Here is a 57671-nt window from a genome sequence, read left to right as displayed (position 1 = left end):
GGACTCTTCTGGCACCTGCGGCGTGACATCATCCACTTCTGCCTGGTTGGTTGAGGCCAGCGTCGGAATTTCTGGCAGATCGGAACCACTTTCCAGACGTTCAAGATAATTGAAAATAGCCTGCTTGATTAACCAGTGTGGCGTGCGGTCAATCCGTTGTGCCGCGCTCTTGATGCGATCGCGGGTTGCTTCATCGAGCTTCACGCCCATTGTGGTAGTGCCCATGCCAATCCAGCTCCTGTGTTTGGAACCCCTCCCAACCAGCGAGATTAGGGGCGCTCCGTAGAGTAATGAGGTTTCTGATGCCGACAATATCCTGCATGTTGCAACTTTGTGCAACCTTGTTAAATGTGCTCCGTGACGAAGTGTGACTCCCATCGATTTTTTAACAACTTGAGCGTTACGGATGACGGGATGGTAAGTGGGTTTTTTAAGTGAGACCAGGTTATTTCCCTGTGTTAATCAGGGTTAAGTAAGAGGTGCAACTCATTTCGACTATGGCGAGTGCAACCTTGACGGCGAATAAATGTGACCTGGCGTGAGTTTCGTGTGACTTTTTTGTTAAATGTCTTGTTGGTTGTTGACTGCCTCAACTAGGATAGCCAGCGTTCAGACCATGATGGGTATAAACGCTGTTCGTCCGCCTTCATCGCAGTGCGCCCCGTTCCGGCGCTTGGCGGGTGAAATTACTGACATAAAAATACCCGATAACTTTCAATAGGCTGCTAATATGCGGCGGCTTGAAAGGGGGAAGGGAATAAGAAATGGAGAGTTTAAGATAATGAACACACCTATGCTGGTGACCTTCGTGGTCTACATTCTTGGGATGGTGGTAATAGGCCTGCTGGCCTATCGGGCGACCAATAACTTTGACGACTACATTCTGGGTGGCCGCAGCCTGGGTAGTGTGGTGACCGCGCTCTCCGCCGGGGCATCTGATATGAGCGGCTGGCTGCTGATGGGGTTACCGGGTGCGATTTTCCTTTCCGGCATTTCGGAGAGCTGGATCGCCATCGGGTTGACCATCGGAGCCTACTTGAACTGGAAGCTGGTGGCTGGACGGTTGCGCGTCCATACCGAAGCCAACAACAACGCCTTGACGCTGCCGGATTATTTCACCAGCCGTTTTGAGGATAACAGCAAACTGCTGCGGGTGATTTCCGCCATCGTGATCCTGGTGTTCTTCACCATCTATTGTGCTTCCGGCATTGTGGCCGGTGCGCGCCTGTTTGAAAGCACCTTCGGTATGACCTACGCTACCGCGCTGTGGGCCGGAGCAGCCGCCACCATCTTGTATACCTTTATTGGCGGGTTCCTGGCGGTCAGTTGGACCGATACCGTGCAGGCCAGCCTGATGATTTTTGCGCTGATCCTCACGCCGGTGATCGTCATCTTCGCCGTGGGTGGCATCGACAGTTCAATGCTGGTGATCGCGGCTAAAAACCCGGCCAATCTGGATATGATGAAAGGGCTGAATCTGGTGGCGATCCTGTCGTTGCTGGGCTGGGGCCTGGGCTACTTTGGCCAGCCGCATATTCTGGCGCGCTTTATGGCGGCGGACTCCCACCGTACCATCCGTAGCGCTCGCCGCATCAGTATGACCTGGATGATCCTCTGTCTGGCGGGGACCATTGCGGTTGGCTTCTTCGGCATCGCTTACTTTGCCAATAACCCGGATCAAGCGGGCAATGTGACGCAAAACGGCGAGCGGGTCTTTATCGAACTGGCCATGTTGCTGTTTAACCCATGGATTGCCGGGATCTTGCTGTCGGCCATTTTGGCGGCGGTGATGAGTACCCTGAGCTGTCAGCTGTTGGTTTGTTCGAGTGCGATCACCGAAGACCTGTACAAAGCTTTCCTGCGCAAAGGGGCCAGCCAGCGTGAGCTGGTGTGGGTAGGGCGTGCGATGGTGCTGGTGGTGGCGCTGGTGGCGATTGCTCTGGCGGCTAACCCAGAGAACCGCGTGTTGGGTCTGGTAAGCTATGCCTGGGCCGGTTTTGGTGCCGCATTTGGCCCAGTGGTGCTGATCTCGGTGATGTGGTCGCGTATGACCCGTAACGGCGCGCTGGCCGGTATGCTGGTGGGGGCGATCACCGTGATCGTCTGGAAGCATTACGCCTGGTTGGATTTGTATGAAATCATTCCTGGCTTTGTGTTTGGCTGTATCGCCATCGTGGTGGTTAGCCTGATGGGTCGCCAGCCTTCGGCAACTATCACTAAACGTTTTGATCTGGCAGAGGCCGAGTTCAAAACGGTCTAAATCCGCCTTAATCTCTCCCCGGCAATCGGGGAGAGATCCGCTTTCCCCATCACTCGTCTCATCAAGCTGTAACAACTAGCGACATTTGATTAATAAAAATCACATTTCCGCCTCTTGTTTTTCTTTTCAGTAGAATGATAATCACTATCGTTCTGGTTTACTTTTCTTTACATAGTCGCGGTCTCGGTCAACCCAGTGCCAGCGGCTGACTACAAGTGCCTTTTCAGGGGTTAATATTCTATGTTTGTTCCTTTCCTTATCATGTTCCGTGAGGGGCTGGAGGCTGCGCTGATCGTCAGTTTGATCGCCAGCTATCTGAAGCGGACTCAACGCGGTCAATGGCTTGGTGTGGTATGGATTGGGGTGATCGTCGCCGTTGCTCTGTGCCTGGCGTTAGGTATCTTCATCAATGAAACCACCGGCGAGTTTCCACAAAAACAGCAAGAGCTGTTCGAAGGGCTGGTAGCGGTGGTGGCGGTGTGCATCCTGACCTATATGGTGTTTTGGATGCGCAAGGTTTCCCGCTCGGTGAAGGTACATCTTGAAGGGGCGATCGATAACGCCCTTAACTCGAGCAAAAGGCAAGGGTGGGCATTGGTGGCGATGGTGTTTTTTGCCGTTGCCCGTGAAGGGCTGGAGTCGGTGTTTTTCCTGTTGGCAGCATTTCAGCAGGATGTGGGCATTGCCGCACCAATAGGTGCCATGCTCGGCTTGGCGTGCGCCATCGTGGTGGGCATGCTGATCTATTGGGGCGGTATCAAACTGCATCTGGCCAAGTTCTTCAAATGGACCAGCCTGTTTATTCTGTTCGTGGCTGCGGGCTTGGCCGCCGGGGCGATCCGTGCCTTCCACGAGGCTGGATTATGGAACCACTTCCAGGATATCGCGTTCGACCTCAGCAACCAGCTATCCACGCATTCACTGCTGGGCACCCTGTTAGAGGGAATGTTTGGCTATCAGGAAGCGCCATCGGTCAGCGAAGTGGCGGTCTATTTCCTGTATCTGATCCCTGCTCTGATTTTCTTTTTCCTGCCGCAGCGTACGGAGTCCTCTACGATCCAGGCGCAAAGCAAGACACATCACTAATTTAATAGGGAACTCCGTATGTCTACTCCGTTATTTCGCCGCAAGGCACTGCATGCCGCATTACTGGCCGTTCCTGCTTTCGCGCTGAGCCTCAACGCGCTGGCGGCGGATATCCCTCGGGTTTTGGTGACCGTTAACGACAAACAGTGTGAGCCGATGCAGTTGACCCTGCCCGCCGGTAAAACCCAGTTTGTGGTGCATAACACCAGCCAAAAAAACCTGGAGTGGGAAATCCTCAAAGGCGTGATGGTGGTGGAAGAGCGTGAAAATATCGCGCCAGGTTTCACCCAGAAAATGACGGCAAACCTCGAGCCGGGCGAATACGATATGACCTGTGGGCTGTTGAGCAACCCGAAAGGCAAGCTTGTCGTCACGGCTGCGGGTGCGGTAGCTGATGGCAAACCGAATGTGATGGACCTGGTGGGGCCGATTGCCGAATATAAAGTCTATGTCACCAAGGAAGTTGAAGGGCTGGTCAAGCAGACCAAGTTGTTCACCGATGCGATCAAATCCGGTGATGTGGCCCAGGCTCGCAAGCTTTACGCGCCAACCCGTCAGCACTATGAGCGTATTGAACCGATTGCCGAGCTGTTCTCCGATCTGGACGGCAGCATTGATGCCCGTGAAGACGACTATGAGAAAAAAGCCGAAGATCCAAAATTCACCGGCTTCCACCGTCTGGAGAAAGCGCTGTTCGCCGACAACACCACCAAGGGCATGAATGAGTATGCCGACGGTCTGTACAAAGACACGCTGGAGTTGCAAAAACGTATCGGTGAACTGACTTTCCCGCCAAGCAAAGTGGTGGGTGGTGCTGCTGGCCTGATTGAAGAAGTGGCGGCCAGCAAGATCAGTGGTGAAGAAGATCGCTACAGCCGGACCGACCTGTGGGATTTCCAGGCCAATGTTGATGGCGCCCAGAAGATTGTGAACCTGTTGCGTCCGCTGTTGGAAAAGGCCAATCAACCACTGCTGGCGAAGATTGACGCCAACTTTAAAACCGTCGACACCATTTTGGCTAAATATAAGACCGCAGAGGGTTATGAGTCTTACGAGAAACTGACTACCGCGGATCGTAATGCGATGAAAGGGCCGATCACTACGCTGGCAGAAGACCTGTCACAGTTGCGTGGCGTACTGGGTCTGGATTAAGGCGAAAATGATGAACCATAAGACCGGCCCGCATAACGGGCCGTTTCCTCAGGATGAACAGGCCGCTTCGCCATCGCGCAGGCGGTTGTTGCAAGGTCTGGGCATGATGGGGGGCGCTCTGGCGTTGGCGGGGCCATCCCTGGCACGGGCTGCAGAAGAGCCGCTGGCTACCTCGCAGGACGAACGCTGGCAACAACAACCGTTCTACGGTCAGCATCAATCCGGTATCTTGACGCCACAACAGGCGGCCATGATGCTGGTGGCTTTCGACGTGCTGGCGACCAATAAGCAGGATCTGGAACGGCTATTTCGTCTGTTGACCAGCCGTATCGCGTTCCTCACCAGCGGCGGTAGGGCTCCGGAGGTCGATCCCAAACTGCCACCAATGGATTCGGGTATCATGGGGCCGGAAATCTACCCCGATAACCTGACCATCACCGTTTCCGTTGGCACCTCGCTGTTTGATGAGCGCTTTGGCTTGCAGGCGCAGAAGCCGCTGTACCTGCAAACCATGACGCGTTTCCCCAACGATTCACTTGATGCTGCCCTGTGTCATGGTGACTTGCTGCTGCAAATTTGTGCCAATACCAATGAAACGGTGATCCACGCGCTGCGCGATATCATCAAGCATTCACCAGACTTGCTCAGCGTGCGTTGGAAGCGGGAAGGTTTTATCTCGGCACACTCGGCCCGCAGCCGGGGCAAAGAGACGCCGATTAACCTGCTGGGCTTCAAAGACGGCACCGCCAATCCAAAAACCAGCGATAAGCCGTTAATGGATAAGGTAGTGTGGGTCGGTGATAAAGCGGGGGAACCTGCCTGGGCCGTTGGCGGTAGTTATCAGGCCGCGCGTATCATTCGCTTCCACGTCGAATTTTGGGATCGTACGCCATTGCAGGAACAGCAAACCATCTTTGGCCGTGAAAAACACAGCGGTGCGCCGTTGGGGATGAAGCACGAGCATGACGAACCGGACTATGCCAAGGATCCGGAAGGTAAGCAGATCCCCCTGGATGCCCATATTCGGCTGGCCAACCCGCGCACACCGCAAACCCAGAGCAGCCTGATGCTGCGCCGTGGTTACAGTTATTCGCTGGGCGTTTCCAATTCGGGGCAACTGGAGATGGGCCTGCTGTTTGTCTGTTATCAGGCCGACTTGGAGCAGGGCTTCCTGACGGTGCAGAAACGTTTGAATGGTGAAGCGCTGGAGGAATACGTCAAGCCTATCGGTGGCGGCTATTTCTTTGTGTTACCGGGCGTCAAGACCCGTGGCGATTATTTGGCCAGCGGCTTGCTGCAGGCTTGAACAGCTAAGTTTTTCAGCAAAACAGTGAAGCGCAGCGCAAAGGCTGCGCTTTTTTATGTGCTCAATTTTTAATCCGGCAACCTAAATGTCATTCGCCGGGATTAATATCAATTAATTGATATTTAACAATAAAATAAATTAATGCCAAGTCGCTTTCGCTTTGATATAGTGGTATTGCAGCGAGTTAAAACAAAAAATATTAAATTTTTTTACATTTTAGCAACGCGGCGCGGTTGAATGTCATTATACTGTAATCATCTGGCGGTAGTTTTCACACGGTGCACAGCTCAATGCTGTAAATATCACTGCGGGGATCGCTAATGGTAAAGTCCTTGGTTGGGCTACAAACAACAAATAACATACCTTCCCTGATTTCTCGTTGTAACGAGGGCTCTCTCTACGACTCTCAATTTCTGACCGACTCTTGGCTTTCCTTTCGCATTAATCCGGCTGACACACACTCCTGTTTTGTACCAATCTCGTTGTTCTGTGAAAAAGAGCCGCGCCCGTTGGCGGCTAGGTGTTCACGTCATTCAATGGCTTTAAAGGGGGCCACAACCTAATACGTGTGTAACATAATCGCTCGGTGTTTGCTGCCCTGCGGTAGGTGAAACAAACTGTAAGGTGCCACTATGGGAAGACAGAAAGCAGTGATCAAAGCACGTCGTGAAGCCAAACGCGTCATTCGTCGTGACGCTCGTAGTCATCGCCAGCGTGAAGAAGAAAGCGTGACCTCGCTGGTACAAATGGGTGGTGTGGAATCTATCGGCATGGCTCGTGACAGCCGGGATACTTCTACCATCGAGGCTAGAACCGAAGCTCAAGGTCATTACTTATCAGCCATAGAAAACAAGCTGTTGATATTTGCTACGGGTGAGGCCGGTTGCGGTAAAACCTTCATCAGTGCAGCCAAGGCAGCTGAAGCCCTGATACATAAAGAGGTGGATCGGATTATCGTCACTCGTCCGGTTCTGCAGGCGGATGAAGATCTCGGCTTTTTGCCGGGGGATATTTCTGAGAAGTTCGCCCCTTATTTCCGGCCGGTGTATGACATTCTGCTACGCCGTTTAGGATCGTCGTTCTTGCAATACTGCCTGCGCCCGGAAATTGGCAAGGTAGAGATAGCGCCTTTCGCCTATATGCGCGGGCGTACCTTCGAAAATGCGGTAGTCATCCTGGACGAGGCCCAGAACGTGACGGCCAGCCAGATGAAGATGTTTTTGACCCGTCTGGGTGAGAACGTCACGGTGATCGTGAACGGCGATATTACCCAGTGCGATTTGCCACGCGGCGTGAAATCCGGCCTTAGCGACGCGCTGGAGCGCTTCGAAGAGGACGAGATGGTCGGCATTATTCGTTTCGACAAACAGGACTGTGTGCGCTCTGCCTTGTGCCAACGCACGCTTAATGCTTACGATTAATTTGTCTGAAAGCTTGCAAAAGGCCACTTCGGTGGCCTTTTTGTTGGCTGCAAGTGCCAGTAGCCTACATCAATAAACCTGCGCCATTGCGGCCAATTTGAGTACAATAAATTGCAGGATCACTAAGGAATACTATTATGGACGATATTCAGCGCTGGCGGTCCAGCGTAGGGAGAACGTGGTTACTGGGCGCGATGCTGCTGGTGGGGAGTTTTACTGCCTCGGTAAATGCCACGACCCCAGAGAACTACCATCAGGTCTCGCCAGAACTCTACCGCTCCTCTCAGCCCTCCGCTGCCCAGATGCAAACGCTCGAGCAGCAGGGCATCAAAACCGTACTCAGTTTACGCCAGTGGCATGACGACGACAGCGAAGCGAGAGGCACAGGCTTGCTTCTGCGCCGGGTGGCGATCAATGCCGCCGTAATTAATGACGACATCGTGGTGACGGCGCTCAGAGAAATTCGTTTTGCCCTGAAACCGGTGTTGGTTCACTGCTGGCACGGCAGCGATCGTACCGGGCTAGTGGTGGCAATGTATCGCCTGGTGTTTGAATATTCGGATAAGCCTGCGGTGCTGGCCGAATTGAGAAAGCCGGAGCATGGCTATCATGAAAAATATTATGCCGGGATTGCGCGCTATATTGGTGATGTCGATGTCAGCAAGATACGGCAGCGGGTTTTTGCCGATAACCTTGGCAAGGGGAAGTGATTTGCTAGAAAAGGGGGTGACTGGCTATGGCGACCGTCCCCTCACCCTAACCCTCTCCCACAGGGAGAGGGGACTGGCCGTGCTACCAATTGGCCCCTTTACCGGTTTACAACACCGTATCGATTTCCTTCGTGAATAAGCTGCAGATGGCTTCCTATAACTAAATACAGCACCGTATCAATCCCTTGCGTGAATAAGCTGCAGATGGCTTCCTATAACTAAATACAGCGCCGTATCAATCCCTTGCGTGAATAAGCTACAGACTGTCTTCTATACCTGACTACGGCTCTGGATCAGCTCCCTCTCCCTGCGGGAGAGGGTTGGGGTGAGGGGAAGCTCGATTGCCTGACCGACAATCCTGCATCTCTCCCCGTGTGTTCATTTACTCCCCCCAATCCGACTCTGATAAATCGTTCGATCCTTCCCTAGCGTAAATCCCATTCTCGTTTAAGCTTTGTGTAAATTTTTGCGGCTTTTTGTATAGAATTTTAGTTTCAATAACGTTAACTATTGGTATCTTCCGACCGTTAAACCGAGCTTAACGGGATAGGGAATCGTTGGGTTGTGTGCCGTGCTCGGCATACTCATGGTCGTATTTTGGGGTTCTGAAGTCATCATGAAATATATCATTCTGATTTTATTAATTTTGTGTGTTATTTACATTCATTATCGTGGCCGTGTTCGCTATCCTTTTTGGCGTCAGCTTTCCGACCATTCCACCTTTACCGCACCGCTGAACGTGTTTATGTACCTGTTCTCACGGGTGCCGACCACGCCTTACCTGCAACCGGAGCAGTTCCCCGATCTCATTATCCTGCGTGACAACTGGCAGACCATTCGGGAAGAAGGGAAGCAATTGATGGAGATCCAGCAAATCAAAGCGTCGGACAAGTTTAACGACGCCGGATTCAACTCCTTCTTCAAAACCGGCTGGAAGCGCTTTTACCTGAAGTGGTATGAGGATAACCATCCTTCGGCAATGGCGTTATGCCCGCAAACCACTGCGCTGTTACGCAGCCTGCCTTCGGTGAAGGCAGCGATGTTTGCCGAATTACCCCATGGCAGCCGCTTGCCACGCCACCGCGACCCTTACGCCGGTTCACTGCGCTATCACCTGGGGTTGATCACCCCAAATGACGACCGCTGCTTTATCGAAGTGGATGGCGAACGTTACAGCTGGCGTGATGGCGAAGGGGTGATGTTCGATGAAACCTATCTGCACTATGCCGAAAATCAGAGCGGGGAAAACCGTTTGATCCTGTTTTGCGACATCGAACGGCCAATGCGTTACCGTTGGGCGCAGGCGGTGAATCACTGGTTGGGGCGTAATTTGATGAGTGCTGCGACAGCACCGAATGAAGAGGGCGATCGTACCGGCGGCGTCAATCGGCTGTTCAAATATATCTATGCCGTGCGTAAGGTTGGCAAGCGATTAAAAGCCTGGAACAAGACGGGCTATTACATTATCAAATGGCTGCTGTTTGGTGGGATCGCCGCACTGATTTTCTTCGCATTATAAATAGAACGGGGCGCAAATAATGCGCCCCGCTGATGTTTTGCAACCGCTTGGTATCAGGCAAATATCGTCATCATATAAGCGGCAAACAGCGCCAGGTGCGCGGTGCCGTTCAACACGTTGGTTCTGCCGGTAGAGAACGAGATATGGCACAATATCAACACCGTCAGCATTACGACCATATGCGGTGGCTGCAGGCCGAAGATTAGCGTCTGGCCAGTCAGGGTGGCAATAATCGTTACCGCTGGCACCGTCAGTGAAATGGTCGCCAGCACCGAGCCGAAGAACAGGTTCATGGCGCGCTGCACCTGATTGTTCAACACCGCGCGCAAAGCGCCCAACCCTTCCGGGGACAGGATCAGCAATGCAACCAGGAAACCGGTGAACTGGGTTGGTGCGTTCAGCTTGGTGAGCAAGCCCTCAAGCGGGTTGGCGTTGAATTTGGTTACGGCAATTACCGCGACCAGATGCACGATCAACCAGGCGGCATGCCACAGGCTGCTGTGGGACGAGGGTTTACCGTGGTGCGGGTCGCCATCGTCATCTTCATGTTCATAAACAAACAGGCTCTGGTGGGTTTTGGTTTGGATCAGCAGGAACACGCCGTACATTGCCGCTGAGATGGCCGCAACCAGCAGTGACTGGCCCACGCTGAAGTTGCCCCCAGGCAAGGCGCTTGGCAACACCAGTACGATGACCGCCAGTGGGAGGATCGCCATCAGGTACTGTTTGATACCGCCCAGGTTAACGTACTGGGTAGCAAACTTGCGCCCGCCAAGCAGCAGGGCAACCCCAACCAGTCCGGCAGTCACAATCATGATGATTGAATACAGTGTGTCACGCATCAGGGCCGGGGCCGCGTCGCCGGTTGCCATCAGTGCCGAAATCAGGCTCACTTCCAGGATTACGACTGAAAGGCTGAGGATCAGCGAGCCGTAGGGTTCACCCAAGCGGTGGGCCAGTACGTCGGCATGGCGTACCACGCTGAAAGCACTGCTGAGGATACCGACCAGGGCAATAATGTTGATGGCTACGATCAGTGGGAAACTACTGGTACCGCTCCACAAGTTGAGCACAACCAGCGCGGCGATAGGGAAAATCAGGGAATACTCTGTGTGGCGAGATTTGGATCGGCCAGGATCGTTGTGCGACTTCATTACGGTACATCTCCTTCTCAAACTGCGTGGCCCGTCATCGCTGTTCACCTGCAGTTAGGGTCAGCGTATCCAGAAAGTTGTTAATAATAATAGGATACACTCTGCGCATGACGCCGAGTAATAATGTGATGTTGTGTTTAGTTTTTAGAAAGCAAAACTTTGCTTTATGCGATAAGAGTAACAAAAAAACCGCATTTGATGCGGTTTTTTTTACTTACTTTTACGTTAAACACCAGCCATTACTTGTTAAATGCCTATAAATGGGGCTTAACCGGTATTTTCAACGGAAAATAAGGCAGATAATGGCGATCAGGAGTCAATGTTATCCATGATATCGTGCCTTTTCTGGTGGTAACCCTCCTCATTTAACCCTTCACGCCAGTAAGGCACCGCATAAAGCTGATTACGCTCACATTGGCGCTCCCGACGCAGGTAACGACGCAGTTCGACCACCAGGCGATCCTCACCTGCCAGCCAGAACTGGGTGCCGCTTTGTGGCAGCGGCAAGGCGCAGAATTGCGTGATGAGATCGGCCGTTTTCTCCGTGCCACCAATGATCCAGCTTAGCTCAACACCGGCAGGTTTTTGCAGATCAATAACGTCCGCAGGGGTATCGACACGGATAAAAGCGTGGCCTTCGCTACGTGCAGGCAGGTTTTCCAGCAGTGCGGCGATGGCCGGTAACGATGAAGGATCGCCTGCCAGGCAGTAAAAGTCGGCTTCTGGCAACATTGGCTTGGGGCCGCCAGGGTTGCTGATACCAATTTTATCCCCCGGCTTGGCCTGACGTGCAAAGTTCACCGCTGGCCCGCTGTGGTCGTGCAGGGCAAATTCGATATCAATCTCACCCTGTTGCGGGCGAACGGCTCGAATAGAGTAGGTGCGAATGAGTGGACGCACGGCATCGGCGGCCCACACCGGGCCCTTCTCGGTGAGCGTGGGCAGGTCTGGCTGCGTTTGGCCTGCGAGCGGTAAGAACACCTTGATATGTGCGGCGGCGGCTTCAGCAGGGTAAAAACGCAGGTCTGGCGCGCTGAAGGTGATACGGCGCAGGTGCGGCGTGATGTCGCGGAAACGGGCAACTTCGATCAAATAGGGGGCGCGGCTGCGTGGGGTTTCGGTTGTCACAGGACTCTCCTTTATCATTCTGCGGCTAGTATATCACGCCATTTGATAATGAGAATTGTTTGCTGATTGGTATGGCGCATCAGGCCAAGCGGCGTGATCCGCCCGGATTGTATTTTTTTGCGGTTAAAACGCTAAGCTCTGTTAACAAAACGCAGGGGAAGAGTAAAGTTTTACGTCTATAATTATTATTGCTTCTGGGTACAAATACTTTTTCACATTAAATATGCCTGGAAACTTGATTGAAAGGTCAGAAAAGAATATGGTCATTTATACCCGTCGTCTTTCAAGTTGCAGCGTTGTTATCTGCACTTACCCACCCCAGTCACTTACCCAAAAGTAAGCTCCTGGGGATGAGTAAGCTTGTTGCCTAGCTGCAACTTGAAATCCATAGGGTATATATTTTTTGCTGGGCGGTGGAAATAAACCCGCCCCGAATCCCAAAAAAGAAATTGCATACACAGTGGCGAAGGGGTTAGGGCAATCCTATTCCCAGGAGGTTGTATTAGGTGTTAACTCGAGATTTTCTGCAAAAAGCAGACTGCAAAACGGCATTCGGCACGATCGAAGAGTCGCTGTTGCTGACACCGGAACAGCGCTCGGCCTCACTGACATGTACGCTCTCCAGACGGCCGGATAATAGCCCGGTATGGGTTTTCGGCTATGGTTCACTGATGTGGAACCCGGTATTTGAATCCGAAGAGGTGCGCCCGGCGACGCTGCAAGGCTGGCATCGGGCATTTTGCCTGCGTTTGACCGCCGGGCGTGGCACGTTGCATCAGCCAGGGCGCATGCTTGCTCTGCAGGAAGGGGGGCAAACCACCGGTCTGGCTTTCCGCCTGCCGGAAGATAAGTTGCGTGAAGAGCTGGAACTACTGTGGAAGCGTGAGATGATCACCGGTTGTTATCTGCCAACCTGGTGTGAGCTGACGCTGGACGACGGCAGCGTCGTTACCGCCTTGGTGTTTGTGATGAACCCGCAGCATCCGCTATTTGAAGCGGATACCAGCCATCAGGTGATCGCTCCGCTGATCGCCAGCGCCAGCGGCCCGTTGGGCACCAATGCGCAGTATCTGTTTGCCTTGGACAACGAGCTGAAAAATCACGGCATGAAGGATGACTGCATCGGCGATCTGGTCGGCTATGTCCGTCAGTGGCTGCAACAAAACACCTCAGGGCCAATAGGTGGCGAAGCCACGGCCTAACCCTCAGACACCGTCGGGGCGTCGTATTGCGCGCCCCAAAGACTTCAACAACCCTCGCGTTGATATACCTTATCCCTCTAGGTAATAACTTTTTGCTGCATAAGTTATTTAACCATAATAACAAGGTGGTTATTTATCTTGTTAATTTTAAAGCTATTTATAATTTTAAGAAAAACATAAGTGAATTTTTAATGATAAAAAATGCACTTAGCATGAAAAGCTATAAGTAAAGATTATTCCTTATTTGTTCTGTCCGCGCAGACTCCGTATCAATATTGTTAACGGTTTTGGGGAGAGAAGGAGACGGAATGAATTTTCAGCAATTAAAAATCATTCGTGAGTCAGCGCGTTGCAACTACAACCTGACTGACGTCGCGAATGCGTTATTTACCTCACAGTCTGGGGTTAGCCGTCATATTCGTGAGCTGGAAGAAGAGCTGGGGATAGAGATATTTATCCGCCGTGGCAAACGGTTATTAGGCATGACCGAACCAGGCAAAGAGCTGTTGGTGGTTGCGGAGCGTATCCTCAATGATGCCAATAATATCCGCCGTCTGGCCGATGTGTTCAGCAGTAAAGATGCGGGGCAACTCCATATTGCCACTACACATACCCAGGCCCGCTACAGCCTACCGGGGGTGATTAAGGAGTTTCGGGCGCTGTATCCGCAGGTGCGCGTGGTGCTTAATCAGGGGAGCCCGGAGGAGATTGCCGCCATGCTGGCCTGCGGCGAAGCGGATATCGGTATCGCCAGTGAACGCCTGATGAGCGAAGAGTCGTTGGCTGCTTTTCCCTATTACCGCTGGAACCATGCGATCCTGGTTCCGGAAGGCCACGAGTTGACACGCCAGCCGCTGGTCACGTTGGAAATGCTCAGTACGTTACCGTTGATTACCTACCGCCAGGGGATCACCGGGCGCTCACGGCTGGATGCGGCATTTAAAGCTGCGGGGCTGACGCCGGATATCGCGCTAAGCGCCCAGGATTCTGACGTTATCAAAACCTATGTTGAGTTGGGGCTGGGTGTGGGCATTCTGGCAGATATGTCGTTTGAAAAAGAGCGCGATCGTGGGTTGGTGAGCCTCAATGCCGAACATTTGTTTGAGCCTAATACCGTCTGGTTGGGCCTGAAACGCGGTCAGTTACAACGTAACTATACCTGGCAGTTTATCCAGCTATGTAATCCCACCTTATCGCTCACGGAAATTAAAGAGAAAGTGTTCTCCGATCAGTTGGAACAGGTTATCGACTATCAGATCTGAGGCGGTAATGCGCTGGAATGGTGCAAGCGCGCCATATCACTGTGCAATAGTGAGGGGTGGATTACAGATTACACGGCAATAACCTTCTAAAATCTGTAGCTTGGCAAACTGGCATGCCAGCTGCTTACTTTAAAACGCGGAAACGTTGAATATCCGCGATGAATTTCAACAGGCGTCCGTGCAGCACGTTTGCCCCAATGGTGGAATGTGCTGTTCGGACGTCTTTTTTATCGCGGGTAATACCCCCTGGTTGAAATCCTCGATTACAGCTTTTTCCGATGGCTTCTTTTTGCCGATCGCTTACCCTATGGCCTCAGGTTGCATTATGCTGTGCGACAGTTTTTTTCTACCGGCCGGAACGGTAGCGTCAACGAGGTGGGTTTGCCATGCGGCAAGGAAGGCGAAGGGCAAACGTGGTTATGACCAAGGTTATTCAGCAAAAGGTGTCACAGTTGTTATCCAGCACGCGCTTACTCGGGTTATTTGCTCTACCGGTGATAATGTTTAACGCCCAGGCGGAAGCTCCCCCGGCAGTGGCTGGCGTGCCTGACGCTCAGGCAGAGGCACCCGTTGCAGCGAAAAGCCTTGCTGAAGCCACGGTGGAAGTTCCCTCGGTTGGGACGAGCGTGATTGACGATCTGGCTAAAGCGCCACCGACAGCAACAGTAGAAACCCAGATGGTAGTACCACCGGCGGCGGTAGCAGAAGCTCAGGCAGTAGCACCTGCAGCAGAAGCCCAGACGGTAGCGCCACCACCCGCAGAGGCCCAGACCATTGCTCCACCGGCGGTGGCAAATGCGGCAGACATCCCTGCGCAAGTGCCTGCGGCCGTAACTCCGGTAGAAAAGCCAGCGGCAGTGGTCAGTGAGGTCAAGACGCAGGCATCTCCGGCGCAAGATCTACCGGAGCTGGGCAGCGCTGGCGTCAACGATGCCGAAAAAGAAAAAGAGTGGGCAACGCGGGCGAAAAAGCTGGCTGAGCAGAATCTTAACCAGATATCCAGCGAGCGGGCACGTGCCGATGCAAAAGACTACCTGACCAACCAAGCCACCTCGACCCTACAGCAAGAGAGCGAAGAGCTGCTTTCACCACTTGGCACCGCTAAACTGTCGCTCGCGGTCACACCTGAAGGGGATTTTACCGGCAGCAGCGGTCAGTTGTTCAGCCCGCTCTATGACGTTGAAGGTTTGTTGACCTACAGCCAGGTGGGTTATCTGCAAAAGGCCAACGGTTCACAGGGTAATTTTGGCCTGGGGCAGCGCTGGATGGTGGGGGATTGGCTGCTGGGCTACAACTCAGTGCTCGACACTGATTTCCAGAATCAGCGCAACCGTGGCAGCATCGGTGCCGAAGCCTGGGGGGACTATCTACGCTTGTCGGCCAACTATTACCACCCGCTGTCGTCATATTCTCCACAGGCAAATAGTGCCGTCTTTCTCGGCCGTCCGGCGCGTGGCTACGACATTACCACGCAAGGTTATCTGCCGTTTTACCACCAGCTTGGGGCCTCACTCAGCTTTGAACAGTATCGTGGCGACAGCGTCGATCTGCTAGGCAATGGCAACAAACAAACCGATCCTAGCGCTATGCAGGTGGGGCTCAACTATACGCCGGTCCCGTTGGTCACGGTCAAAGCCTTGCACAAACTGGATAATGTGGGCGACACCCAGGACAAGGTCGAGCTGGCCATGACCTACCGCCTTGGCGTACCGCTGATCAAACAGATTTCTCCGTATTACGTGGAACAGGCAAAATCATTGCGCGGTAGCCGCTATGACAGCATTGAACGTAATAATGTGCCGGTGCTGGAGTTCCGCGAAAGCAAAACGTTGCAGGTGTTTCTGGCGACGCCGTCATGGAGCCTGAATCCAGGGGAAACCCTGCCGCTGGTGCTGGAAATCAAAGCGGCCAATAAGATCACCGCGGTCAACTGGCAAGGGGATACTCAGGCTGTCAGCTTGACGCCGCCGGCGAATATCAACGATCCGCAGGGATGGACCTTGACGGTGCCCGCGTGGGATGAGACGCCAGGGGCCAGCAATCACTACCAACTGTCCGTCACCCTTGAGGATGAAAAGCAGCAGAAAGCCACCTCGAACTGGATCACGCTACAGGTTACCGCTCCCCTGAGCTTGTCTATTGAAGGGGAGCCTGGGTTACCGCCGCCGCAAACCCTGCAGCCACCGGCAATCCCTGCGGTTACCGGGCCGTTGCACCCACAGGGTAACTAATCTTTCTTATTGCCCAACACCCAAACGGCGGCTTCTACGCGGGATTTCAGTTTCATCTTCTTCAGCAGGTGTTTCACGTGCACCTTGACGGTACTCTCGGTGATGGTCAGTTTACGGGCGATCAGCTTGTTTGGCAGGCCCTGCGCGATCAGCTTGAGGATATCCCGCTCGCGCGGGGTTAACTGCTGGATGTCGCGTTCTACCGCCGGGCGGTTTTCCCGCAGGCTGGCCGCCAGCACTGGCGTCAATGCTTCGCTCAGTACCATTTGCCCTGCCGCCGCCTGATGCAGCGCCTTGAGCAGTTCCTCTGGTTCCATATCTTTCAAGAGATAGCCATCGGCACCGCGTTTTAGTGCGCTAACCACATCGTCTTCATGGTTGGAGACGCTGAACACCACCACTCGGCCGGAAAGGGCGATTTGGCGCAGGCGATCCAGCGTTGCCAGGCCGTTCATTCCGGGCATGTTCAGATCCAACAGGATCAGGTCGGGATCGTGCAGCTCAGCCAGCTCCACCCCTTGTTCGCCATTGCTGGCTTCGGCGATGACTTGTAGCCGCGGATCCATGCTAATCAACTGCTTGACGCCGTTACGCAACATGGGGTGATCGTCAATCAGCAGTATGGTGGCAGCTTCTTCGGTCGTCATAATATTTCCTTATTCGATAGCAGAGTTATCCGGACGGAACGTCACCCGTACTTCGGTGCCGCCGCCGCTGCATGGCAAGATTTCGCACTGGCCGTGCAGGCTTTTGGCGCGATCGCGCATGATGATCAGGCCGTAGTGATCGGGCCGTTCGCTGATATCTGGCAGGCCGCGGCCATTGTCGCTGACGCTTAGGGTGACTTCCCCCTTAAGGTTTATCACCCGAATCGTGACCTGGCTGGCCTGCGCGTGTTGGTGAATATTACTCAATGCCTCACGCGCGATCTGCAGCAGGTGGATCGCCTGATAGGCCGGTACGCTACGTGGGCCTAACTGATAATCGAGTTCGATGGTGATCCCCAGCCGCTGATTGAATTCTTGCACCGTAGACTGTAGTGCCGCCAGCAGGCCAGGTTCGGTCAATCGCAGGCGGAAGGTGGTTAACAGCTCGCGTAACTGGCGATAGGCGGCACTGATCTCTTCACGCATCTGTTGCACCAGCGCCAGGCTGGCCGGAGGGAGTTCGCCCCCCTGCATTTGCAGGCAACTGGTCTGCATTTTCAGGCAGGTGAGGGATTGAGCGATGGAGTCGTGTAACTCGCGGGCAATCGCGGCCCGCTCCTCCATCAACATCAACTGCTGCTGGTGGTCAACCTGGCGTTCTATCGCCAATACGCTGGTCAACTGCTCCATCAGGGTATTCATCAACTGACATTGCTCATCGCTTAGCCGTTGTTCTGGATCATGTTGAGCGACGACGATGCCATAATTGCCCAGTTGGTCACTCAGGCTCCAGCTAAGAGAAGGATGGCCCTGACTATGCGGCTGATGTTCGCTTAAGCAGGCGCTACAGACCGGATTATGGCAATACTCCGGCCTCAACGGCTGGTTACCGCTTAATTGCAGAAACTGTTCCTGGCTGTTGTTTTCATACAGCCGTACCTGGATGCTGTGTAGCGGCGTCAGCGTTTGCAACTGGTTGAGGATCGGCGTCAGGCGGCTACAGATCGGCTCGCTGGTGTGTAACTGGCGGCTGGTGCGATACAGAAAGCCCAGCACCTGATTTTTCTGTTGCAGGTCGGCGGTCTTTTCTGCGACACGTTGCTCCAGCCTGGCATAGATGGTGGCAAGCTCGTCGGACATGGTGTTAAGCGCAGCGCCGAGGGAAGACATCTCGTCCTGATGCCCACGTTGGGCAAAGCGGTGGCTGAAATCACCGCGGCCAACCGCCAGTGCCAATGCCACCAATTGACGCCAAGGGTGCAGCAAACGGCGGCGTAGATAACAGATGGTGCCGACCAGCAGCAACAGCGTCAGGGCGATAAATCCCCCCTGAACCAGCGTCACCATCAACAAGCGCCGTTCGGTTTGATGATCGATATCGGAAACCAGCTTGTCCAACAGGCTGACAAAATGGGCCACTTGGGGGGCCGCATCGGCGGGGCGTTGTGCTTGGCGCAGCCGTGGTTGCAGCTGGTTTAGCCAATAGTCACGCAGCGTCAGCAACTGTGGGGTTAACCCTTCGCGCTCCAGCGCCTGCTGCAAGTCGCGGCTGGTTTCATCCTGATCCAGTCCCTGCATCAGGAGGTCACTGTGGGCATCCAGAGGGACCTGGGAGAGCAGACGGTAGCTCTGCATCCGAAGGGAGCCTGCTTTGTTGATGGCATGAGCATTGCCCTGAATGCTTTGTGACATCCAGGCGGAAATACTCATTCCGGCGATACCCAGCACTCCCAGCAGTAGCATTAACAGGGCAACCTGGTTAACGATGGAAAGCGGAGCCAGCAAGCGTTTCATCGAATACGCATCTCCCATAGAGCAGCAGAAACCAGAGAGGAGATACCTGCAACTCCGGCCGCCAAATTACGTCAATAGCAGCCATTTTTCCTCATCCCCCGGCGTAACCCCATACCCCTAACGAAGTACCCCTTAGTTTCCTGCAGCCTGAGCCATTGCCAAACCTTTCTCACTACTGTGGTATAACCTGCTGAATACCAATAGATTAGCTAGCCTTGATTGGCTACTCACTAAGGGATGCATGAGGTTTTTCCGCCATGAGCTACCTGCTTGCTCATTGATTTGCGTCAACTTTACCGCTTGAGGGGATCAACTAGGGTGTGCGCAGTTATCACCGTGTTTCTGAGGTTATTATGTCGCAATCTGCAACGCCTTTAGCAAAAAAAACGGGTGCGGTTATTCAGGACTGGCAACCTGAGAACAGCGAATTCTGGCAGCAGAGTGGGCACCGCATTGCCCGCCGCAACCTGTGGATCTCCATACCCTGCCTGTTGCTCGCCTTCTGCGTATGGATGCTGTTCAGCGCCGTGGCGGTTAATCTGAACAAGGTGGGTTTTAACTTCACCACCGATCAGCTGTTTCTGTTGACCGCATTGCCTTCGGTTTCCGGCGCGATCCTGCGCGTGCCGTATTCCTTCGTGATCCCGATGTTTGGTGGCCGCCGTTGGACAGCCATCAGCACCTGTTTCCTGCTGGTGCCTTGCCTGTGGCTGGGTTATGCGGTGCAGGATCCGACCACTTCATTCAACGTATTTATCATTATTGCGCTGTTGTGTGGGTTTGCTGGGGCCAACTTTGCCTCCAGCATGGCGAACATCAGCTTCTTCTTCCCGAAGGCTAAGCAGGGTGGCGCGTTGGGGCTGAATGGCGGTCTGGGAAATCTGGGTGTCAGCGTGATGCAACTGGTGGCTCCGTTAGCCATCTCGCTCGCCATGTTTGGCTTCCTGGGCGGCACTGGGCAGACACAGCCAGACGGCAGCCAGCTGTGGTTGGAAAACGCCGCCTGGATTTGGGTGCCTTTCCTGCTGGTGGCAACGCTGGCAGCCTGGTTCGGTATGAACGATTTGGCCGCCTCAAAGGCTTCTTTGCGCCAACAGTTGCCGGTACTCAAACGGGGGCATCTGTGGGTTTTGAGCCTGCTGTATCTGGCAACTTTTGGTTCCTTCATTGGTTTCTCTGCCGGTTTTGCCATGCTGGCGAAAACCCAGTTTCCGGACGTGGTGATCCTGCATTATGCCTTCTTCGGGCCGTTCCTTGGGGCGCTGGCTCGTCCCGTGGGTGGGGCGCTTTCCGATCGCTTTGGCGGTATTCGTGTGACGCTGCTGAACTTTATCGTCATGGCTATTTTCGCTGCCTTGCTGTTCATGACCTTGCCGGGTAGCGATCATCAGGGTTCATTTATGGCCTTCTATGGCGTGTTTATGGTGCTGTTCCTCACCGCCGGGTTGGGCAGCGGCTCGACCTTCCAGATGATCGCCGTGATATTCCGTAAAATCACCGTGGACAGAGTGAAAGCCGAAGGAGGAAGCGATGAGTTGGCACAGCGCGAGGCAGTAACCGATTCGGCTGCGGCTTTGGGCTTTATCTCGGCGATTGGTGCGGCAGGGGGGTTCTTTATTCCCAAGGCGTTTGGTACTTCGCTGGCGTTGACTGGCTCACCGGCTGGGGCGATGAAGATCTTCCTGGTGTTTTATATTCTGTGTGTCGTGGTGACCTGGGGCGTTTACGGCCGTAAAAAGGTTTCACGCTAGTTTGGTTAAGCGGAGGCAGGCTGCGCACCCCTTCGGTCGAACATGTGCGACGCTTACCCATTCAGCAACATTGCCTGTCAGTAATCTGACACTCCCCGCTTGCCGGGGAGTGTTTTGCTTCTCAATTCCTACAGGTTGTTTCACTGATAGCCAATCGGTGAATTCATCGCTATCTTGCCAGAACCAGACTGTGCAATATTACCGACAATTGGCATTTCTTGGGTATATATTAATATAGCCTTTATTTTGTTGAGTAATGATAAGATGATTCCATTTTTATCTATTGTGAAATCTTAATATCCACTGTGTCATCAGAAAAGAAAAGCCCTAATCCTTGGTGCGGGTGTTTATGTCTGAATTATCCATTGTCTAGGAGATGGATGGGTTTTTCTCAATGGGTTGCATGATTTCACTAAGTTATGAAAAATAGGTGAAATATAAATTAAGTCTATTTCACTGAGTTTATATTTAAATTCTTGAACATTTTTTCATATTTCTATACAAATGAGAACGCTATGGACTCATAAGGGAAATGAAAAGTGGATGCTGAACAGGAAATAAAAATCATAAATTTTGATGTTTTGCTCCCTTCCAGGCAGCGTTCACGCCTACGTTGGAAAGAGCTTCAGATCCTTTCCCTGCTGGTTAACCGGTCGCCTGAGTTGGTGAGCCGCTCTGAAATCATTGAGACTATCTGGAAAGGTACCTATTGCTCAGACTCGACAATAAATCAGACGATTAAGTCCATTCGCCAGAAAATTGGCGACACGGAACATGCTCTCATCAGGACCATTCCTCGTCTTGGTTATAAGGTGGAAGATAAAACGATTTTTAACTTTATATCAACCGGGGAATCTGCCGTCGCTACGGAGATTATTCCTGGGAATGATGATGCTGAAACTTTCAATAGTGATCTATCTGAGGGTAAATTAAATCATATGGCCGATGAAATTATTGAAAATGCAACGGTGTCGGAAGGTTATTCCCTCATGAATCCGATATTAAGCGAAACGGCTTTGGTTGATTCCAGACGAAACACGCTAACGCCGTGGGCCAGAATATTGAAGTATCTGGCGGCGTTTATTGCACTGTTGACGGTTTCACTTTTATCCTATGCATTAGGCAGCCGAACCAGGCCAGCAATACAGCATGAGCAGCCAAACAGCCCTCGTATGGTCCTCTCTTTTTCATTAGACACCTCCCCTGGTGTTAATCCCCAGGCGCTGAACTGCGTGTATCTGGCGGGGAATGAAAAGGAAATGCGGGTTGAATGCCGCACTCGTTAGCAGGGATCCCCCTTCAAGCTGTTTAAGATAGAAGTATTAAACTGCTCAAGATTATCCCGATTAAGCTCGCTCACACATTCGTTTTACCACCACTACCCCCAAATTTCCGTTTTAGGAGGTTCGCCAGGCGCTTATCCCTGTAAATCTATTATTCTTGTTTTATTACAGTTAGATAGCGTTATTTTTAACGATCATCCTTTAGTGGTATTTCCACCTTTCCTCACGTTTTCCCTCACTGATTCCCTTGATCGCAATCAAGTTACGCCCGGCAGAGCATCAGTAGCCTTGGCCGCAGATTGAGCAATGTCACTTGGCAATTTCTTACAACAACATACCCGTCGTCTTTCAAACTGCAGCTTGAAATTCGAGTGTAACGAGCCTTCAGGAGAACTCCGGATGAGCAAATTTCTAGATCGGTTCCGCTACTTCAAGCAGTTGGCCGAACCTTTCTCTGGCGGCCATGGCCAAACGCTAAACACCAACCGCGATTGGGAAGACGGTTACCGCAGCCGCTGGCAGCACGACAAAGTGGTGCGCTCCACCCATGGTGTTAACTGCACCGGCTCCTGTAGCTGGAAAATTTATGTGAAAAACGGCCTGGTCACCTGGGAAACCCAGCAGACCGATTACCCACGCACCCGTCCAGATTTGCCCAACCATGAGCCCCGTGGCTGCCCACGCGGTGCCAGCTATTCCTGGTATCTCTACAGTGCCAACCGCCTGAAATATCCGCTGATGCGCAAACGCCTAATCAAACTATGGCGCGAGGCTAAAGCCTTGCATAGCGATCCGGTTGATGCCTGGGGTTCGATCGTTTCCGACCCGGAAAAAGCCAAAAGCTACAAAGTGGCTCGTGGCCGCGGTGGTTTTGTCCGCTCCAGCTGGCAGGAGGTCAATGAACTGATCGCTGCCTCCAACGTCTATACCGCCAAGACCTTTGGCCCGGATCGTATTATCGGCTTCTCGCCGATCCCGGCGATGTCGATGGTGTCTTACGCGGCGGGGGCTCGTTACCTATCGCTGATTGGTGGCACCTGCTTGAGCTTCTACGACTGGTACTGCGATTTGCCACCGGCCTCGCCGATGACCTGGGGCGAGCAGACCGACGTGCCGGAATCCGCCGACTGGTACAACTCCTCGTATATCATTGCCTGGGGCTCCAACGTGCCGCAAACGCGCACCCCGGATGCCCACTTCTTCACCGAGGTTCGCTACAAGGGCACCAAAACCGTCGCAGTGACGCCAGACTACGCGGAAGTGGCCAAGCTATGCGACCAGTGGCTGAACCCGAAACAGGGTACCGATAGCGCCATGGCGCTGGCGATGGGCCACGTGATGCTCAAAGAGTTCCATCTGGATCGTGAAGTTGGTTATTTCCGCGACTATGTACGCCGCTACACCGATATGCCGATGCTGGTGTTGCTGGAGCCGCGTACCGAAGGTTATTACGCCGCTGGCCGCCTGCTGCGCGCCGCCGACCTGGTGGATGGCCTTGGCCAGGAAAACAACCCCGAGTGGAAAACCGTCGCGCTGGATCAGACCAGCGGTGAACTGGTAGCGCCGCAGGGCTCTATCGGTTTCCGTTGGGGTGAGAAGGGCAAATGGAACCTGGAACAGCGTGAAGGTAAAGCCCAGCAGGATGTGGAGCTGCAACTCAGCCTGCTAGGCAGCCATGATGAGGTGGTTGACGTTGGTTTCCCATACTTTGGCGGTGCCGAGAGTGAGCATTTCAACAGCGTGGCGTTGGACGACATCCTGCTGCACAAACTGCCGGTAAAACGCTTGAAACTGGCGGACGGCAGCCAGGCATTGGTGACCAGCGTCTACGATCTGACGCTGGCTAACTACGGCCTGGATCGTGGCCTGAATGATGCCAACTGCGCCAACGGTTATGATGAAGTCAAAGCCTATACACCAGCCTGGGCAGAACAGATCACCGGCGTCTCACGCCATAACATCATCCGCATTGCGCGGGAGTTTGCCGAAAACGCCGAGAAAACCCACGGCCGCTCGATGATTATCGTTGGTGCCGGTGTCAACCACTGGTATCACATGGACATGACCTATCGCGGGCTGATCAACATGTTGATCTTCTGCGGTTGCGTTGGCCAAAGCGGCGGCGGCTGGGCGCACTATGTCGGTCAGGAAAAGCTGCGCCCACAAACCGGTTGGATGCCGCTGGCCTTTGGCCTGGATTGGCAACGGCCGGCTCGCCATATGAACAGCACCTCGTTCTTCTACAACCACTCCAGCCAATGGCGTTACGAAACGGTCGGCACCGAAGAGCTGTTGTCACCGATGGCGGACAAGAGTCAGTTTGCTGGCAGCCTGATCGATCTTAACGTGCGTGCTGAACGCATGGGTTGGTTGCCATCGGCACCGCAACTGGACACTAACCCGCTGCATCTGGCCGCTCAGGCCAAAGCGGCCGGTCAGGCACCGCTGGATTTCACCGTGGAGAGCCTCAAACAGGGCAGCGTTCGCTTTGCTGCCGAACAGCCGGATAACCCGCAGAACTTCCCGCGTAACCTGTTCGTCTGGCGCTCCAACCTGCTGGGCTCCTCCGGCAAGGGGCATGAATACATGCTCAAATACCTGCTGGGGACCGAGAATGGCATCCAGGGCCAGGATTTGGGCCAGCAGGGCGGCGTAAAACCACAGGAAGTCGAGTGGTTGGATAACGGCGGCGAAGGCAAGTTGGATCTGGTCGTGACGCTTGATTTCCGCATGTCCAGCACCTGCCTGTATTCCGACATCGTGCTGCCTACCGCCACCTGGTACGAGAAAGACGATATGAATACCTCGGACATGCATCCGTTTATTCATCCGTTGTCTGCGGCTGTCGATCCTGCCTGGGATTCCAAGAGCGACTGGGAGATCTACAAGGGTATCGCCAAAGCGTTCTCCGAGGTGTGCGTTGGCCATCTGGGCCAGGAAACCGACATTGTTACGCTGCCGATCCAGCATGACTCCGCCGCCGAACTGGCGCAGCCCTACGGCGTGAAAGACTGGAAGAAAGGCGAGTGCGAGCTGATCCCGGGTAAAACCGCGCCACACATCATGGTGGTCGAACGCGATTATCCCGCGACCTACGAGCGCTTTACCTCGCTCGGTCCGCTGCTGGACAAGCTTGGCAACGGGGGGAAGGGCATCAGTTGGAACACCCAGACCGAAGTCGACTTCCTGAAAAAGCTCAACTACGTGAAGACCGAAGGCCCGGCAGTTGGGCGGCCTAAGATCGAAAGTGCTATCGATGCGGCGGAAGTGATCCTCTCGCTGGCACCGGAAACCAATGGGCAGGTGGCGGTGAAAGCCTGGCAGGCGCTGAGCAACATCACCGGGCGCGATCACACCCATCTGGCGCTGAACAAGGAAGACGAAAAGATCCGTTTCCGCGATATTCAGGCCCAGCCGCGCAAGATCATCTCCAGCCCTACCTGGTCTGGTCTGGAGGACGAACACGTCTCTTACAACGCCTGCTACACCAACGTGCATGAGCTGATCCCATGGCGCACCCTGAGTGGCCGCCAGCAGCTTTATCAGGATCACGAGTGGATGCGTGCCTTCGGGGAAAGCCTGCTGGTCTATCGCCCGCCGATCGACACCCGTGCCGCGCAGCCGTTGCTGAATAAAAAGCCAAACGGTAACAAAGAGAAGGCGCTGAACTTCCTGACGCCGCACCAGAAGTGGGGCATTCACTCCACCTACAGCGACAACCTGCTGATGCTGACCCTGTCACGCGGCGGGCCAATCGTCTGGCTGAGTGAGGACGATGCCAAAGATCTGGGCATTGAAGATAACGACTGGATCGAGGCCTTCAACGCCAACGGAGCGCTCACCGCCCGTGCGGTGGTCAGCCAGCGTATTCCGTCGGGGATGACCATGATGTATCACGCGCAGGAACGTATCGTGAACATTCCAGGCTCGGAAATCACCAGCCAGCGCGGCGGGATCCACAACTCGGTGACCCGCGTGTGCCCGAAACCGACCCATATGATCGGCGGCTATGCGCAGCTAGCCTACGGTTTTAACTACTACGGCACCGTCGGCTCGAATCGCGATGAGTTTGTGGTGGTGCGCAAAATGGACCATATCGACTGGTTAGACGGCGAAGGTAACGACTACGCGCAGGGCAGCCAGCAGGAGAAAGCCAAATGAAAATTCGTTCGCAAGTTGGCATGGTACTCAACCTGGACAAGTGCATCGGTTGCCATACCTGTTCGGTGACCTGTAAGAACGTCTGGACCAGCCGCGAAGGCATGGAATATGCCTGGTTCAACAACGTGGAAAGCAAGCCGGGCATCGGCTATCCCAACGCCTGGGAAGATCAGGACAAATGGAAGGGCGGCTGGATACGCAAAATCAACGGCAAGCTGGAGCCGCGCATGGGTAACCGCGTTGGCCTGCTGTCGAAGATCTTTGCCAACCCGGATGTTCCCGCGCTGGACGATTATTACGAGCCGTTCGATTACGACTACCAGAACCTGCATACCGCCCCGCAGGGCAAGCATCAGCCGATCGCCCGTCCGCGCTCGCTGATCACTGGCCAGCGGATGAACAAGATCGAAAGCGGCCCAAACTGGGAAGAGATCCTCGGCGGTGAGTTCGACAAACGTGCCAAAGACAAAAACTTCGACAACATGCAGAAGGCGATGTACGGCCAGTTCGAAAACACCTTCATGATGTATCTGCCACGCCTGTGCGAGCACTGCCTGAACCCGGCCTGTGTGGCGACTTGTCCGAGCGGTGCGATCTATAAACGCGGCGAAGACGGCATTGTGCTGATCGATCAGGATAAATGCCGTGGCTGGCGGATGTGCCTGACCGGCTGCCCGTACAAGAAAATCTACTTCAACTGGAAGAGCGGCAAATCCGAGAAGTGCATCTTCTGCTACCCAAGGATTGAGGCTGGCCAGCCGACCGTTTGTTCGGAAACCTGCGTGGGGCGTATCCGCTATCTCGGCGTGCTGCTGTACGATGCCGACCGCATTGAACAAGCGGCCGCGACAGAGAACGATAAAGACCTGTATCAGAGCCAAATGGATATCTTCCTCGATCCGCACGATCCGGCGGTGATTGAGCAAGCGTTGAAAGACGGTATCCCGCAAGGCGTGATTGAGGCTGCACAGCAGTCGCCGGTTTACAAGATGGCGATGGACTGGAAGCTGGCGCTGCCGCTGCACCCGGAATATCGCACTTTGCCGATGGTGTGGTATGTACCGCCGTTGTCTCCGATCCAGTCGGCTGCGGATGCCGGTGAGTTGGCCCACAGCGGCATACTGCCTGATGTCGAAAGCCTGCGCATCCCGGTGCAATATCTGGCGAATCTGTTGACCGCCGGGGATACCGCTCCGGTGCTGTTGGCGCTAAAACGGATGTTGGCGATGCGCCACTACAAGCGGGCAGAAACCGTGGACGGCGTGGTGGACACCAGTGCGCTTGAGCAGGTGGGGCTGACAGAAGCGCAGGCGCAAGAGATGTATCGCTATCTGGCGATCGCTAACTACGAAGACCGTTTCGTCGTGCCTTCCAGCCACCGTGAACTGGCGCGCGAAGCCTTCCCGGAAAGCAAAGGCTGTGGCTTCAGCTTTGGCGACGGTTGCCACGGCAGTGACAGCAAATTCAACCTGTTCAACAGCCGCCGCATCGATGCCATCGACGTGACGCAGAAAACCCCGCGCAAGGAGGATGCCTCATGATCGCTCTGCGAATTATTGCCCGCCTGCTGGATTATCCTGAGCAGGAATTGTTTGACCATCAGCAAGAGCTGGTGGAAGCCCTGGAACCGGCCTGTGAACTGGACTTGCATCACAGCGCCCAGTTGATTCTGTTTATCCGCCGCTTCTGTGCCCGTCCGTTGCTGGATGTGCAGGCGGAGTATTGCGAGCTGTTCGATCGCGGCCGTGCGACTTCACTGTTGTTGTTTGAGCATGTTCACGGTGAATCCCGCGATCGCGGCCAGGCTATGGTCGATCTGATGGCGCAATACCGCGAAGCCGGGCTGGAGATCGACAGCCGCGAACTGCCGGACTTCCTGCCGCTGTATCTGGAGTATCTGGCTAGCCGCAACAAAGAGGAAGCTCAGGGCGGATTGCAGGATATCGCCCCCATCCTGGCCCTGCTGGGTGCTCGCTTGCAACAGCGTCAAAGCCCGTATGCGGTACTGTTCGATCTGCTGCTGGTGTTGTCTGCTAGTGGCGTTGCAGCCAAAAGTTTGCAGCCACAAGTTGCCGGTGAAACACGTGACGACACGCCACAGGCACTGGATGCCGTCTGGGAAGAAGAACAGATCAAGTTTTTGGGTGAGCAAGGCTGTGCTTCGGCGCAGCAAGCTACTCACCAGCGGCGCTTTGCTGGGGCGGTAGCACCACAGTATCTGGATGTGGGCTCGATGACCACAGCAACCAAAGGACGCTAATCATGCACTTTCTGACGCTTTTCTTCTTCGATATCTATCCGTATATCGCCGGAGCGATCTTCCTGATCGGTAGTTGGCTGCGTTACGACTACGGGCAATACACCTGGCGTGCTGGCTCCAGCCAGATGCTGGATAAAAAGGGCATGCGGCTGGCCTCTAATCTGTTCCATATCGGCATTCTGGGCATTTTTGCCGGGCACTTCCTCGGTATGCTGACGCCGCACTGGATGTATGAATCTTTCCTGCCGATCGCCGTGAAACAGAAAATGGCGATGTTTGCCGGTGGGGCCTGTGGCGTGATGATGTTGGTGGGCGGTGTGCTGTTATTAAAGCGCCGTTTGACCAACCCACGTATCCGCGCCACCAGTAGCGTGGGGGATATCCTGATCCTGACGTTGCTGGTCGTGCAGGTGTGCCTGGGGCTGTTGACCATTCCGTTCTCTGCTCAACACATGGACGGTAGCGAGATGCTGAAGTTGGTCGCCTGGGCGCAAGCGGTGGTGACCTTCCATGGCGGTGCAGCTCAACATTTGGAAGGGGTTGCACTGATATTCAAGATCCATATCGTGCTCGGCATGACCCTGTTCCTGATATTCCCGTTCTGCCGTCTGGTGCATATCTGGAGCGTGCCGGTGGAATATCTGACTCGCCGCTACCAGTTGGTACGTAACCGCCGTTAATTCCCCACGTTATCCAGCGGCAAGGTCTTTGGACGTTGCCGCTATTCTATTTCCCTCGTATTGCTGCTTAACCAACACCCTTTTATCGTTGACTCAGTCTTTGATTCTGGCCTGCCTTAGCCTCCCCGAACCAGGTCAAACAGCTTATTCTTATAGATCTCTTTTCGGCGTTGATCTAGGCTGTGCCATTAGGTTAACGGCATGGTTTACCAGGTTAGTTAAGCGAACGGAATCAATCAGTAAAATTTCCTGTTAGGATTTTCATTATGCTGATGTTAAATAAGGGCTAGATCAAAAGAGCGTAAATGGTTTGATTAATTACGCTGGATGCTAAGCCAAACGAGTTAGGGATAAGCAGACTGAACACCTATGACCATTGATAACCTGTCCCACCCCGTCCTGCCGCTGAAAATCATCGCGACCGGTGCGGCGTTGCCTCCCGGCTGCATCGAATCTTCGGCGTTGGATCGGCAATTGAACAAACCCGTCGGCTATGTAGAAAAACGCTCGGGGATTATTCATCGCTTTCATGCCAGCAATCAGGCCAGCCAGGCCGAACTGGCCGTCGCCGCATTGGATGATGCGCTGGCTCGCCATGCTATCCCGCGTGACTCCATCGATCTGTTGATCTCGGCCTCGGCTATTTCCGTACAGGCATTACCCTTTAGTGCCGCGCATATTCTTAAAATCGCTGGCTTACCCTCAGGTACCGCAGGTTTTGATATCAATACCAGCTGCGTCAGCTTTATTAGCGCATTGCAGGTGGCGGCTGGGCTTCTCAACACAGGCGTTTACCGGCGAATTGCCATTGTCTCCGCCGATATCGCCTCGCGCGGTATCGACTGGGAAGATGAAGAGTCCTCACTGATTTTTGGCGATGGTGCCGCCTGTGCCATTGTGGAACGCGGCGATGGGCGCAGCGGAATTTTGTCCTACCTGATGGAAACCTATCCGGAAGGCAGCGATCTGTGTGAAATCCGCGCCGGTGGCACACGCCGTAACCCGCGCGCCGGGATGAACGACAGCGATTTTCTGTTCCATATGAAGGGCAAGCAACTGTTCCGCCAGGCTTCTGCGCTGATAGAAGGCTACCTTGAGCGCTTGCTGAGCGCCGCAGGGCTCACCTTGCCACAAATTGCCACCGTGGTCCCGCACCAGGCCAGCCATCTCTCGCTGGAGCATATGCGCAAAAGGCTGCATGTAGCGCCAGAGGCGTTGGTGGATATCTATCGTTACCGGGGCAACCAGGTGGCGGCGTCAATTCCTTCCGCGCTGCACGAGGCGGCGATCACCGACAGGCTGAAGGCCAATCAGCCGGTAATGTTGATCGGTACCGCTGCCGGGCTGACCCTGGGCGGCATGGTTCTGCTGCCATGAAAGTCTTGGTAACCGGGGCGACCAGTGGGTTAGGGCGCAATGCGGCCGAGTGGTTGTTGGCTGCCGGGCATCAGGTGCATGCTACCGGACGTGATGAGGCCGTTGGCCGTGAGTTGGTGGTACTGGGGGCAAAGTTTACTCCGTTGGATCTGACCCGCGCCGGGATGGAACAGTGCGAACAGCTGATGAGGGGTTATGACATCGTCTGGCATTGTGCCGCCAAATCTTCCCCATGGGGCGATCGCAAAGCGTTTTTCCAGGCCAACACCTACGTCACGGAAAAGCTCGCCAAAGCCGCCGGGCGCTGCGGGGTGAAACGCTTTATCCATATCTCGACGCCGGCGATCTATTTTGATTTCAGGCATCATCACAACATTACCGAAGGTGAACCGGCCCGGCGGTTTGCCAATCATTATGCTGCCAGCAAGTATGCTGCCGAACAGAGCATTAACGCGCTGCTGCATCGCTATCCGCAAACCACCTATCTGATCCTGCGTCCGCGTGGCCTGTTTGGCCCGCATGACCGAGTGATCGTACCCAGGATCCTGGCCCAGATGCAGCGTGATAAAGGTGCTCTGCGTCTGCCCGGTGGCGGTAAAGCCTATCTGGATCTGACCTTTGTGCTCAACGTAGTGCATGCGATGGATCTGGCCAGCAACCGGGCGAACTTGCCTTCCGGCGGCATTTATAACATCACCAACCAACAGCCGCAGCGGCTGGAGGATATGCTGCACCAACTGCTGGCCCAACAACTAGGCTGGCAATATAGGGTGCAGGCATTGCCTTACCGGCTGTTGTGGGCGGTGGCAGGGGGGATGGAATTGATAGCCCATTTCACCGGCAAAGAGCCGATGCTGACGCGCTACAGCGCGGCGGCCGCCTATTTTGATATGACGCTGGATAACAGCCGCGCGATTGAAGAACTGGGCTACCGGCCTCGTTATAGCCTGGAGCAGGGGATAGAGCTGACCGGGCAATGGATGAAACAGCAGGGGATGGCGGCGCATGGCTAATATCACCACCTTCGAAATCGGCTATTGCACCCACCTTGGCTGCATGGCGCTGCGTGGCTCGCCGATGCGTAGCTGCAAATTCCCCTCCCGTGCCTACCTGTTGGAGGTGGGCGAGCGTCGCTGGCTATGGGATACCGGTTATGCCAGCTATTTCCAACAGTACACCGCCAGCGGTATTTTCCGGTTGTATAGCCAGATTACCCCGGTTTATTTCAGCCCACAGCAGGCGCTGCTTGAGCAGTTGCGTAGCCGGGGGGTAGGCGTGGGTGATATTGAGGCGGTAATTATTTCCCATTTTCATGCTGACCATATCGCTGGCCTGCGTGATTTCAGCCGTCTCAACATGATTTGTTCTGGTGAGGGCTGGCAGCAAACTCGTGAGCTGCGCGGCTTTGCCGCCCTGAAGCGGGCGTTTATACCGGGGTTGATCCCCGAGGAGTTTGAATCCGCATTGCAGTTTGTGGAGTCATTCCCGCTACAGAGTCTGCCAGCCGAACTGGCACCGTTCCAGCAGGGGTATGCACTACCAGGCAGCGAAGGGCAAATCCTCATTGTGCCTCTGCCGGGCCATGCTGCGGGCCATCTTGGTGCCTTTGTCCAAACCGATGCGGGCTGGACGCTGCTGGCAAGCGATGCCGCCTGGTCGCCGCTGAACTACCAGCAACTGCGTGGTCCTTCACGGCTGGCGAACCTGATCATGGATAATCCGCGTAGCTACTACCAAACCCTTGAAGCGCTCAACCAACTGCATCACGGCGGCGCGGCAGAGATCCTGTTGTGCCATGAGGGGGATTTATGATCCCGCTGATGACGCTGTGGCACTACCTGCGAGCGCGCAAATTGCATTTCACCGAACGGGCAGAACTGGAGGCTTACCAGGCGCGTCAGTTAAAACGCTTTGCCCGCCGGGTATTGGCGCATAGCCCCTATTTCCGGCCATACTGTCTGTTACCCGTGAGCGAATGGCCAGAAATGGACAAAGCGATCATGATGACGCATTTTGATCGGATGAATACCGCTGGGCTGCAACTGGAGGCGCTGTTGGCCTGTGCCCGGCGCAGCGAAACCGATCGCGACTTCACCCCAAAAGTGGGCAAATACAGCGTAGGTTTATCGACCGGCACCTCCGGGCGACGCGGCGTGTTTGTGGTCAGCCCGCAGGAACAGCAGATCTGGGCTGGCGGCATGCTGGCCAAAATGTTGCCGCAAGGGGTGTTTGCCGGTGAGCGGGTCGCGCTGTTTCTACGTGCGGATAACAATCTGTATCACAGCGTCAACAACCGCTGGTTGAGCCTGACGTTTTACGATCTGTTTGCTCCCTTTGCCGAGCACTTACCGCAGATTGAGCGGGAGCAACCCACCATCGTGGTCGCACCTGCGCAGGTATTGTGCGCGTTGGCTAACGCGGTCGAGCGGGGTGAACTGCAATTGCGAGTGAAGAAAGTGATCTCAGTGGCTGAGGTGCTGGAGCCGCAGGATCGCCAATTGCTAAAGCGGGTATTTGCCGACGTAGGCGAAGTCTATCAGGCCACCGAAGGTTTTCTGGCTGCTACCTGTAGCCACGGCACCTTGCATCTGAACGAAGAGTTTATTCACGTGGAGCCACAGTGGATCGATGAGCAGCGCTTTACCCCGCTGATCACCGATTTTACGCGCCGTACGCAGCCGATCGTGCGTTATCGGCTGGATGATATTCTGGTGCGGCGTGCGGAGCCTTGCCCATGCGGCCAGGCCAGCATGGCGTTGGTTCGGATTGAAGGGCGCTGTGACGATCAACTCTTGCTGCCAGGATCGCAGGGCACAGCGCAGCGAGTCTTTGCCGATCTATGCCGCCGTGTGATTGCCAACGCGTTGCCCGCCGTGGCGGATTATCGCCTAACCCAGTTGTCTAGCCAGCGGCTGCATCTGATGGCCGACTGTAGCCCTGCCGAGCTGGAACATTGTCAGCAGCACCTGATGGCGCTGTTTACCCAGCAAGGTATCGCGGTGCAGCAACTGGAGTGGCAACTGACCGCACAGAGCATCATGCCGCAGTTCGATGCCAAACGCCGTCGCATCGTGCGTTTGCCGGAGGCATCATGAAAGAGGTGATCTATCGCCTATGGCAAATGCTGCTGGGCTGGGGCTTTGTTGGCCTGATTTATAACAGCACTGACCGATGGCAAGGAGCGGGTTATCAGCTGACGCCGAGTTGGCTGGATCGCGCCATCCCGTTCAGCCCGCACGCCATTTGGCTGTATCTGTCTTTTTTCCTGATCGTTCCGCTATGCTATCTTTTGTGCCCGCTGAGCCGGATCAAATGGCTTAGAAGCTCGATGCAGCTTGCCGCTATTGTTGCGGGGGCCATCTATCTGCTGTGGCCGACGACGATGGACTACCCGGTCGATCAGGGGGGTTCACTCAGCTCCACCATGCTGGCGGCATTGATCGGGATTGATTCAAAACAAAACTGTTTACCCTCGTTGCATATAGCCTTGACGGCCCTGGCCGTGTGGGCCGTGGCGGACAGTCGGAAAAAATGGCGCAGCGTGCTGTTGTCGCTTTGGGGATTGGCGATTGCCTTCTCTATCCTGCAACTGCGCCGACACCTGCTGGTGGATTTGCTCAGTGGAGCGGTGTTGGCCATGGCCGTCGGCTATGCCTGCCAACATGTTCGATGGATTGTCAGTGATTTTCGTCAGGGAGAACGACCATGACCGATCTGGTAATACCGATAGTCTTTATGCTGTGCGTGGTGCTGGGCGAAGCCCTGTGGCTGCAAAAGCGCAACCGGGGCAGCGTTGATTGGCACGATGTGATCTTCAACCTCAACTCCGGGCATATCATGCTGTGGCTGTTCCGGGGGCTGGAGATCTTCTGCTATGGCTATGTGGCGACCCATTTCAGCCTGGGCCTGGTCGATAGCTGGCCGGTTGCGCTGGTGTGGCTGTTTGCCCTGCTGGCGTGGGACTTTGGTTTTTACTGGTTACACCGTCTGCATCACCGTTTCCGTTTACTGTGGGCGGTGCATGTGGTGCATCACCAGGGCGAGCATTTCAACCTTTCGTTGGGCGTGCGTAACTCGTGGTATTCGTCATTAACGTCGATCCCGTTCTTTATGCTGCTGGCGTTGGCCGGTGTGCCGCTTTCGGTGTTTATCACCGTTTCGATCCTGCACTACGGCATTCAGCTGTTTAACCATAACGCGCTGACCCCAAAACTGGGCTGGCTGGAAAAAATCTTTGTTACCCCGGCGCACCATCGGGTGCATCACGTCAACGATCTGGCCTATTCCAACCGTAATTTTGGCGGTAGCTTTATCTTCTGGGACAAGCTGTTTGGCACCTTTGGCCCGTCGCTGCCAACCGAGCCTTTCGCCTATGGCGTACGCGGGGAGAAATCTTCGGTTAATCCGTTCTGGGCCAGCAATCAGCCGTTTTTGCGCTACTTCAAGCTGCCTTACAAACTTTCGGCCAATAGCGCCCGTTTCCGCAGCTCCGCGTGGTGTATGGTGAGTGGTGCGTTGCTGCTGTTCGCCCTGGTGCTGGGCTATGTGTATCGCTTTGGATATGGCTACAACGGCCTGACCGGCGAGCAGGCGGCACTGTTTATGCTGTTGGCGGTAGGCGCGGTAGCGTTGGGGGGGATTGCCGAAGGCCGTAGCTGGGGCGTAAAGACCTGGTTACTGGTGGCGTTGGCCGCTCCACTGTTGTTGCTGTTGGCGCTGGGGTGGCACCAACCTTACTGGTGGCTGATGACTTGCGGCATTGCGGTGCATGGCTGCGCTGTCGCCGCTGGCTGGGGACGCCAGAAGGAAGCGGTCCATGGCTGACTCTCTGCCGCCACTCTCTTTCCCTGCGGATGGGGAACAGGCGTTTCATCGTGAACTGAAACGTCGGGCCCATGCTTATCTGAGCGGCCGTGACGATCACCGCTTTGCCGATGTGGCCCGTTGGATCAAGGCTATCGTCCTGCTGTTGTTGTGCGTGGGTTTCTACCTGCTCAGCCTGATGCAACAGCAGGGGCTGGCGTTTATGCTGTGTTACTTTGCCTTTGTCATGATGGGCATGTTGCTGAACGTTAACGTCAATCATGACGCTTCGCATAACGCGTTCGCCCGCACTCCTTGGGTGAATCGCCTGGCGGGGCGTCTGGTGACGATCCCGCTGGGGGTCGATCCGGACTATTGGCGGACACGGCACGTCAGCTATCACCATGTGTATGCCAATGTCGAACATTACGATCTGGACACCGAAGAGAACGGCTTTTTCCGCCAGACGCCGTTCCAGCAATGGCGGGCGCACATGCGCTATCAGCACCTTTACTGGCCGCTGATTGCTGCCTTGTCGCTGCCCTATATTGCGCTGGTGTTTGATTGGTCAGACCGGTTGGGCAAAACCCCGTTGGCCACCGAGGGTGTACTGGCCGGGCGCAAGGGCTGGGCGGTGTTTATTGCCAGCAAACTGTGCCACATAGTGGTGGTGCTGGTGATCCCGTTAGTGGTTTGCCAGCAACACGGTATCGGCTGGCAAACGGTGCTGATCGCTTATCTGTTGAGCCAGATGCTGGCCTCGCTGCTGGTGGTGTTCTTACTGTTGGGTACCCACTGGGCGCAGGCCGAGTTTTACGCGGTGCCAGAGGGGGGGCAAATGCCGCAGGGCTGGTATCGGCATAACTTTGCCACCGCCTGCGACTGGGAAACCTCGCCAAAGTGGTTGCACCATCTGACAGGTGGGCTGAATTATCATCTCACCCATCATCTGTTCCCCGGCTGGAATCACCGCCATTATCCCGCGCTGGCCGCCATCCTGGCTGAACTCGCGCCACGCTATGCCATGGATTATCGCTGCATCGGCTATCGCGAACTGTTGCAACAGCAGCAACGCTTCCTACGTACGATGGGGCAACAGCCACGATGAAAATGCCAGACACCACGCCGTTGCGGCCCTTGGCGTTCCAACGTGAGAACCGCGACATTCATCTGGCGCTGATGCGTGGCAGCCAGGCCTATCTGGCGGAGCGGGGCGACCACCGCTTTGCCGACCGCGGGATGTTCGCCAAAGTGTTGCTGCTGATCCTGGTGTGCGCGGGCTTTTATGCACTCAGTTTGCAACAGCAAAATGCCTGGGCCTATTTCGGCTGCTACGTCGGCTTTATTTTCTCTGCCATGATGTTGACGGTGAACGTGGTGCACGACGCCTCACACAATGCCTTTTTCAAACAGGCACGGCTGAACCACTGGCTTAATTTTATTGTGAGCATCCCGTTGGGGCTGGATGCAGACTGTTGGCGGGTGCGTCACGTTATCTTCCACCATGCCTACAACAATATCGAAGGTTACGATCCGGATATCGAGCCGAACGGCGTGCTGCGGCAAACGCCGTTCCAGCAGCGCAAAACCTTTATGCGTTTGCAGCAATACTACTGGCCGATAGTGGCGGCACTGACTTTCCCGTATTACATCTGGCTGTTTGACTGGTTGGATCGGGCTGGCAAAACGCGCATGACGCCCAAGATGATGTTGCAGGGGAGCAAAGGCTGGGGCGTTTTCTTGCTGAGCAAGCTGGCGCACTTCACGTTGGCGTTGGCAATCCCGCTATGGCTGATGCCGCCTGAGGTCAGTGCCACGGCGATCTGGCTAACTTACCTGCTGAGCCAGATGCTGTCGTCGTTGGTGTTTGTGATGTTGATTGTCGGTACCCATTGGGCCAAAGCCAATTTTTATCAGGTTCCCGAGCAGGGCAAGATGGTGCATGGCTGGTATCAACATCTGTTTTCCACCACCTTCGACTGGCAGGCCACGCCACGCTGGGTTGGTTACTGGCTGGGCGGCGCCAACCTGCACCTGACCCACCATCTGTTCCCGCATTGGAGCCATCGGCATTACCCGGCTCTGGCGAAGATTATTGCCGAAGTCGCTGCCCAGCACGGGCTGGATTATCAGTGCCTGGATCTGAAAACGCTGTTGCAGATGCAACAGCGTTTTTTGGGGATGATGGGGAAACCGTAAAGTTATTCCGGCTTCATCCCGGCGGCGGTCATCAGCAGGCGGAATAGCGAAGCGACCAAAAATAGCCCCAGAACGCTGGCACTCCAGATAATCACCAACCAGCCGACGCGTTTCCACCAGGGAATAGTGGCGGTGTTCTCATTCATCGTCTTATTCATCAATGATACCCATCCTCATGGCTCACCTTGCCTCGGAACACGTAGTAGCTCCAGAAGGTGTAGACCAAAATAATCGGAATAATAAACAGTGCGCCCACCAGCATGAAGCCCAGGCTTTGTAGCGGTGCAGCGGCTTGCCACAGGGTGATAGTCGGCGGGATCAGCAGCGGCCAGATGCTGATCCCCAGGCCGCTTAGCCCCAGAAATACCAGCAACAGCGTCAGCAGGAACGGCGAATAGTGGGCATCGTGGCGTACGCCGTGCCAGATCCCCCAGGCGCTGAGCAGCACCAGCAGCGGCACCGGCAGCAGCCAGAACAGGTTCGGCAGGCTGAACCAGCGGGTCGCAATTTCAGGGTGAGCGATTGGCGTCCAGACGCTGACGGCCAGCAGGATTAGCAGCAGGCTAACCAACAGCGGTGTGGTCAGACGATGCATCCGGGCCTGCAGGTTTCCCGCTGTTTTCATGACCAACCAGGTGCAGCCGAGTAACGCATAGGTCACTACCAGGCCCAAACCGCAGAACAGGGCGAACGGAGTGAACCAGTCGAAGGGGCCGCCAACATAGGCGCGGCCTTCCACCGGGAAGCCGTCGATAATCGCCCCGACGACCACGCCCTGGCAGAAGGTGGCCAGGATTGAGCCGCCGATAAACGCCTTGTCCCAAATATGGCGTTTCTCCGGTTTGGCCTTGAAGCGGAACTCAAAGGCCACGCCGCGGAAGATCAGGCCAAACAGCATTAGTGTGAGGGGAATGGCCAACGCATCCAGGATCACCGCATACGCCAGTGGGAAAGCCCCAAACAGGGCGGCCCCGCCAAGCACCAGCCAGGTTTCGTTGCCGTCCCATACCGGTGCCACGGTATTCATCATTACGTCGCGATCGTGGCTGTCTTTCACCCACGGGAACAGAATGCCGATGCCCAGATCAAAGCCGTCCATGACCACGTACATCATGGTGCTGAACACGATGATCACAAACCAAATCAGCGGAAGATCGATACCCATGTTCAGCTCCTGTCGTCCAAAGTTTCGTGTACCGCTGAGAGCGGGCGTGCCGGTGTGCCGTGGCCGCTTGGCTCGTCACCTTCATGGGCCTGCGGGCCTTTGCGGATCAGGCGCATCATGTAGGAATAACCGACGCCAAACACTGAGCAGTAGACGGCGATAAAGGCCAGCAGGCTCACACTCATATGGATGTCGCCATGGGCAGAGACGGCATCGGCGGTGCGTTGCAGCCCGTAGACGACCCACGGCTGGCGGCCAATCTCGGTGGTGAACCACCCCGCCAGCAAGGCAATCAGCCCTGAAGGCCCCATCCACAGAATGAAGTACAGGAAGGGTTTGGACTGATAGAGTCCGCCGCGCCAGCGTAGCCACAGGCTCCACACGCCAGCCAGGATCATCAGCATGCCCAGCGCCACCATGATGCGGAACGACCAGAACACCACGGTGGAATTCGGGCGATCTTCCGGTGCGAAGGATTTCAACGCCGGAACCTGCTCGGTGAGGCTGTGGGTAAGGATCAGGCTGCCTAGATAAGGAATTTCCACCTTGAAACGGGTTTCTTCACGCTCCATATCCGGCCATCCGAACAGGATCAACGGCGTGGCCTCTCCTGGCGGGTTCTCCCAGTGGCCTTCGATGGCGGCGATTTTGGCCGGTTGATATTTCAGCGTATTGAGACCGTGTGCGTCGCCGATCACCGCCTGAATAGGGGCGACGATCAGTGCCATCCACATGGCCATCGACAGCATCTTGCGCATGGCTGGCGTATCACGGCCACGCAGCAGGTGCCAGGCCGCTGAGGCACCGATAAAGAAGGCCGACGACAGGAATGCCGCAGTGGTCATATGCAGCAGGCGGTAAGGGAAGGACGGGTTGAAGATCACTTTGAACCAGTCAACCGGTACGACGACTCCATTGATGATCTCGTGCCCCTGCGGGGTCTGCATCCAGCTGTTGGAAGCCAGGATCCAGAAGGTAGAGATCAGCGTGCCGAGTGCTACCATACAGGTAGCGAAGAAGTGCAGGCCGGGGCCAACACGATTCCAGCCAAACAGCATCACGCCCAGGAATCCGGCTTCGAGGAAGAAGGCGGTCAGTACTTCATAAGTCAGCAATGGGCCGGTGATACTGCCGGCAAATTCGGAGAAAAAGCTCCAGTTGGTGCCGAACTGATAGGCCATCACCAGGCCGGAAACCACGCCCATGCCAAAGTTGACGGCGAAGATTTTGGACCAGAAGTGGTACAGGTCTCGGTAAGCCTGATTGCCGGTTTTCAGCCATAGGCCTTCGAGCACCGCCAGATAGCTGGCCATACCGATGGTGATCGCCGGGAAGATAATATGGAAGGAAACGGTGAAGGCGAACTGGATCCGTGCCAGCTCCAATGCATCAAGTCCGAACATGGAGCCTCCTTGATTTGTTCATAATCGGCCTCTTAGGAAAGCGAAAGCTTGCTTATTAAAACTTGCGCTAAGTAGAGCATGGAGTAGAGTAACGATAACAGTGACAGTTATTTTACTTTTTCCTATAACAGTTGGAATTGTATGACCAGATATGAACAGCTTGCCCAGCAGATCCGCGAACAGATCCAGAACCGGGTATGGCGTGCCGGGGACAAACTGCCCTCGCTGCGGGAAAGTGGTAAACGTGCCGGGCTGAGCCTGATGACGGTGGTGCAGTCATACCAGCTACTGGAAAGCCAGGGCTGGATCGTAGCGCGGCCTCAGTCTGGTTACTATGTGGCGGCCCGTTCACAGGCGTTACCGCAGCCCATCCGGGGTGAAAAACTGCTGGTGAGCGAACAGGTGGATATCAACGCCTTTATCTTTGACGTGCTGCAAGCCTGTAAGGATCCAGAAATTGTGCCCTTCGGCTCGGCTTTCCCGGATGCCACCCTGTTTATGCAACCCAAGTTGGCCAGGGCGCTGAGCAGCGTCGCCCGGAAATTCACGCCTCACAGTTCGCTTGCTAATTTGCCACCCGGCAACGAGGCATTGCGTCGCCATATTGCCCAACGCTATGCGCTGAATGGGATGCAGGTCTCCCCAGATGAGATTGTGATCACCGCCGGGGCGATGGAGTCGTTAAGCCTCAGCCTGCAAGCGGTGACGCAGCCGGGGGACACGGTGGCGATTGAATCCCCGGCATTTTACGGTGCGTTGCAGGCGCTGGAACGCCTGAAGCTGAAAGCGGTGGCAATCGCTACCCACCCGCAGCATGGGATCGATCTGGATTCGTTACAGCAGGCGATTGAGCAGTATCCGATCAAGGCCTGCTGGTTGATGACTCATTTCCAGAACCCGCAAGGGTCGAGCATGTCGGACGAGAATAAAAAACGGCTGGTGACGATGCTGCGCGAACATCAGATCTCGTTGCTGGAAGATGATGTGTACGGCGAGCTTTATTTCAGCGCCGAGCGGCCCTTGCCTGCCAAGGCGTTGGATCAGGGCGGACAGATTTTGCACTGTTCGTCGTTCTCAAAATGTCTGGCTCCGGGGTTCCGTGTGGGCTGGGTGGCGGCAGGGCGATATGCGCCGCAGATCCAGCGCTTGCAACTTATGAGCACTGTTTCAACCAGCGTGCCGACCCAGATGGCGATCGCCGATTATCTGCTGCATGGCGGCTATGATACCCATCTGCGTCGCCTGCGGCGTTTATTGGCCCAGCGCCAAAGCGCCATGCATCAGGCGATCGCCCATCACTTCCCGCCAACGGTGAAGGTCAGCCAGCCGGACGGAGGCTATTTCCTGTGGCTGGAGCTGGAAGCGACACAGTCTTCCATGGAGCTTTACCAGCGTGCGCTGGCAGAGGGCATCAGTATTGCGCCGGGGCGAATGTTCACTACCGGCGATCGTTTCAACCACTGTTTTCGCCTGAACGCCTCTTTCGAGTGGAGCGACAGGCTTGAAACCGCCATCAAGACCTTGGCCAGGCTGATCCGTAACCTGGGCTAGGCCAGATAATGCTTCAATGCGCGTCCGGCCTGATGAATAGCCGAATGGACCGCCGGAACCTGGGCGAGCGGGTTTAACAGGCCGTAATCGTGGATCAGCCCATTGTAGCGGGTGGCGGTCACCTCGACGCCAGCCGCGTTCAGCAGGCGGGCGTAGGCTTCCCCCTCATCCCGCAGTACGTCCAGCTCGGCGGTTTGGATCAGCGCAGGTGGCAGCCCTTGCAGCTGTTCCAGGCTCGCATTGAGCGGTGAGGCGTAGATCTCCTTACGCTGGGCCTTGTCGGTGGTGTAGTTGTCCCAAAACCACTTCATCATATTGCGCGTCAGGAAATGGCCTTCGGCAAACTGATGATAGGAATCGCGATCAAAACTGGCGTGGGTGACCGGCCACAGCAGGATTTGGCAGCGCAGTGCCGGTGTGCCTCGCGCTTTAGCCATCAGGCTCACCACCGTCGCCATGTTACCGCCAACGCTATTGCCCACTACCGCCAGTCGGCTGCCATCGACGTTGATTTTCTCTCCGTATTCCGCCACCCATTCCGTGGCCGCGTAGGCTTGCTCGATGGCGGTGGGATAGTGGGCTTCTGGTGACGGTGTGTAATTGACAAATACCGCTACCGCTCCTGAGCTGTAAACCAGATCGCGCACCAATCGTTCGTGGGTCGGGAAGTCGCCCAATACCCAACCTCCGCCGTGGAAAAACATAAATACCGGCAATTTACCTTTCACTCGTGGCGGGCGCACGATGTGCAGCAGGATGTCCTGACCGGCCACGTGAATGGTTTTTTCTTCAATTTCGACCTCACGCTGTACCACCTCCACGCTGCGTTGTGCGCCTTCCAACACCTTACGTGCCTCTTTCGGCTTCATCTGTTCCATCGGTTTGCCGCCGCTGGCATTTAACTGCGCCAGAAAGGCGGCTACGTCTTTAACCGCTGCGGGCTGGGTGGCATCAAAGGTTTTTTTGCTCATGTTGGGATCCTAAGGTTGAGGAGGAACATTGAGTAGGGGATAGCTTAACAGTGTAGTCAAAGACTGGGGGTTAACCCGTAGGGAGACCGATCATTAGACCATAACAAGTTTCAGATCCACTCGAACGGTCCCCTCCCCAAGGACGAATACCCAGATAAACCGTGGCACGGACTGTCTCTCTCCCTCCCTGTGGGAGAGGATTAGGGTGAGGGGGCGCGTTGCTGCGCTAAATGAGGGCGCATTGCACGATTGCGGTGCAAAAGGGCGGCGATCCCGCCATCTGGCGTAATTATTTTTGCGAGCAGGATCAGAAAAGTGGAAGAATTTTGCGATTGAATAGGATTTCTCCGGTGCTGATGATTTTAGGCCCTATTTTTGCCTTTAATCATTACAAATGCATAATTATTGAATATTTATGCAATATAACTCCTTGTTTTAACGAAAAAAATTAGTAAATCCGTCAAAAAGCCCGTTCTGGCACGATAGCTGCTCTACACTATTTATCAAATGGGCTGTATTTTAACTACTCATTAACATTTATTCCCCGCTCCGGGGCGCTAAATGCGGCATTAATAGTGAATAACCGATTTTATGTAACAGGTTTGTATCTGAATAGGCGGCGGTGAGCAGCATTATCGTCGGCCGGAAAAGACACCGAATAATAGGGTTAATTTGCTTTTTCGCCGGTCTTGCGCCGCCAGAGCGGTCCTTACCGCCAAAATTCAGCCTTTGCTGACGTTATGAGGTCATTATGGAACAGCCAATCGCAGTTACCCGCCAGTCTTTCGACGACTGGATGATCCCGGTTTATGCCCCTGCGGATTTTATTTTGGTGCGGGGAGAAGGCTCACAGGTTTGGGATCAGCAGGGGAAATCCTATATTGATTTCGCCGGAGGCATTGCCGTCAATGCTCTGGGCCACGCCCATCCGCAGGTGTTAGCGGCGCTGGTCGAACAGGCAGGCAAGCTTTGGCATCTGGGCAACGGTTATACCAACGAGCCGGTGTTGCGCCTGGCCAAACAGCTGATTGATGCCACCTTTGCCGACAAAGTATTTTTCTGCAACTCCGGCGCAGAAGCTAACGAAGCCGCGCTGAAGCTGGCGCGCAAATATGCCCTGGATAGTGGCAACAGAGAAAAGAATCAGATCGTCGCGTTCAATAACGCGTTTCATGGGCGCACCCTGTTTACCGTGTCTGCCGGGGGCCAACCAAAATATTCACAGGATTTTGCGCCACTGCCTGGCGGTATTACCCACACGCCGTTTAACGATCTGGCGGCGGCTGCGCAAGTGATTAATGACCGTACCTGCGCGGTGATCGTTGAGCCGATTCAGGGTGAGGGCGGTGTGGTACCGGCACAAGCGCAATTCCTGCAAGGGTTGCGTGAACTTTGCGATCGCCACGGCGCACTGCTGATCTTTGATGAGGTGCAAACCGGCGTGGGCCGAACGGGTTCGCTGTATGCCTACATGAATTACGGGATAGTGCCGGACGTGTTGACCACCGCCAAGGCTTTGGGCGGCGGTTTCCCAATCGGCGCGATGATCACTACCGACAAACTGGCGAAAACACTGGGCGTTGGTACTCATGGCACCACCTACGGCGGTAACCCGCTGGCGGCGGCAGTGGCTGGTGTGGTGTTCTCGCTGATTAACACGCCGGAGGTGCTCGATGGGGTGAAGCAGCGTCTCGAGTGGTTTATCGCCGGGCTGACGCAAATCAACCTACAGTATCCGATCTTTAGCGAAATCCGCGGGGCGGGTCTGTTAATTGGTTGTGCTCTGAACCCGGAATATGCCGGTAGAGCCAAGCAGATCACCCAACTGGCTAACGAGGAGGGGGTGATAGCCCTGATCGCAGGCCCGGACGTGGTGCGCTTTACGCCTTCGTTGATCATCCCTGAACAGGATGTGAAAGAGGGGCTGGCGCGATTCGCGCGTGCTGTGGCGCGGATTTGCAGCTAATCAAGGCGGCTGCGCCCGGTGCGCAGCCGATGACTTCCGAGGTTCGCATTATGATGATTATCCGCCCCATAGAGCGCCGTGACCTGGCTGACCTGCTGACGCTCGCCGGTAAATCCGGTATTGGCCTCACCTCTTTGCCGCAGAATGAAGAGACGCTGTCGGCACGTATTGAGCGGGCGTTAAAAACCTGGCAAGGCGAACTTCCCCAAAGCGATCGCTGCTATCTGTTTGTGATGGAGGATACCGAACGGCAACAGGTCGTTGGCGTCAGCGCGATCGAAGTCGCGGTTGGGCTGACTGAACCCTGGTACAGCTTCCGCGTGGGTACCCAGGTGCATGCCTCAAAGCAGCTTAATGTCTATAAATCGGTGCCAACGCTGTTTTTAAGCAACGATCATACCGGCCATTCGGAACTCTGTACGCTGTTCCTCGATCCGGACTACCGCCATGGCGAGAATGGCAAACTGCTGTCAAAGGTCCGCTTCCTGTTTATGGCCGCATTCCGCAACCAATTCTCCCGCAAAGTGATCGCGGAGATGCGCGGTTATTCCGATGAAAATGGCCGTTCCCCCTTCTGGGAAAGCGTTGGCCGCCACTTCTTTTCTATCGAGTTCGCCAAGGCGGACTATCTCAGCGGCACCGGGCAAAAGGCGTTTATCGCCGAACTGATGCCGAAACACCCGCTGTACGTCGACTTTCTGGCCGAAGATGCGCAGAAGGTGATCGGCGAAGTTCACCCGCAAACCGCACCAGCGCGCAAGCTGCTGGAAGCCGAAGGGCTGCGCTACCAGGGCTACGTCGATATCTTTGACGGAGGCCCGACGCTGGAAGCCGAGATCGACGAGATCCGCGCGGTCAAGCGCAGCAAACTGGTGAAGGTGGTGCTGGATGATGCGCAGGTATTCAGCGAGGCACCGGCCTACCTGGTGGCCAACGACAACTATCAGAATTATCGCGCCCTGTTGGTGCATGCCCAACTGCATGATGACCGCTTGCGTATCAACGCCGAGACGGCTGCGGCGCTGGGTGTCGAACAGGGGAGCCCGGTACGGGTCATCAAGCTTATTGCTCAGGAGAAAATGTAATGTCTCATCCTGCATTGTTAATTAATGGCGTCTGGCTGGCTGGCCGGGGCGCTGAATTCAGCAAAACCGATCCGTTGGATAACCTGCCGCTGTGGCAAGCCAATTCGGCCAATATTGACGACGTGACTGCGGCCTGCACAGCTGCACGCGAGGCTTTTCCTGCCTGGGCGCGCACGCCGTTTGCACAGCGCGAACAGTTGGTAAAACGCTTCGCGGCGTTGCTGGAAGAGCATAAACAACATCTGGCCGAGACCATCAGCCGTGAAACCAGTAAACCCCGCTGGGAAACCTTGACTGAAGTTCAGGCGATGATTGGCAAGGTGGGCATTTCATTACAGGCCTATCAGGCGCGTACCGGGGTAACGGAAACCGCGATGGCCGACGGTGCTTCGGTGCTACGCCATCGGCCGCATGGCGTGCTGGCGGTGTTTGGCCCGTATAACTTCCCTGGTCACTTACCGAATGGGCATATCGTTCCGGCGTTGCTGGCGGGCAACTGCGTAGTGTTCAAACCCAGCGAGTTAACGCCGTTGACGGCGGAGGTGACGCTACAGCTGTGGTTGCAGGCGGGTTTGCCGGATGGGGTGATCAATCTGGTGCAAGGTGGACGTGAAACCGGTGAGGCCTTGGCAAGCTGTACCGGTATTGATGGGCTGCTGTTTACTGGCAGTGCTGGCACCGGCTATCACCTGCATCGACAACTGGCCGGTCAGCCAGAAAAGATCCTGGCGTTGGAGATGGGGGGCAACAACGCGCTGATCGTCGAACAGGTAGAAGATTGTGACGCGGCGGTGAATCTGGCCATTCAATCGGCGTTTATTTCTGCCGGACAGCGCTGTACCTGTGCTCGCCGTATTTTGGTGAAAAACGGGCCGCAGGGCGATGCCTTTATTGCGCGTTTGGTTCAGGTGGCGTCTACGCTTCGCATTGGCCGTTGGGATGCTGAACCCCAGCCGTTTATGGGCGGGGTGATTTCCTCCGCTGCGGCAGAGAACATGCTGGCAGCTCAGCACCATCTGTTGGCATTGGGCGGCAAAGCTTTGTTGACTATGAAATCGCTGGAGAGCGGCAGCGCGTTATTAAGCCCCGGCATTATCGATGTGACCGGCGTGGCGGACGTGCCAGACGAAGAGTATTTTGGCCCGCTGACCACGATCATTCGTTACGACCATTTCGACCAGGCGCTGCGCATGGCTAATAACACGCGCTATGGCCTGTCCGTTGGGCTGGTGTCCCCGCAGCGGGAGCAGTTCGAACGGCTGTTGCTGGAGGCGCGAGCCGGTATTGTCAACTGGAACAAGCCGCTGACTGGGGCTTCAAGTGCGGCACCTTTCGGTGGTGTAGGGGCTTCCGGCAACCATCGTCCAAGTGCGTTCTATGCGGCAGATTACTGCGCTTGGCCGATGGCTTCGCTGGAAAGTGCCAGTCTGACGCTGCCAACCAGCCTGTCACCGGGCCTGATATTTAACTGATCTGCCCCAGGCATTACCGTTCGCAGTTTACAGGAGAGCAAAATGTCCGGATATGAAGTCAATTTTGATGGGTTGGTTGGCTTGACGCACCACTATGCCGGGCTGTCGTTTGGCAACGAGGCTTCGACGCAGCACCGTAACAGCGTGTCGAACCCCAAGCTGGCGGCAAAGCAGGGGTTGCTGAAAATGAAAGCGCTGGCAGATATGGGCTTCCAGCAGGGCGTGTTGCCACCGCAGGAACGGCCTCATCTCCCTACGCTACGTAAATTGGGCTTCAGCGGCAGCGACGAGAGCGTACTGGCCCAGGCGATGCGCACCTCACCGCGCCTGCTCTCGGCGCTCAGTTCGGCCTCATCCATGTGGACGGCCAATGCCGCGACGGTTTCGCCTTCGCCAGACAGTCAGGATGGCAAAGTGCATTTCACCGCCGCCAATCTGAATAACAAATTCCATCGCGCGATTGAGGCCGAAACCACCTCCAGCGTGCTGCGTGCCATCTTCAAAGATCAGCAATACTTTGCTCACCATGATGCCTTACCGCAGGTGGCACTCTTTGGGGATGAGGGCGCCGCCAACCATAACCGCCTTGGGGGCGACTATGCCAAACGCGGGGTGCAGGTCTTTGTATATGGCAAGCAGGAGTTTGGTGGGGAGAGTGCTCCCATGCGTTACCCGGCTCGTCAGACGCGCGAGGCCAGTGAGGCGATCGCCCGCCTGCATCAGTTGCACGAGCAACACACGGTATTTCTGCAACAAAATCCAGCGGTGATCGACCAGGGCGTTTTCCATAATGACGTGATCGCCGTCAGCAATCAGCAGGTGCTGTTCCATCATCAGCAGGCGTTCCTGCACCAGCAGCAGGGGCTGGATCAAATCCGCCGCAAGATGGCCTCGCTGGAGACGGAACTGGTGGCGATAGAAGTGCCAACCTCCCGTGTCAGCGTAGGGGATGCGGTGGCGACCTACCTGTTTAACAGCCAGATCCTGACCAAAGCCGATGGCAAGATGATGATCGTGGTGCCGGAAGAGTCCCGCCAGCATCCGGGCGTTTGGCATTATCTGTCGGAGATGGTGGCCAGCGGTGGGCCAATCGACGAGATAAAGGTGTTCGACCTGCGCGAAAGTATGCGCAACGGCGGTGGCCCGGCTTGCCTGCGTTTACGCGTGGCGCTGAACGGTGCCGAGTTGAGGGCGGTGAACCCACGGGTGATGATGAACGATACGCTTTTCGCCACCCTGAACGACTGGGTAGACCGCTATTACCGCGATCGTCTGGTACAGGAGGATCTGGCAGACCCGCAACTGCTGCATGAAGGGCGTGCGGCTCTGGATGCCCTGACTTCTATCCTTGGGCTGGGTAATGTTTACCCGTTCCAACAGTAACCGGAGGCAATAGTGAGCAATTTATTGGCCCTAACGTTGGCTGGAACTCCACCCGCCACCTCCCAGGGTGAAAATGCTGCACTGCGCTGGAAGTGGCTGGGGGAAGGGCTATTGGAGCTCATTCCGCTGCAAGGCTATCGGCAAGCCGTGGTGCTTTCTGCCGGTATTCACGGCAATGAAACGGCGCCGATCGAACTGCTTGATCGGCTAGTGAACGAGATCTTCGCAGGCGTGCGGCCATTGGTGGTGCGCTTGCTGGTGGTGTTGGGCAATCCACCTGCGATGCGAACCAATCAACGTTATCTGGCAAGCGATATGAATCGCATGTTTGGTGGCCGCCATCAGCAGTTTGAGCCCTCTGGTGAAACGGCGCGGGCGCAGCAGTTAGAACAAGCGGTCAGCAGTTTCTTTGCCGGGGAGCAGGCTACCCGCTTTCATTACGATTTACACACGGCGATCCGCGGATCGCTGTTGCCACGCTTTGGTATCCTGCCCTATCAACCGCAGAGTTACAGCCCCGAGATGTTGGCGTTACTAGACGCCGCCGAGTTGGATGCATTAGTGATACATCAAGCGCCCGGCGGCACGTTCAGCCACTTTTCCAGCGAGCATGCGCAGGCGGCCAGTTGTACCCTCGAATTGGGCAAGGCGCGTCCCTTTGGCAGCAACGACCTGCAGCAGTTTTCCGCTATCAATAAAGCGCTGCAGGCGCTGGTCTGCGGGCAATCTCTTCCTTTGCGGGGGGAGGCTCCGATTCGGGTGTTCCGCGTCGAGCGGTCGCTGATTAAACGCAGTGAATCGTTCAAACTCTATTTAAGCGATGATACTGCCAATTTTACCGCTCTGCCGCAGGGAACTTTATTGTATGAGCAGCCGGGGGAAAGCTATCGGGTGCAGCATGAAAAGGAGTGGGTGTTGTTTCCCAACCCCAAGGTGGCATTGGGGTTGCGTGCAGGCATGATGTTGACCGAAGTCCCGCGTAGTACCCTGTTTTAATCTCACCCGTTCATTACGCCACAGGTAAGTGACCTGTGGCGCCGTTTTTCCTTTCACACTTTAATAGCGTAATTTATTTAATCAGTTGATAGGGTATTTTGCCTGTTACGTGCCATTACTCACTATGATTGACCCCAATGAGTAAAAAACAGATTAAAGATAGAATTACTCGCGCCATTTCTACTAATCAGATTGGTATAAGTTAAAAGTGTGAAATAAGTAACGTTATTGCTTAGCATGCTAATTTTGTGGTTATTCCAAAATCGTAGGTAAATCACACAAAATGAAACGTGTTTGCACCATTTTGGTGCTTAATAGCGTAGGCGTTATGGCTTATGCATTAAATATCTTTTTAAATCATTATATTATATTAGTATTTTAGTGAAATATTTAGTTACAAATAAACATGCTTTATGTGCGCTATTTCATGAACTTTTTTATTTTAAGTTTTTATTCATGATGCTAATGTCACATGGCGCTTTATTCAGGGGCGTAGATAAAAAAACAAAATGATAAAAATCACAGCCCAAAGCATAAATTGGGCGTGACGGGCAGCTTTTAATAAAATCTAGGAAAATAAATGATGAAACGCAGTGTAGTAGCCCTGGCGGTTGTTCTTGCCACCGCCGCCTCGATGGCCAATGCGGCCGAAATCTACAACAAAGATGGCAATAAACTCGACCTGTACGGCCGTGTTAACGCCAAGCACTTGTTCAGTGATAACAAATCTGCCGATGGCGATGCGACCTATGTGCGTTTTGGTTTTAAAGGCGAAACGCAGATTAACAGCGATTTGACGGGTTACGGCCAATGGGAATACAACGTCCAGGCTAACCACGCTGAGTCAGCGGGTACCGAAGGCACCAAAACTCGTCTGGGCTTCGCCGGCCTGAAATTCGCCAACTACGGTTCCTTTGACTATGGCCGTAACTACGGTGTGGTTTACGATGTAGAGTCGTATACCGATATGCTGCCTGAGTTTGGCGGCGACACCTATACTGTCACCGATAACTTCATGACTGGCCGTTCTACTGGCCTGGCTACCTACCGTAACCGCAGCTTCTTCGGTCTGGTTGATGGCCTGAATGTCGCCTTGCAGTATCAGGGTAAGAACGAGAATGACCGCAGTAACATCCATAAGCAGAACGGTGACGGCTATGGTATGTCTGTGGATTATCAGGACATCGGCGGTAGCGGCATTGGTGCTGCGGTAGCCTTCTCTGATTCTAACCGTACGCAGTCTCAAAAAGACGGCTTGTATGGTAAAGGTGACAGCGCTACGGCCTGGACTACGGCACTGAAGTATGACGCTAACCAGGTATATCTGGCGGCTATGTACGCTGAAACCCGTAACATGACCCCGATCACTGTCAACAAAACTGCTGGTTTTGCCAACAAGACGCAAAACTTTGAAGTGGTCGCGCAATACCAGTTCGAAAATGGCCTGCGCCCATCACTGGCTTACCTGCAGTCCAAGGGTAAAGATATTGAAACCATCGGTGATGTCGATCTGGTGAAATATATCGATATCGGTGCGACTTACTACTTCAACAAAAACATGTACACCTACGTTGATTATAAAATCAACCAGCTGAATGACGATAACAAGCTGAAACTGAACACTGACAACATCGTGGCAGCCAGCTTGACCTACCGTTTCTAAGTCGTATTCAAACCTCATTCCTGTGTCGGAACGTGGTCCAAAAGGCAGAGCGCAAGCTCTGCCTTTTTCGGTTTGGCTTGAGGGATCAGAAAGGAGCGTACTCGCTGGCAGGTAGCCAGAAGCCGTCGATAAAGTCTTCGATCGGAAAACAGCCAGCATGGCGTAACCGTTGTTCTTTCATTGCTACCAGGCATTGATGCTCATCACGCAGCACGTCGACGACGATGTCGGCACAGCCGCCATCCAGATAGCAAACGAACATCACCAATGCGTACATAACCTATCGCGTCCCCCATTAAGGCTCCAACCCCCATTGTAGGTAAAATTTGGCTGAATTTAGCTAATTAATACAAAAAAATAATAATTAACCAGACAAAAACGGCATTTTCAGAATTATGGCAGCGTTTAATCATCCTTAAGAGGATTGAAGTTCCGCTCTGTACTGCTAAGCTTAATGAGTTTTAAAATTTCTTAACTATCCAATCATTAACGGGAGCGAATATGGGATTGTTTAACTTCGTCAAAGAAACTGGCGCAAAACTGTGGGATACGGTGAGGGTCAAAGCGCCAAGCTGAAAGCGCACCTTGATAACAGTGGTCTGCCAGATACGGATAAGGCGGATGTTCAGGTCGTTGATGGCAAGGCTGTGGTTACCGGGAACGGTATCAGCCAGGAACTGAAAGAGAAAATTCTGGTTGCTGTAGGTAACGTGGCAGGTATCAGCGGCGTGGAAGATAATGTTGCAGTAGCACAACCAGAAGCGGAAAGCCGCTTTTACACCGTCAAGAAGGGCGATACCCTGAGCGCCGTTGCCAAAGAGATGTACGGCAACGCCAACCTGTACAACAAGATATTTGAAGCCAACAAACCGATGCTAAGCCATCCAGATAAAATCTACCCAGGCCAGGTATTGCGCATCCCACAATGATGCCGAAGGCCTAGGTAATCGAAGCTCGAACATAGAGCTGCGTGATCCGGCGCCCCATCTGGGGCGCTGTGCTGAAATTCCTCAACCAATGCGTACGTTCATACAGATGTTCACCTCTATACGTTTCCCAACCGCAGTTCGATAAATCCAACGAATGTTTCCAGTCCGCACGTGGGTGACTACCCCTGAGAATCTTGACCCTGTTGCAGAAAATTGGTAGCGTCTGCATGCAAGAAAAATCTTAGTTGTCACCAGCATAAATTTGGCTGTTGCTTGAGCCTGGAGTCACCCCTTTTTAGCATCAAGGTGTTATGGCTGGCGATAAGAGAGTAGAGGGTGTGAACACCCCATTAGACAACAAACATCAGGAAAACCATGGACAATGCGCAACGCGTCATCACAACGTTGACGGTGGTTGCTGCATATTGATCATTTTTACGTTGACGATCACACAGTGGGTGGGATTAACTTACTGTTTTTAGGAGATAAAATGGAACACAATCCGCATGATGAAACCAAGCTTATTGCGGTCATTGCCTTATTGGTCTCAGTGTTGCTTGTCGTGTCGATCCTGTTTGGCATCACGTATTTATCCGATCTGCGGCATATCGATAAAGAGGTCGATGCCAAAAGCTGTTACATCAAAGGGGGCTGAGGCCAGAGCTGCGTCTATCGCAATTCTTGATTCGGCGATGAAAAATTTTTGCCATATGCCTTGGTTTATTTGGGATTTAACGCACTAGCTGCGATTTAACCACTAATAAAGGTTGTGGCGAATTATTCGTTGGCAGCGTGTCGCTAAATTGGCAACGATCGTTAGATAGCGTTTTTCCCGCCACGGCAAAGCCGCTACAGCCCTAGCGTAGCAAGGGGCATCGCGTTTTTTGACAGTCTTTGTTTATGATGAATAGAGGGCATGGCCTGCGGACTTGGTTGGTTAACTTGCCTAAATAAATTCACTTTAATTATATTTAAGTTGAAATCAATAGTTAAAGTGAATGTATTTCTTAAATGTGTTTGTGATGTTAATCAAATATTGTTATTTACCCTGAATTAGCACGCTGTCGTAAATAGCGTAGTCCTGCTAAGCTAAGATTAATCTGTACGGAAATTCTGCCAGTCCTATTGCCGATGTAAGCGAGGTGTTTATGAGTCAATTACTCTCCCATGCAAGATTATCCCATGTTGTGATCGCCACGGCGGTGTTTTGGGTTTGCATTGCTGTACTCGTGGCGGTAGCACTAAAGTAACGCTGGATGACTAATCAACAGCCCTGACATAGCTAGCACACTCAGCCAACGGCTCCTTTCTGGGGCCGTTTCTTTTGTCGTCATTTAAACAGCCCGCTGCTGCTCACGCCATCTTCTGGTGAATAATATGTAGCGGAGGCTCTATATGCAGATCGACACTTAGATCCTGGCGGAAGTCATAGGGCGTAATGTTGAAACGCTTTCTGAACATGTAGGTGAAGTGTGATTGGGAGCCGAAACCAAAATCCAGGGCGATATCGAAAATGGAGGCCTCGCTGCTACGCAACTGGTACACCGCTCCGGCAAGGCGGCGCTCGCGAATGTACTTGCCCAGCGAGATCCCCGTCGCTTCTTTGAACAGCTTCTGCATATGCCACAGTGAATAGCCGGAATACTCGGCCAGCTCTTCAAGGTGGATCACTCGTCCCAAGTGGGTTTCGACCCATTTACTGAGTGCGCAGACTAGTGCGAGGTGATGTTCTTGTATCAATAACTTTACCCAATTGATTTTGTCGTTTAACCGCAGCGCAGAGCTTACGGCAGGCTCACTTAGCGTACCTTACAGGCCCCGGGTTGTCACCTTCGTGCCGGTTAAAGCGGGATCGTTTTGACCTTCGCCATCAGGCGGTCTGCCAGACGGACAATCTCTGCCGGATCGTCTGGAATAAACCCCATGGTGATCGCCATCCCCAACAGAACGTTATCCTGGCTGAAAATCGGGCAGGCTATCGCTCGTGCCCCAGGGATGCCTTCGGCAACATTGTAACGTACCGCATAGCCCTGCTGACGGATCTTTTCGAGCTCTTTAGCCTCGAGCAGTGGCGTAATAGAGCTATCAAACGCCTGATAGGCATAGCCTGCCGCACTGGCATTCATGGTGATGAGGGTGTTTTCAAGGTAATCGATATCAATATTTTTATGGCTGCGATTGTAGCGCGTCAGCAAGATGTTACCCCCTTGGCGCACCGCCCAGCCGGTGGAGTAGTTCAACTCATCGCGCAGCTCACATAGCGCATTATTGATGATTGTCGCCAGCGTCTGCTGTTTGCCTGCCGCCGCGGCCAGCGCCAACAGCTTGCTGCCAAGCGAGTAGCGGCTGGTTTCCTGCTCCTGATACAGCATCTGGCTACGGCACAGCGAAACCAGATATTTATGCAGCCGGCTTTTCGAAAGCCCACTGTGTTTGGCGATATCCGAAGCGCGGGCGTTTCCCCCCCAATGCGGTGACACTCTCTAATACCGACACGGCAATATCGACCGAATTTACGCCTTGAACTATCAATTTTTTTGTCATAGGCCAAGAGTATAATTGTGGGTATGAAGCGACTACAAGCCTTTAAATTCCAGTTAAGACCCAATGGTCAGCAAGAGCGTGATATGCGGCGCTTTGCTGGGGCTTGTCGTTTTGTTTTTAACCGCGCACTGGCGTTGCAGAACGAAAACCATGAGGCCGGTAACAAATACCTTCCCTATGTAAAAATGGCTGCATGGTTGGTTGAGTGGAAAAAAGCACCTGAAACTAAGTGGTTAAAAGAAGCACCATCTCAGCCTTTGCAGCACGCATTTAAAGACCTTGAACGAGCCTACAAAAACTTTTTTCAGAAACGGGCATCATTCTCTCGATTTAAAAAACGCGGTCAAAGCGACTCATTCCGCTACCCGCAAGGGGTGAAACTCGATCAGGTCAATAGTCGCATATCGCTGCCAAAGTTGGGGTGGATAAGCTACCGCAATAGCCGTGAGGTTGTGGGTGAGGTTAAAAACGTCACGGTCAGCGAGTCCTGCGGTAAGTGGTACATCAGCATTCAGACTGAATACGAAGTCACTGAACCGACTCACATCTCAACATCGATGGTGGGTCTTGATGCTGGCGTAGCGAAGCTCGCTACGCTATCAGATGGCACCATTTTTGAGCCTGTAAACAGCTTTAAATCCAATCAGAAGAAACTCGCCAGACTCCAGCGTGAAATGAGCCGTAAGGTGAAGTTTAGTAACAACTGGAAGAAGGCAAAGCGCAAAGTACAGAACCTGCATTCCCGTATCGGAAACATCCGTCGCGACTACCTTCATAAAGTCAGCACGACAATCAGCAAAAACCACGCAATGATCGTCATCGAAGACTTGAAGGTTGCCAACATGTCAAAGTCAGCGGCAGGTACCGTCAGCCAGCTAGGGCGCAACGTCCGGGCAAAATCAGGCTTAAACCGTTCGATATTAGAGCAGGGTTGGTACGAACTCCGCCGCCAGCTTGAATACAAACAGCTCTGGCGCGGTGGTCAGGTGTTGGTAATCAACCCAGCCTACACCAGCCAGAAATGCGCTCGCTGTGGTCATACAGAGAAAGAAAATCGCCAGTCACAAAGTCAGTTCGCGTGTCTGGGATGTGGATATACAGAGAACGCCGACATAAACGGCACTCGTAATATTTTAGCGGCGGGGCACGCCGCGTTAGCCAGTGGAGAGATGGCAGCTTTAGGCCGCTCGATGAAGCAGGAACCCACCGAAGTGAGTCAGACTTCGGTCTGAACGCTGCAGGGATCCTCGCCCTTTAGGGCGGAGAGGATGTCAACATAGCGTCATGGGCCAATTCCCCTAGTTCTGATGCAATAAACTGAGGTCGGTCCAGCCGCGCCACCGCTGAACGGCGGGCCGACCCAACATCCAGCAGAAAAAAGCCTCAATACAGGGCTTGCCAGCATTCGGAAAAACCAGCTAATCTGAACTTGCCCGCTACCGCAAATGCCAAGTAGTCCAGGCCAGCAATGTAATTAACCAAAACAGAGAGTCAGCCGTAACAACGCCACGTTGATGGGGTGATCGCATGTTAATGACAGTGATTATTACTCTTTTTGTGATCGTGGGCGTCGCCGCTTTTCTGGCAATGCCAGTGATGATGGTCAATAACACGCAAGGCGTGGGAGGTGAAGAACCGTGAAACTGGCTAGCAACCGGAACCTGCAATGTTAACTCGAAATTCACTCACAACCTGGTGACCGGCTCAGATATGGGCCGAGTCATCAACACTGTGTCAGCACGGTAATTCCTGCACGTTCCGCAACAAATCAGCCCGAAACGCTAAATCACCGCGTGAAGTGATGCGCATACTGCACTAACTGCTTGATGGCGCTACAATGAGCCTTATCTCCTCAACTTGCTCACGTATCAACGCGCTATCCACTTTTCCGGCCACAGTAAAGAGACCATAGCATTATGGAAATCAAGGATTACTACGCCATTCTAGAGGTTAAACCCTCAGATGATATCAAGGCTATCAAAACTGCCTACCGTCGCCTGGCACGCAAATATCACCCCGATGTCAGTACCGAGCCCGATGCCGAAACGCGCTTCAAAGAAGTCGCAGAAGCCTATGAAGTGCTGAAAGACAGCGAACGCCGCGCGGAATATGACCAAATGCGGCTGCATCGTAATGAGCCTAACTTTGGCCGCCAGACCCGGCATGAAGAGTATGGTGGTGCCGAGGATTTCTCCGACATCTTCTCCTCGATGTTTGGCCAGCGTGCACGTGGGCAGCCGCGTGCGGCCCGTGGGCAGGATGTTGAGATCGGCGTGGCGCTGTTCCTGGAGGAAACCCTCACTGAGCAAACTCGCACCCTGAGCTATAAGGTGCCGGTGTACAACGCCTTTGGTCAGATAGAGAAAGAGATTGCTAAAACGCTGAACGTGAAAATCCCGGCGGGTGTGGCAGATGGGGAACGTATCCGCGTGAAAGGCCAAGGTGTGCCGGGTATGGCTGGCGGAGCCAATGGGGATTTGTACCTGATCATTCAACTGGCACCGCATCCGTTGTTTGAGGTGATCGGGCACGATCTGGAAATCGTTCTGCCCTTGGCACCTTGGGAGGCGGCGTTAGGCACCAAGGTTTCTGTCCCCACGCTGGCGGACAATATCCTGTTGACCATCCCTGCGGGGAGCCAGACCGGGCAACGGTTACGGGTCAAAGGGAAGGGGCTGGTCAGCAAAAAAGAGACCGGCAATTTGTATGCGGTGATCAAGATTGTCATGCCGGCCAAACCCGATGCAGACAGCGCCGCACTCTGGCAACGACTGGCCGAGGCGAATCAGGCCTTCGATCCTCGTACGCAATGGAGTAAAGCATAATGGCCAAGCTACAGATAACCCTCACCATTACCGAGTTTTGCCTGCATACCGGCGTAACGGAAAGTGAACTGGCCGAGGTGGTGGGGTTGGGAGTGATCCAGCCCCGCGATCTGACGGTGGATGATTGGCTGTTTGATGATGGGGCGGTGGCGGCGTTTAATCGTGCCCAGCGTCTGCAACGTGAACTGGCTTTGGATTGGCCCGGCATCGCGGTAGCGCTGACGTTGCTCGATGAGATTGAACAGTTGCGCAGGGAGAACGCTCAGCTACGCCATCGTCTTGAGCGCTTTATCGCCGAGTGATGCCCCTCACCCTAGCCCTCTCCCACAGGG

General features: G+C 54.4%; 47 protein-coding genes and 1 pseudogene (1 of these 48 running past the window's edge). 36 read left to right on the top strand and 12 right to left on the bottom strand.

All coding sequences use genetic code 11. The features are described from left to right. A protein-coding gene (gene putA, locus ACKWMY_RS16275) for a trifunctional transcriptional regulator/proline dehydrogenase/L-glutamate gamma-semialdehyde dehydrogenase (RefSeq protein WP_074028544.1) crosses the window boundary here: on the bottom strand, positions 1–225 show its start. The gene continues 3747 nt to the left of window position 1, outside the view; only the first 225 of its 3972 coding nucleotides appear in the window; its start codon is at positions 223–225; its stop codon lies off the left edge, out of view. A 556-nt stretch (positions 226–781) separates the two neighbouring features. On the opposite strand from putA, the gene putP reads away from it, so the two are divergent. The 7 genes from putP (at position 782) to lpxO (ending at position 9454) form a co-directional block, all read left to right on the top strand. Continuing rightward, positions 782–2260: a sodium/proline symporter PutP gene (gene putP / locus ACKWMY_RS16270; protein ID WP_029711311.1), complete on the top strand. Its 1479-nt coding sequence runs from the start codon at positions 782–784 to the stop codon at positions 2258–2260. A 240-nt stretch (positions 2261–2500) separates the two neighbouring features. Further along, positions 2501–3346 (top strand): iron uptake transporter permease EfeU, encoded by an 846-nt coding sequence (gene efeU / locus ACKWMY_RS16265; RefSeq protein ID WP_409486620.1) that lies wholly within the window; start codon positions 2501–2503, stop codon positions 3344–3346. Positions 3347–3364: 18 nt separating this feature from the next. Further along, entirely contained in the window at positions 3365–4498 is a 1134-nt protein-coding gene (efeO, locus tag ACKWMY_RS16260; RefSeq protein ID WP_024529769.1) for an iron uptake system protein EfeO, read from the top strand. 10 nt (positions 4499–4508) lie between these two features. Continuing rightward, complete coding sequence (gene efeB, locus ACKWMY_RS16255; protein WP_308872734.1) at positions 4509–5804, top strand: iron uptake transporter deferrochelatase/peroxidase subunit; 1296 nt, start codon at positions 4509–4511, stop codon at positions 5802–5804. A gap of 632 nt (positions 5805–6436) precedes the next feature. After that, positions 6437–7225, top strand: a complete 789-nt coding sequence (phoH, locus tag ACKWMY_RS16250) for a phosphate starvation-inducible protein PhoH (RefSeq protein WP_021180979.1) — start codon at positions 6437–6439, stop codon at positions 7223–7225. A gap of 137 nt (positions 7226–7362) precedes the next feature. Continuing rightward, positions 7363–7935, top strand: a complete 573-nt coding sequence (locus ACKWMY_RS16245; protein ID WP_211136358.1) for a tyrosine-protein phosphatase — start codon at positions 7363–7365, stop codon at positions 7933–7935. 616 nt (positions 7936–8551) lie between these two features. Next, a complete protein-coding gene (gene lpxO, locus ACKWMY_RS16240; RefSeq protein ID WP_166732797.1) occupies positions 8552–9454 on the top strand; it encodes a lipid A hydroxylase LpxO in 903 nt (300 codons plus the stop codon). Between the two features lie 53 nt (positions 9455–9507). Here the strand turns inward: lpxO and chaA are convergent, their stop codons facing one another. Beyond that, complete coding sequence (gene chaA / locus ACKWMY_RS16235; protein WP_024529765.1) at positions 9508–10608, bottom strand: sodium-potassium/proton antiporter ChaA; 1101 nt, start codon at positions 10606–10608, stop codon at positions 9508–9510. A 309-nt stretch (positions 10609–10917) separates the two neighbouring features. Next, entirely contained in the window at positions 10918–11736 is an 819-nt protein-coding gene (locus ACKWMY_RS16230) for a siderophore-interacting protein (protein ID WP_337049519.1), read from the bottom strand. 506 nt (positions 11737–12242) lie between these two features. Between ACKWMY_RS16230 and ACKWMY_RS16225 the strand changes: the two genes are divergently transcribed. From ACKWMY_RS16225 to ACKWMY_RS16215, 3 genes are all read left to right on the top strand, one after another. Beyond that, complete coding sequence (locus ACKWMY_RS16225; protein ID WP_024529763.1) at positions 12243–12938, top strand: gamma-glutamylcyclotransferase; 696 nt, start codon at positions 12243–12245, stop codon at positions 12936–12938. A 308-nt stretch (positions 12939–13246) separates the two neighbouring features. Next, entirely contained in the window at positions 13247–14200 is a 954-nt protein-coding gene (gene cbl / locus ACKWMY_RS16220; RefSeq protein WP_024485629.1) for an HTH-type transcriptional regulator Cbl, read from the top strand. Positions 14201–14619: 419 nt separating this feature from the next. Next, a complete protein-coding gene (locus ACKWMY_RS16215) occupies positions 14620–16431 on the top strand; it encodes a YchO/YchP family invasin (protein ID WP_409486619.1) in 1812 nt (603 codons plus the stop codon). Here ACKWMY_RS16215 and narL read toward each other — a convergent pair. Together narL and narX are read right to left on the bottom strand one after the other, a co-directional pair. Continuing rightward, complete coding sequence (narL, locus tag ACKWMY_RS16210) at positions 16428–17078, bottom strand: two-component system response regulator NarL (RefSeq protein WP_024529761.1); 651 nt, start codon at positions 17076–17078, stop codon at positions 16428–16430. The genes ACKWMY_RS16215 and narL overlap by 4 nt on opposite strands. Positions 17079–17087: 9 nt before the next feature. Further along, positions 17088–18872 carry a nitrate/nitrite two-component system sensor histidine kinase NarX gene (narX, locus tag ACKWMY_RS16205; RefSeq protein WP_074028765.1) on the bottom strand — a complete coding sequence of 595 codons (1785 nt, stop codon included), beginning with the start codon at positions 18870–18872 and terminating at the stop codon, positions 17088–17090. Between the two features lie 353 nt (positions 18873–19225). Here narX and ACKWMY_RS16200 point away from each other — a divergent pair, with 353 nt between their 5' ends. From ACKWMY_RS16200 to ACKWMY_RS16135, 14 genes are all read left to right on the top strand, one after another. After that, entirely contained in the window at positions 19226–20623 is a 1398-nt protein-coding gene (locus tag ACKWMY_RS16200) for a NarK family nitrate/nitrite MFS transporter (RefSeq protein WP_024529759.1), read from the top strand. 539 nt (positions 20624–21162) lie between these two features. After that, positions 21163–21909 (top strand): transcriptional regulator, encoded by a 747-nt coding sequence (locus tag ACKWMY_RS16195; RefSeq protein ID WP_308872759.1) that lies wholly within the window; start codon positions 21163–21165, stop codon positions 21907–21909. A 396-nt stretch (positions 21910–22305) separates the two neighbouring features. Continuing rightward, complete coding sequence (locus tag ACKWMY_RS16190) at positions 22306–26067, top strand: nitrate reductase subunit alpha (RefSeq protein ID WP_409486618.1); 3762 nt, start codon at positions 22306–22308, stop codon at positions 26065–26067. Continuing rightward, positions 26064–27608: a nitrate reductase subunit beta gene (gene narH, locus ACKWMY_RS16185; protein ID WP_309047159.1), complete on the top strand. Its 1545-nt coding sequence runs from the start codon at positions 26064–26066 to the stop codon at positions 27606–27608. Before ACKWMY_RS16190 ends, narH begins: the two co-directional genes overlap by 4 nt. After that, a complete protein-coding gene (narJ, locus tag ACKWMY_RS16180) occupies positions 27605–28327 on the top strand; it encodes a nitrate reductase molybdenum cofactor assembly chaperone (RefSeq protein ID WP_074028554.1) in 723 nt (240 codons plus the stop codon). Before narH ends, narJ begins: the two co-directional genes overlap by 4 nt. Positions 28328–28329: 2 nt before the next feature. Further along, the gene (gene narI / locus ACKWMY_RS16175) at positions 28330–29007 is read left to right on the top strand and encodes a respiratory nitrate reductase subunit gamma (protein WP_024485415.1); all 678 of its coding nucleotides are present in this window, start codon (positions 28330–28332) and stop codon (positions 29005–29007) included. A gap of 369 nt (positions 29008–29376) precedes the next feature. Next, the gene (locus ACKWMY_RS16170) at positions 29377–30384 is read left to right on the top strand and encodes a 3-oxoacyl-[acyl-carrier-protein] synthase III C-terminal domain-containing protein (RefSeq protein WP_024529754.1); all 1008 of its coding nucleotides are present in this window, start codon (positions 29377–29379) and stop codon (positions 30382–30384) included. Beyond that, a complete protein-coding gene (locus tag ACKWMY_RS16165) occupies positions 30381–31397 on the top strand; it encodes an NAD-dependent epimerase/dehydratase family protein (RefSeq protein ID WP_211134384.1) in 1017 nt (338 codons plus the stop codon). The genes ACKWMY_RS16170 and ACKWMY_RS16165 overlap by 4 nt, the downstream gene beginning before the upstream one ends. Beyond that, entirely contained in the window at positions 31390–32196 is an 807-nt protein-coding gene (locus ACKWMY_RS16160) for an MBL fold metallo-hydrolase (RefSeq protein ID WP_074028566.1), read from the top strand. Before ACKWMY_RS16165 ends, ACKWMY_RS16160 begins: the two co-directional genes overlap by 8 nt. Beyond that, positions 32193–33479: a F390 synthetase-related protein gene (locus ACKWMY_RS16155; RefSeq protein WP_409486617.1), complete on the top strand. Its 1287-nt coding sequence runs from the start codon at positions 32193–32195 to the stop codon at positions 33477–33479. The genes ACKWMY_RS16160 and ACKWMY_RS16155 overlap by 4 nt, the downstream gene beginning before the upstream one ends. Further along, the gene (locus tag ACKWMY_RS16150) at positions 33476–34093 is read left to right on the top strand and encodes a phosphatase PAP2 family protein (protein WP_024529750.1); all 618 of its coding nucleotides are present in this window, start codon (positions 33476–33478) and stop codon (positions 34091–34093) included. The genes ACKWMY_RS16155 and ACKWMY_RS16150 overlap by 4 nt, the downstream gene beginning before the upstream one ends. After that, a complete protein-coding gene (locus ACKWMY_RS16145; RefSeq protein ID WP_409486616.1) occupies positions 34090–35208 on the top strand; it encodes a sterol desaturase family protein in 1119 nt (372 codons plus the stop codon). Before ACKWMY_RS16150 ends, ACKWMY_RS16145 begins: the two co-directional genes overlap by 4 nt. Then, the gene (locus ACKWMY_RS16140) at positions 35201–36295 is read left to right on the top strand and encodes a fatty acid desaturase family protein (protein ID WP_024529748.1); all 1095 of its coding nucleotides are present in this window, start codon (positions 35201–35203) and stop codon (positions 36293–36295) included. The genes ACKWMY_RS16145 and ACKWMY_RS16140 overlap by 8 nt, the downstream gene beginning before the upstream one ends. Before the next feature lie 2 nt (positions 36296–36297). Further along, positions 36298–37386 carry a fatty acid desaturase gene (locus ACKWMY_RS16135; RefSeq protein WP_390900375.1) on the top strand — a complete coding sequence of 363 codons (1089 nt, stop codon included), beginning with the start codon at positions 36298–36300 and terminating at the stop codon, positions 37384–37386. A gap of 2 nt (positions 37387–37388) precedes the next feature. On the opposite strand, the gene ACKWMY_RS16130 is transcribed toward ACKWMY_RS16135, so the two are convergent. From ACKWMY_RS16130 to ACKWMY_RS16120, 3 genes are read right to left on the bottom strand one after another with little or no spacing between them, the layout of a single operon-like run. Further along, entirely contained in the window at positions 37389–37532 is a 144-nt protein-coding gene (locus ACKWMY_RS16130; protein WP_074028769.1) for a DUF2474 domain-containing protein, read from the bottom strand. 11 nt (positions 37533–37543) lie between these two features. Beyond that, on the bottom strand, positions 37544–38551 hold the full coding sequence (gene cydB / locus ACKWMY_RS16125) for a cytochrome d ubiquinol oxidase subunit II (protein WP_199061689.1): 1008 nt from the start codon (positions 38549–38551) through the stop codon (positions 37544–37546). Positions 38552–38553: 2 nt separating this feature from the next. Beyond that, a complete protein-coding gene (locus ACKWMY_RS16120) occupies positions 38554–39954 on the bottom strand; it encodes a cytochrome ubiquinol oxidase subunit I (protein ID WP_059201082.1) in 1401 nt (466 codons plus the stop codon). 141 nt (positions 39955–40095) lie between these two features. Between ACKWMY_RS16120 and ACKWMY_RS16115 the strand changes: the two genes are divergently transcribed. Next, positions 40096–41505, top strand: a complete 1410-nt coding sequence (locus tag ACKWMY_RS16115; RefSeq protein ID WP_024529744.1) for a PLP-dependent aminotransferase family protein — start codon at positions 40096–40098, stop codon at positions 41503–41505. On the opposite strand, the gene ACKWMY_RS16110 is transcribed toward ACKWMY_RS16115, so the two are convergent. Further along, complete coding sequence (locus ACKWMY_RS16110) at positions 41502–42476, bottom strand: alpha/beta hydrolase (protein WP_024529743.1); 975 nt, start codon at positions 42474–42476, stop codon at positions 41502–41504. The two genes, ACKWMY_RS16115 and ACKWMY_RS16110, sit on opposite strands and share 4 nt — an antisense overlap. Before the next feature lie 751 nt (positions 42477–43227). Between ACKWMY_RS16110 and ACKWMY_RS16105 the strand changes: the two genes are divergently transcribed. From ACKWMY_RS16105 to ACKWMY_RS16080, 6 genes are all read left to right on the top strand, one after another. Then, positions 43228–44442, top strand: a complete 1215-nt coding sequence (locus ACKWMY_RS16105) for an aspartate aminotransferase family protein (RefSeq protein ID WP_074028584.1) — start codon at positions 43228–43230, stop codon at positions 44440–44442. 50 nt (positions 44443–44492) lie between these two features. Beyond that, positions 44493–45527: an arginine N-succinyltransferase gene (astA, locus tag ACKWMY_RS16100; protein ID WP_024529739.1), complete on the top strand. Its 1035-nt coding sequence runs from the start codon at positions 44493–44495 to the stop codon at positions 45525–45527. Then, on the top strand, positions 45527–46999 hold the full coding sequence (astD, locus tag ACKWMY_RS16095; RefSeq protein WP_409486615.1) for a succinylglutamate-semialdehyde dehydrogenase: 1473 nt from the start codon (positions 45527–45529) through the stop codon (positions 46997–46999). Before astA ends, astD begins: the two co-directional genes overlap by 1 nt. Before the next feature lie 42 nt (positions 47000–47041). Then, on the top strand, positions 47042–48382 hold the full coding sequence (gene astB / locus ACKWMY_RS16090) for an N-succinylarginine dihydrolase (protein ID WP_409486614.1): 1341 nt from the start codon (positions 47042–47044) through the stop codon (positions 48380–48382). Between the two features lie 12 nt (positions 48383–48394). Beyond that, positions 48395–49378: a succinylglutamate desuccinylase gene (gene astE, locus ACKWMY_RS16085; RefSeq protein ID WP_409486613.1), complete on the top strand. Its 984-nt coding sequence runs from the start codon at positions 48395–48397 to the stop codon at positions 49376–49378. A gap of 580 nt (positions 49379–49958) precedes the next feature. Further along, positions 49959–51041, top strand: a complete 1083-nt coding sequence (locus ACKWMY_RS16080; protein ID WP_409486612.1) for a porin — start codon at positions 49959–49961, stop codon at positions 51039–51041. An 85-nt stretch (positions 51042–51126) separates the two neighbouring features. On the opposite strand, the gene ACKWMY_RS16075 is transcribed toward ACKWMY_RS16080, so the two are convergent. Next, positions 51127–51318, bottom strand: a complete 192-nt coding sequence (locus ACKWMY_RS16075; protein WP_021181014.1) for a YebW family protein — start codon at positions 51316–51318, stop codon at positions 51127–51129. A gap of 224 nt (positions 51319–51542) precedes the next feature. Between ACKWMY_RS16075 and lysM the strand changes: the two are divergent. Together lysM and ACKWMY_RS16065 are read left to right on the top strand one after the other, a co-directional pair. Continuing rightward, positions 51543–51970: pseudogene (gene lysM / locus ACKWMY_RS16070) on the top strand (peptidoglycan-binding protein LysM). A 490-nt stretch (positions 51971–52460) separates the two neighbouring features. After that, positions 52461–52625, top strand: a complete 165-nt coding sequence (locus ACKWMY_RS16065; protein ID WP_178380885.1) for a hypothetical protein — start codon at positions 52461–52463, stop codon at positions 52623–52625. Positions 52626–53323: 698 nt separating this feature from the next. Here ACKWMY_RS16065 and ACKWMY_RS16060 read toward each other — a convergent pair. Next, positions 53324–53710, bottom strand: a complete 387-nt coding sequence (locus ACKWMY_RS16060; RefSeq protein WP_024486415.1) for a helix-turn-helix domain-containing protein — start codon at positions 53708–53710, stop codon at positions 53324–53326. Between the two features lie 101 nt (positions 53711–53811). After that, on the bottom strand, positions 53812–54450 hold the full coding sequence (locus tag ACKWMY_RS16055; protein ID WP_409486611.1) for an IclR family transcriptional regulator C-terminal domain-containing protein: 639 nt from the start codon (positions 54448–54450) through the stop codon (positions 53812–53814). An 87-nt stretch (positions 54451–54537) separates the two neighbouring features. Here ACKWMY_RS16055 and ACKWMY_RS16050 point away from each other — a divergent pair, with 87 nt between their 5' ends. The 3 genes from ACKWMY_RS16050 (at position 54538) to cbpM (ending at position 57641) form a co-directional block, all read left to right on the top strand. Further along, on the top strand, positions 54538–55746 hold the full coding sequence (locus ACKWMY_RS16050) for an RNA-guided endonuclease InsQ/TnpB family protein (RefSeq protein ID WP_409486637.1): 1209 nt from the start codon (positions 54538–54540) through the stop codon (positions 55744–55746). Between the two features lie 684 nt (positions 55747–56430). Beyond that, a complete protein-coding gene (gene cbpA, locus ACKWMY_RS16045) occupies positions 56431–57339 on the top strand; it encodes a curved DNA-binding protein (RefSeq protein ID WP_024529730.1) in 909 nt (302 codons plus the stop codon). After that, positions 57339–57641: a chaperone modulator CbpM gene (gene cbpM / locus ACKWMY_RS16040; RefSeq protein WP_021181020.1), complete on the top strand. Its 303-nt coding sequence runs from the start codon at positions 57339–57341 to the stop codon at positions 57639–57641. The genes cbpA and cbpM overlap by 1 nt, the downstream gene beginning before the upstream one ends. The last annotated feature ends 30 nt before the right edge of the window (positions 57642–57671 follow it).

Source organism: Serratia sp. J2, from assembly GCF_046269175.1.
Classification (GTDB): Bacteria; Pseudomonadota; Gammaproteobacteria; order Enterobacterales; family Enterobacteriaceae; genus Chania; species Chania fonticola_C.
This window is presented reverse-complemented; position numbering and strand designations above follow the sequence as displayed.

Excerpts from the sequence above, each read along its gene's own strand:
- narX (WP_074028765.1), bottom strand. The coding sequence starts at position 18,872 with ATGAAACGCTTGCTGGCTCCGCTTTCCATCGTTAACCAGGTTGCCCTG.
- cbpM (WP_021181020.1), top strand. The coding sequence starts at position 57,339 with ATGGCCAAGCTACAGATAACCCTCACCATTACCGAGTTTTGCCTGCAT.
- ACKWMY_RS16200 (WP_024529759.1), top strand. The coding sequence starts at position 19,226 with ATGTCGCAATCTGCAACGCCTTTAGCAAAAAAAACGGGTGCGGTTATT.
- ACKWMY_RS16130 (WP_074028769.1), bottom strand. The coding sequence starts at position 37,532 with ATGAATGAGAACACCGCCACTATTCCCTGGTGGAAACGCGTCGGCTGG.
- narI (WP_024485415.1), top strand. The coding sequence starts at position 28,330 with ATGCACTTTCTGACGCTTTTCTTCTTCGATATCTATCCGTATATCGCC.
- ACKWMY_RS16080 (WP_409486612.1), top strand. The coding sequence starts at position 49,959 with ATGATGAAACGCAGTGTAGTAGCCCTGGCGGTTGTTCTTGCCACCGCC.
- ACKWMY_RS16110 (WP_024529743.1), bottom strand. The coding sequence starts at position 42,476 with ATGAGCAAAAAAACCTTTGATGCCACCCAGCCCGCAGCGGTTAAAGAC.
- ACKWMY_RS16115 (WP_024529744.1), top strand. The coding sequence starts at position 40,096 with ATGACCAGATATGAACAGCTTGCCCAGCAGATCCGCGAACAGATCCAG.
- ACKWMY_RS16215 (WP_409486619.1), top strand. The coding sequence starts at position 14,620 with ATGACCAAGGTTATTCAGCAAAAGGTGTCACAGTTGTTATCCAGCACG.
- astA (WP_024529739.1), top strand. The coding sequence starts at position 44,493 with ATGATGATTATCCGCCCCATAGAGCGCCGTGACCTGGCTGACCTGCTG.
- astD (WP_409486615.1), top strand. The coding sequence starts at position 45,527 with ATGTCTCATCCTGCATTGTTAATTAATGGCGTCTGGCTGGCTGGCCGG.
- ACKWMY_RS16135 (WP_390900375.1), top strand. The coding sequence starts at position 36,298 with ATGCCAGACACCACGCCGTTGCGGCCCTTGGCGTTCCAACGTGAGAAC.
- cbpA (WP_024529730.1), top strand. The coding sequence starts at position 56,431 with ATGGAAATCAAGGATTACTACGCCATTCTAGAGGTTAAACCCTCAGAT.
- narJ (WP_074028554.1), top strand. The coding sequence starts at position 27,605 with ATGATCGCTCTGCGAATTATTGCCCGCCTGCTGGATTATCCTGAGCAG.
- ACKWMY_RS16155 (WP_409486617.1), top strand. The coding sequence starts at position 32,193 with ATGATCCCGCTGATGACGCTGTGGCACTACCTGCGAGCGCGCAAATTG.
- putP (WP_029711311.1), top strand. The coding sequence starts at position 782 with ATGAACACACCTATGCTGGTGACCTTCGTGGTCTACATTCTTGGGATG.
- narH (WP_309047159.1), top strand. The coding sequence starts at position 26,064 with ATGAAAATTCGTTCGCAAGTTGGCATGGTACTCAACCTGGACAAGTGC.
- cbl (WP_024485629.1), top strand. The coding sequence starts at position 13,247 with ATGAATTTTCAGCAATTAAAAATCATTCGTGAGTCAGCGCGTTGCAAC.
- chaA (WP_024529765.1), bottom strand. The coding sequence starts at position 10,608 with ATGAAGTCGCACAACGATCCTGGCCGATCCAAATCTCGCCACACAGAG.
- narL (WP_024529761.1), bottom strand. The coding sequence starts at position 17,078 with ATGACGACCGAAGAAGCTGCCACCATACTGCTGATTGACGATCACCCC.
- efeU (WP_409486620.1), top strand. The coding sequence starts at position 2,501 with ATGTTTGTTCCTTTCCTTATCATGTTCCGTGAGGGGCTGGAGGCTGCG.
- cydB (WP_199061689.1), bottom strand. The coding sequence starts at position 38,551 with ATGGGTATCGATCTTCCGCTGATTTGGTTTGTGATCATCGTGTTCAGC.
- ACKWMY_RS16165 (WP_211134384.1), top strand. The coding sequence starts at position 30,381 with ATGAAAGTCTTGGTAACCGGGGCGACCAGTGGGTTAGGGCGCAATGCG.
- ACKWMY_RS16120 (WP_059201082.1), bottom strand. The coding sequence starts at position 39,954 with ATGTTCGGACTTGATGCATTGGAGCTGGCACGGATCCAGTTCGCCTTC.
- ACKWMY_RS16140 (WP_024529748.1), top strand. The coding sequence starts at position 35,201 with ATGGCTGACTCTCTGCCGCCACTCTCTTTCCCTGCGGATGGGGAACAG.
- ACKWMY_RS16245 (WP_211136358.1), top strand. The coding sequence starts at position 7,363 with ATGGACGATATTCAGCGCTGGCGGTCCAGCGTAGGGAGAACGTGGTTA.
- lpxO (WP_166732797.1), top strand. The coding sequence starts at position 8,552 with ATGAAATATATCATTCTGATTTTATTAATTTTGTGTGTTATTTACATT.
- ACKWMY_RS16170 (WP_024529754.1), top strand. The coding sequence starts at position 29,377 with ATGACCATTGATAACCTGTCCCACCCCGTCCTGCCGCTGAAAATCATC.
- ACKWMY_RS16050 (WP_409486637.1), top strand. The coding sequence starts at position 54,538 with ATGAAGCGACTACAAGCCTTTAAATTCCAGTTAAGACCCAATGGTCAG.
- astB (WP_409486614.1), top strand. The coding sequence starts at position 47,042 with ATGTCCGGATATGAAGTCAATTTTGATGGGTTGGTTGGCTTGACGCAC.
- ACKWMY_RS16160 (WP_074028566.1), top strand. The coding sequence starts at position 31,390 with ATGGCTAATATCACCACCTTCGAAATCGGCTATTGCACCCACCTTGGC.
- ACKWMY_RS16105 (WP_074028584.1), top strand. The coding sequence starts at position 43,228 with ATGGAACAGCCAATCGCAGTTACCCGCCAGTCTTTCGACGACTGGATG.
- ACKWMY_RS16190 (WP_409486618.1), top strand. The coding sequence starts at position 22,306 with ATGAGCAAATTTCTAGATCGGTTCCGCTACTTCAAGCAGTTGGCCGAA.
- ACKWMY_RS16145 (WP_409486616.1), top strand. The coding sequence starts at position 34,090 with ATGACCGATCTGGTAATACCGATAGTCTTTATGCTGTGCGTGGTGCTG.
- efeB (WP_308872734.1), top strand. The coding sequence starts at position 4,509 with ATGAACCATAAGACCGGCCCGCATAACGGGCCGTTTCCTCAGGATGAA.
- ACKWMY_RS16075 (WP_021181014.1), bottom strand. The coding sequence starts at position 51,318 with ATGTACGCATTGGTGATGTTCGTTTGCTATCTGGATGGCGGCTGTGCC.
- efeO (WP_024529769.1), top strand. The coding sequence starts at position 3,365 with ATGTCTACTCCGTTATTTCGCCGCAAGGCACTGCATGCCGCATTACTG.
- phoH (WP_021180979.1), top strand. The coding sequence starts at position 6,437 with ATGGGAAGACAGAAAGCAGTGATCAAAGCACGTCGTGAAGCCAAACGC.
- ACKWMY_RS16150 (WP_024529750.1), top strand. The coding sequence starts at position 33,476 with ATGAAAGAGGTGATCTATCGCCTATGGCAAATGCTGCTGGGCTGGGGC.
- ACKWMY_RS16065 (WP_178380885.1), top strand. The coding sequence starts at position 52,461 with ATGGAACACAATCCGCATGATGAAACCAAGCTTATTGCGGTCATTGCC.